Below are 57671 nucleotides of genomic sequence, written 5' to 3' on the forward strand. Positions count from 1 at the left end.
GTTCGCGCAGGGCCAGCACGTACAGTTCGCGGACCTCGACCGGGTCGCTGCGGCGCGGGAGTCCGGCCAGCTTGCGCAGGGCAGGGGAATCACGTCCGTCGGCAAGCGCATGCGCAGCGAGCATCGGGAGTTCCTCGGGAGGGAGTGTCTCCGCCACGTACTGCCAAGCGCTGTGCTGCAACCGGTCCATGCGTCCATCGTGGAGGGCGGCGAGACGTCCTGGCCAACCGATTGTTGTCGTGGGGCAATGACCTCTTCGTCCCGAAGCAACTTGGCTGGGGGCTCTGCCCCGGACTGGTGTGGCACTCACCTGCGCTTATGGTCCGCAGACGTCCGCGCCCGTCCGCCGTTGTTCGTGGGCGTTGTCACGCAGCTAGACACTCATGGCTGCCGCGCAGCTTGCTTCAGGGGCGGAGTCCACTGGACGGGCAAGCCTCCGTCAACCGTAAGAGCTCTAGTGTGGAAGATCGCGTATGCGGGTGGGGCTGAGATGGCGAGACGCCGGCCTGCGCGTTCTTGGGGATCCGCCGCCGTTCCCCGTGGCTCCCCGCTGTCTGCCGCTTCGGCGGGCACGCAGGGAGCACGAGGTCGGCGTCCCGATGGAGGTGGCTCGCTATTGCGATATCGGCAGGGACGCCCACCGGTTGAGCGGCCATGCGACGACGAAAGCCCGGCCGACGACCTGGTCCTCGTCGATAGTGCCACCGCCGGGTAGATCCTGGTGGTACCGGGAGTCTGAAGAGGCCTGACGGTGGTCGCCCATCACCCAGATCTTCCCGTTCGGCACCTTGATCGGCCCGAACGGTTTGTCGCCGCACGGGGTGTTGCCGGGGTAGATGAAAGGTTCATTTAGCGCCTTCCCGTTGACCTTCACAGGGCCGCTCCCCGAGCACTCCACGGTGTCGCCTCCAACCGCGATCACCCGCTTGATCAGGTTCTTCTCGTCCGTCGACGGCCTCAGGCCGACGAAGCTGAGGACCTCTTGCACCATGTTGGGCTCCTCTCCCCTCCCAGGGAGCCAGCCGCCCGGGTCGTGGAAGACCACGACCTCTCCACGCTGCGGCTTGGATCCGAACCACGGCGTCAGCTTGTCGACCAGCACGCGGTCGCCAAGCTGCAGCGTGTTTTGCATTGAGCCCGACGGGATCGAGTAGGCCTGTACGAAGAACGTCTTAATAGCCAGTGCGAGCAGCAATGCGACCCCGATGAGGATCGGCAGCTCCTTCCAGAAGGACCGCGCTTTCCTTCCGCCTCCGCCCGTAACTTTGCCGCCGGTAGTGTCCTTTCCGGATCTCGACCGTGTGTCAGCAACAAAATCTCCCACAACTAAACCCCCGCTTCTGCACCCAACTCCGGGTGCACCGTGGTCCAAGCCGCCCCTCACGTGCACAGCACCAGGCTCACTCAGCCACAACGAGTGGGAGTTCCCGCAATGCGGAGGCATCTCGGCCCGGCTCTGGGCCGGTATGGCTTCCCACGCCCCGAACCCTCCCCGCGCGTCATCCAGGTCCTGTCAGAATGCCACGGGACCGAATCCTTGCCGGGTAGTGCCTGGAACTGCCGGGCGGTGCTGTTTCCCCTGGTCAGAACCGCACGGCGAGCCACTTGAGCCGGCTCACGCCGCTCCGTATCGGGCAGTCCGCTCACGCATCGCTCACGCGCCACCGACTGCTACGTGGTTGCGCCGCTTTGCCAACCTGCGTGCACTTGTGGTCATCGAAGTACGGCAACGTCTGCCGGCGTTGCCGTCGGCAACTGCCGTCAGGTCTGGGGCTCACACGGGTTCATGCTGGCGCAGCACGTCCGCCGTCCGGGGCGGGGCGTGACGAACAGGCTGGTTCGGTGTGGTCACGTCACCGCGGTCAGCGTCGCGTAGACCACGACATTGCCCTGGTAGCCGGTCCCTTCGGCGTATGCACCCCCACAGGTGATCACGCGTAGTTCGGGCCGGCGGGAACTGCCGTAGACCTTCTCGTCCGGAAACGCCTCCTTGTCGTAGAGCTCCACGGCGTCGACCGTGAAGACTGCTGTTCGCCGGTCTGCCCGGGTGATCTCGATGGTGTCGCCCTTGGCCAGTGCCCCGAGCCGGTAGAAAACCCCGGGGCCTTCCTGCGTGTCGACATGTCCCGTCGTGACGGCTGTCCCCACTGAGCCGGGAGTCGTGCCGTCGCCGTACCACCCGGCAAAGTCCGGCATATCTGCCGATGGCGGGCGCAGTGCCCCTGTCTCGTCGAGGGTCAGTTCCGTTATCGGGGCATTCACGCCGATGGCAGGGATCCGCAGCCGGACCGGATCAGCCGGAGGCAGCGCCGACACGAAGGGGTGGTGGGCCGAGGCGGTGCTGCTGGGACCGGGCCGTACGGAGGCGGAGAAGGACTGCGCGGTCGAAGGTTGCGGAGGCTGTCCGTCCCGGAGCGCCGTGATCACCAGCACCAAGCCCGTCACCAGGGTGCAGGCGAGAAACTTGGTGAAAGGGGTGAACTGGGGAGAAGGATCGACGGGCTCATCGCCGGGTGCCATCGCTCTGGCGCCTCCGCTTCGCGGCCGAAATGAGTGAACACGGGGTGCGACTACTCGAGCCCCCGGACCGACACAGGCCCGGGGGCTGGGCGGATAGAGCAGGGCGTCAGGTGCGGGCACCGGCCGGGCGGCGGCGCATCTTGATCGCGCCTCCGGCGGCGGCTCCGGCGAGCAGCACCGCCCCTAGGGCAAGCTGTGTGCTCTTGTCGCTGCCCGCCCCGAAACCGGCATCGACCGCTCCGCTGGGGTTGCCGGTGCCGACCAGGTACGTGCCCGTGACTTTGACTCGGGGCGGGCACTTCAGAGTGACGGTGTAAGCACCGGGCTCGGTTCCACTCGGCACCTGGAATTCGCCGGTCAGTACGCCCTCGCGGTCGCCTGGGAAGAGGTGGAACTTGCCACCTGCCTCGGACTCGCCCTTCCCATAGGTCTCCGATCCACAGGCTGTGGTGCTGACGGTGACGGTAGAGCCTGGGGCGGCGTGTCTCGTGCTGATGTGGATAGCTGAGTCACTGGTGGGGCCGCTCGCGGCTGCTGCGGCTGGGCTCGACAGACCGACGGCACCGAGAACCAGACCGATGCAGGCGCTTGCGCACTTGATACGCATGAAGTTCCTCCAGGGAAGCAGTGGCCGGCCGGAATGCACGGCACCGTTGTTGTGCTCCGCTCATGAGAAGACCGACAGACCGTCAGGGCTGCAACACGACATACGGACGGATGGGTCACCCGGCCACACCCAGCGACCGCACTCCTTTGATCATTTACGCAGGTGAGCGGCCCTGAGGGCGAGATTGGAAAAATGCACCGCACAGGTGACGAAGGACCAGCGTCCGCCCCTTGGATGATCTTGAAAAGCGCAGGACGTTTGTGGCTGTCGCTGCCGTGGTTCATCCTCCTGCGGCGAGTGACCGTGAAGAGGGTTGGGGGAGTCCGTTCACGCGCTGCCTTTCGACGGTCCGGCCACCAGCAGGTAGCGGGTGTTCTCGTCGTAGAGCGTGAGTCGGTAGGCCGTGCCCGTGGTCAGGTAGGTGAGAGCTCGTTCGTGCTCGGCCTCGTCCGTCAGTCAGTGGCGGCCCGGCTGGGCGTATGCGGTGTCGAGTTGGTCCGTGACGTGGCGCGTGCGCTCGCGTAGCCGGCGCAGTGCCCGGCGAGGGATGGCCGCACCGTGGGACCCGAGCGGGATCGCGCTCGTTTCGTGCAGAGGGTAAGCGGCTGCCCAGCATCGGTAGACACTGCCGCGCTCTTCGGCAGCTAAGAGGTCCCCAGTCGTCGGCGTCAGCACGGGTGGCCTCCTGGGAGGACTGCCGTGAAGAGCTCCGCCGTGACCGTGTGACCGCCGTCGCTGTCATGGACCACGACCCGGCGCGCAATCGCGCTGACCATGCCCAGGCCCCGGCCGTGCTCCCCCTCCTGGCCCCGGTGCTCGACCTTCGGGGCTGTGCCGGTGCGGCCAGCATCTGTGACCGAGGGCGGGCTGAAGCTAGGTCGTGGGCTGATCCGTGCCCTCAGGGTCGGATTGCTCGAACAGGGAGCTGACGTTGTTCCACATGAAGTCCTCTCGCCAGTCCGGCTTGTCGGCCGCCCAGCCAAGGAGGGCCCGCAGCACCTTGTCCTGGGAGACCGTTTGCGTCTGGTAGTGCTCTGCGGGCGCGCCATCCCGGTATTCCAGTTGGTAGGTGTTGTTGTCGCGCAACAGGACCTGGATGTACCAGTCACCCGCGCACTCCTCGTCCAGCCGCTCAACGATCATGTGTTGGTTGTCGCGTCCGAGGTTGGCGAGCATGGTGCCTATCGCAGGCTTCGAGGGGCGCTTCACCACGTGCCCCCGGGCGTTCGTCGCAGTCAGCATGGGTGGATCCTGCCGGATGGGTCTGACAACCACCTCGCCGAGGAGCGTGGGCGGGGCCGCTCTCCCGAACTCGCACGCCCCGACAGGCATGCTCGCGTAGAGAGTGAATAGGCGACCGGCCTCGTGGATGTCAGAAGTGGATGCCGAAGGCCCCGGACCATGATCGGTCCGGGGCCTTTGCGCTGGTGCCCCCGGCAGGATTCGAACCTGCGACACCCGCTTTAGGAGAGCGGTGCTCTATCCCCTGAGCTACGAAGGCGATGGCGTCAGTCAGTGTAGCGGGTGGGGCTGGGCCTTTAGTGGTGGGCGGGTGGAGGGGGTGCGGTGTCGAGGGGGTGAGGGCGGGTGCCCTGCCTCACCGGCGGCCTGCCGCTCGCCGTCGGCGGGGGCCCCGGCGCGAGCTGCCCCTTGTGGGTTGACCTCGAGTTTGGTTGAGGTTTTACGGTCTGGTCATGCCTCAGACAACGCTGCGGACCATGTCGTCCGAGTCCCTCTCCGCCCTCTCCGTCACTCCGGTCCCGCTCAAGATCGGCGTCCTCATCGGCAGCACCCGTGCCGGGCGGTTCGCCGACACCGTCGCCTCCTGGTTCGTGGGTGAGGTGGGGAAGCGGGACGACATGGAGGTTCATGTGATCGATCTGGCCGAGCCGGACCTCGTGGAGGAGTTGAAGTTGTCCCTCGACCGGGGTGCGGGCGGGCCGGGGCTCGCCGCGCGGATCGGGGAGCTCGACGGGGTCGTGGTGGTCACGCCCGAGTACAACCACGGGTACCCGGCGTCGCTCAAGCTCGCCATCGACTACGTCTACAGCGAGTGGCGGGCCAAGCCGGTCGGGTTCGTGTCGTACGGCGGGATGGCCGGTGGGCAGCGGGCCGTGGAGCAGTTGCGGCAGGTCTTCGCCGAGCTGCACGCGGTCACGCTGCGGGACACCGTCGGGTTTCACATGGCCTGGGAGAGGTTCGGTGAGGACGGGCGGCCGTACGACGAGGAAGGGACCGCCAAGGCCGCCGGTGTTCTGCTGGACCAGCTCGCCTGGTGGGGGCTGACCCTGCGGGAGGGGCGGGCCGCTCGGCCGTACGACGGTTGAGCCGCTGTCGCCCGTCTTACGACAGCGGAACCCTCGTGAAGCGTCCGGCCACCCGCAGGTCCGCTTCGATCCGGTCGGCCGTCGCCCTCAGCTCCGGCAGGAGCTCCTGGACGATCTCCTCGACCGTGCGCCGGGCCGCGTGCAGCGCCACGCTCGTCGCCGCCACCGCTCTGCCCGTGCGGTCGCGGACCGGGACCGCGACGGCACGCAGGCCCTTCTCCAGTTCCTCGTCGACCAGGGCGTAGCCCTGGTCGCGTGTCTCCGCCAGTACGGGCGCGGGCACGGGAAGCGGGGAGGCCGCGGTGTCCGCCGCGTCCGCCAGCAGCACCCTGCCCAGGGCCGTCGCCGCCGCCGGCAACCGCGTACCGATCGTGATGTCCGCGCTCAGCACGCGTCCGGCGTTCGCCTGTGCCGTGTACTGGATCTCCTCGCCTGACGAGGTCAGCACCGCCAGGGACGTCGACTCGTGGATCCTGGACGACAGGTCCGCGAGGTGCGGGGTCGCGATGCGGGACAGGGGTGTACGGGACAGGGGCGGGAAGCCCAGCGACAGTACGCGCGGGGTCAGCCGGAACGCGCGTTCCGTCGTGCCCGCCGTCACGAGGCCCAGGTGTTCGTACGTGATCAGCGCCCGGCGTGCCGTCGCCCGGCTGAGGCCCGTCGCCCGGGCCACGTCCGTGAGCGTCAGTTCCGCGCGCCCCTCGCCGAAGGCGGTCAGGACGGTCAGGCCCCGGGCGAGGGACTCGACGAAGTCCCTGCCGAGCTCGTGCTTCGACGCCCCCGTCCAGGCCGCCAGGCCGAGTCCGGAGGGCGGGGCGGACCCGGCGCCCGTGCCCGCGCCCGTCCCCGATCCAGCCGCTGCCGCTGCCGGCGCCCCGCCCAGTTCGCGCTCCATCTCCGCCACCGCCGCCCGCAGTCGTGGCAGCAGCGTCTCGCGCAGCTCAGGCGCGGAGTGTCGGCTCGTGTGGCTCACGACGCTCGCCACGCAGGCGATGCGGCGGGTTCGGGGGTCCCGTACGGGGACGGACACCGCCACCAGACCCGGCTCGATCAACTGGTCGTCCAACGCCCAGCCGTCTTCGCGCGCTTGGGCCACCGCCCGTACGAACTCCTCGTCCGTGCCCGCCTGTTCACGAGGTGGTACGGCCGGAAAACCCAGGTCCTGCGGATCCGTCGCCCGGCGTGCGCGCCAGCTCTGCCAGTCGGGTTCGGCCCATTCCGTCGCGAACAGCGGGCCCGGCGCGGTGCGTTCGGCCGGGAGCAGGTCGCCGATGCGGAAGCTGAGGGACATCGTGCGGCGGCGGGTGGCCTGGTGGATGAAGCGGATGCCGTCACCGTCGCAGACCGCCAGCGACACCGACTCGTCCAGTTCGTCTGCGAGCGCGTCCGCGCGGGCGCCGAGGAGAGCCGGGAGGCGCAGGGCGGAGAGGTACGCGTTGCCGAGCTCCATCAGGCGGGGGGTGAGGATCACGTCCCGGCCGTCGAGACGGACGTATCCCATGCGGGTGAGGGTGGAGGTGATGCGGTCGACCGTGGAGCGGGCGAGGCCGGTGGTTCGCTCCAGCCCGCTCGCGCTCATCGTCCCGCCGGCCTCCGTCAGCCGCCGCAGCACACCGACCCCGCGGATCAGCGGGGCGACCGCCTCGGCGGGCACAGCGGGCACAGCGGGCACGGCGGTCACCGCGGTCACCGCGGGTGCTGCGGGTGTCGCGGGTGCGGAGGTGGAGCCGGCCGGCGGCACGGCGTCCCGGGTCGTCTCAGCGGGCATCGGCTCTCCGGTACGGCGGTCAGGGCAGCCCTACCGTAATCCCGGCGGGACGCGCTCCCTCACCCGCGCCCCGGCTCACGCTCGCCGTTCCCCCTGTCTGGACGCCCGACCCTGAGATGCCAAGTGCACGTTCCCCGTGCCCCACTCCGAGATGCCAAGCGCACCCGCCCTCACCCCAGCCCTCGAGTGACCCGGACCCGATACTCCCCAGCCCCCGAACCCCCTGCCCCAGCGTCCCCCTCTCCCTCCGCCTCCTCATCGGCCCCCGCCCCCGTCTCCGCCCCCACCAAAGCCGCATCCTCCGCCCCCGCTCCGGTCCCCACCACCGAGATCCGCACCCCCCGCCGCGTATCAAGGAACTCCTCCCCGGCGACGAGCGGCGCGTCGGAGAGTTCCGCGTGGACGTTCGGGCTGCGGGTGCAGCCGCCGCTGTCGCGCTGGGAGTCGTACACCGTGACCGGGCCCCGGCCGGTGTCGACGTCGGCGTCGACCTTGTAGACGAGGATGCCGGGACGGCACACCGCCTCGTCGTTGCCCTCGCGGGTGCGGAGTTCGACGGCGTAGCCGGTGCGGCGGTCGAGGGGGACGAAGACGAGTTTCGTGCCGCCCGCGCGGGCCAGCGGGGTCAGGGAGTACTCCGTCGTCCCGGGCGCCGTCGCGCAGTTGACCTGGGCCGCGTCCAGCCAGCCCAGTTTCCACTTGTGCCAGCCGAGGAGGTCGTTGTTGGCCCCCCAGTCCTCGCTCATGATGTCCCAGTGACCGACCGCGCCCCCGCCTTCCTGGGTGTAGAGGTCGGGAAGGCCGAAGACATGGCCGTTCTCGTGGGGGAGGACGCGGTAGCCGGTCTGTTCGTAGGAACCGGAGCCGTCGTCCTGGCGGGAGTAGACGAAGGACGCGTTGGCGACGGGCACCCCGTCCGCGACGGGTGCCTCGGTGTTGCCGGCGAAGGTCACCGACAGGACCGTGTCGAGGGCGGAGGGGCCCGCGTTCGGTGTCACCAGCACGTTGAGGAAGTCGTACGAGCGGAAGTCCACCCGGGGGTCGGCGACGGCCACGATGTCCTGGACCAGCTGCCGGTAGCCGGGGTCGAAGGGGGCGCCGCGCTCTATGCCGTACGCCCGGAAGGACTTGGGCATGCGCAGCCAGCCGGGGATCGGCGTCTCGGGGCGGTAGTCGAGACGGCCGTAGGAGCTGGTGCGGAACCAGTTCTGGGTCTGGGGGAAGAACTCGCGGAAGCGGTCGACGGCGCTGCCCGAACCGGGTGCGTCGGAGAAGTCGACCATCAGGGTGAGGGCGCGGACTGTGCCGGTGGAGCGGGAGTAGCCGCCGGGGGTGGGCAGGCCCTCGGACATCTGGACGGCGGGGCTTCCGCTGATCATGCAGGGGCCGTACGAGGAGCTGCGGGCCAGGGAGATCGGGCCGGCCGTGGTGGTGCCCGGCGCGAGGTGTCCGCTGCCGGCCGAGGTGCTGACGGCGAGGGTCAGCACGGTCACGGACGCGAGGGCGGCCACGCGGCGCGGGCGTATCCGACGGCTCGGCTGCATGCATGGGCCCCTTCGGTCCGCGGCAGCCGCCGATCTGAAGGCTGCGCCCTTCATCACCCTCTGGCGGGGGATTCGCGGGCGCGCGCTGGAAGAGCCCGAACGTGGGTTTCCGCGCCGGACGCCATGTGACTCAGGTCACATGAAACCGGGTATCGAGCGGGAAATAACCGGGGACGTCTTCCCCGTTTAGACCTGTGTGTCCGAGCGAAACGGGGAGAGCCTCCCCGGATCGCACACCACGGGGGCCGCACGGCCAATCACGACCATTAGAACCATCAGAGTCATCAAGGCCATCAAGGCCATCAGAACCATCAGAGCCATCAGAACCATCAGGTTTCACCCTCAGACCCAGGAGCACGCCGTGGAGACCGCCACCCCCGTCCGCAAGGCGCCCCGGCCTCGCGCCGACGCTCTGCGCAACCGGGAGCGGATCGTCGCCGCCGCCCGGGAGATGTTCGTCGAGTTGGGACCGGACGTCCCGCTAGACGAGGTCGCCCGCCGGGCCGGTGTCGGCAACGCCACGGTGTACCGCAACTTCCCGGACCGCGACGCACTGGTCCGCGAGGTCGTGTGCTCGGTCATGGACCGCACCTCGGAGGCGGCGGAGCGGGCGCTGGCGGAGACCGGCGACGCGTTCGCGGCGCTGGCGCGCTTCGTGCACACCGCCGCCGACGAGCGGATCAGCGCGCTGTGCCCGATGGTCACCTCCACGTTCGACCAGCACCACCCCGATCTGGAAGCGGCACGCGAGCGCGTCGAGCAGCTCGTGGAGCGCCTCATGGACCGCGCCAAGGCGGCCGGTCAGCTCCGCACCGACGTGGGACTCGGTGACCTGATGATCACCGTTGCCCAGCTCAGCCGGCCCCCGGCCGGCACCGCCTGCTTCAGCGTCGACCGCTTCGTACACCGCCATCTGCAGCTGTTCCTGGACGGACTGCGGGCCCCGGCCCGCTCCACCCTGCCGGGCACGGCCGTGACCATGGAGGACCTCCGCCAGGCCTGACCGATCAGTTCAGCGCACCACAGCAGTCCTACCTGCCTGCCCACCTGTCTGCCTGCCCGCCACCTACTTACCTGCCTACGTACGCCGGCTCGCGGCGGACAGCGCCGCCGAGCCTTCCTTGAAGACACCCTTTTTCCGTCCCTGACGACATCTTTTTCCGTCACGAAGTCCCGAAGTGGGTATCCCCATGTCTGAAACAGCCGTCAAGGCTCCTGGCGTCCCTGATGCCAACCGCTGGAAAGCGCTGACGTTCATCGCGCTCGCCCAGCTGATGGTCGTCCTCGACGCGACCATCGTGAACATCGCCCTGCCGTCCGCCCAGCAGGACCTGGGCATATCCGACGGCAACCGCCAGTGGGTCATCACGGCCTACGCGCTCGCCTTCGGTGGTCTGCTGCTCTTCGGCGGCCGGATCGCCGACCTGTGGGGCCGTAAGCGCACCTTCGTCGCCGGCCTGATCGGCTTCGCCGGCGCCTCCGCGCTCGGTGGCGCGGCCACCAACGAGGCGATGATGCTCGGCGCCCGCGCCCTGCAGGGTGCGTTCGGCGCACTGCTCGCGCCCGCCGCGCTCTCGCTGCTCGCCGTGATGTTCACGGAGCCCAAGGAGCGCGCCAAGGCGTTCGGCATCTACGGCGCGATCGCCGGTGGCGGCGGCGCCGTGGGCTTCATCCTCGGCGGTGTCCTCACCGAGTACCTGGACTGGCGCTGGACGTTCTTCGTGAACATCCCGTTCGCGATCATCGCGGCCGCGGGCGCCTACTACGTCATCCGTGAGCCGGCCGGCGGCCGCAACCGCTCGCCGCTCGACATCCCGGGCGTGGTCCTGTCCATCCTCGGTCTGGTCACGCTCGTCTACGCCTTCACCCGCGCCGAGTCCGACGGCTGGGGCGACTCCGTGACCGTCGGCCTGTTCGTCGCGTCGGCCCTGTTGCTCGCCGCGTTCGTCTTCGTCGAGTCCAAGGTCAAGGCCCCGCTGCTGCCGCTGCGCGTCATCACCGAGCGCAACCGTGGCGGTGTCTACCTCTCCCTCGGTCTCGCGATCATCGCGATGTTCGGCCTGTTCCTCTTCCTGACCTACTACCTGCAGATCGTGAAGGGCTACTCGCCGGTCAAGACCGGTTTCGCCTTCCTGCCGATGATCGGCGGCATGATGGTGGGCTCCACGCAGATCGGCACCCGCCTGATGACCCGGGTACCCCCGCGCCTGCTGATGGCTCCGGGCTTCCTGGTCGCCGCGCTCGGCATGCTGATCCTGACCCGGCTCGAGATCGGCTCCTCCTACGCCAGCACGATCCTGCCGGCGATGGTGCTGCTCGGCCTCGGCATGGGTACGGCGTTCATGCCCGCCATGTCGCTGTCCACGTACGGCGTCGAGCCGCGTGACTCCGGTGTCGCCTCGGCGATGGTCAACACCTCGCAGCAGGTGGGCGGCGCGATCGGTACGGCCCTGCTGAACACGATCGCCGCCTCGGCGACGACCTCGTACATCAAGGACCACATCGGCGGCGCCGGTTCCCAGGCCCAGCAGCAGCTGGTCCAGCTCGAGGGCCAGGTGCACGGCTACACCAACGCGATCTGGTTCGCCGTCGGCATCCTCGTGGTGGCCGCGACCATCGCCGCGACCCTCATCAACACCGGCCGCCCGGACACCTCCGCGGTGACCGGCTCCGGTGAGGGTGCCGAGGACGAGGTGCGGGTGCCGGTGGTCGCTCACTGAGCGGCTGACGGCGGCTGCCCGGCAGTACCCCCCTTCGGGCCACGGTACGTACGGGGAGGGGACGCCCCGTACGTACGCCCCCAGGACCTGCCCTGGTTTCGCTCAGCGGAGCCAGGGCAGGTCCGCACCCGCTTCGTCGGGCTGGAGTCCCTCGGCGACGATCTGCATGATCTCGCCGAGGGACTTCTGCTGTTCCGGGGTGAGCCGGTCGAACAGCGCGGTGCGGACGACCGCGACATGGCCCGGCGCGGACTGCTTCAGCGTCTCCAGGCCCTCGTCGGTCAGCACCGCGAACTGGCCCCGCTTGTCGGAGGGGCAGTCCTCACGCCGTACCCAGCCGTTCTTCTCCAGGCGGGCCACCGCGTGCGAGAGACGGGAGCGGGTGATCTTCGCGTGCATGGCCAGCTCGGTCATGCGCAGCCGCCGCTGCGGGGAGTCGGCGAGCTTGACGAGCAGCCCGTAGTAGATGTGGGGCATGCCGGCGTCGCGCTGGAGCTGGCGGTCCAGGTGGTCTTCGAGGAGTGTGGTGGCGTGCACGTAGGAGCGCCAGACGCGCTGCTCCTCTTCGTTGAGCCAGCGTGGCTCTTCAGTGGATGCCGTGTTCATGTATCCCACTGTACGAGAGCTCTCCTTGAATATTAAACAAATCAGGCGTAGAGTCCTGAAAGTAGAAGCTTCAAAGTTGAAGCAATAGACCCAGGTTCGACGCGACGATCCTCAAGGAGTAGCCGCCATGTCCGCCGCCACGCAGGAGCGCATGCCTGCTCTCTACCTCAGTCACGGTGCCCCGCCCCTCGCGGACGACCCGATCTGGCCCGGCGAGCTCGCCGCGTGGTCCGCCGGGCTGCCCCGCCCCAAGGCGATCCTGATGGTCTCCGCCCACTGGGAGGAGGCCCCGCTCGCCCTCGGCGCCGTCGAGACCGTCCCCCTCGTCTACGACTTCTGGGGCTTCCCGGAGCACTACTACAAGGTGAGGTACGCCGCCCCCGGCGCCCCCAAACTCGCCGAGTCGGTACGCAAGTTGCTGCGCGCGCCCGGTACGCCGGTCCAGGACATCCCGGACCGCGGCCTCGACCACGGGGCGTACGTCCCGCTGGTGGAGATGTTCCCCGAGGCCGACATCCCGGTCCTGCAGATCTCCATGCCGACCCTCGACCCGGTCCGCCTGATGGAGATCGGCCGCAAGCTCGCGCCGCTGCGCGACGAGGGCGTGCTGATCGTCGGCTCCGGCTTCTTCACCCACAACCTGGCGGCCCTGCGGCACACCGGCCCCGGCGTGCCCACCTGGTCGGCCGAGTTCGACGAGTGGGGCCGCCGCGCCCTGGAGAACCGCGACTGGGACGCCCTGCTGGACTTCCTGCGCAAGGCCCCGGCCGGCCGGTACGCCCACCCGCGCACCGAGCACTTCGCCCCGCTGTTCGTGACCATGGGCGCGGCCGACGTGGTCGGCGAGCTGGACGCCCAGAAGTCCGTGATCGACGGGTTCTGGATGGGGCTGGCGAAGCGCTCGATGCAGTTCGGCTGATGGGGAGGGTTCGGCGCCTGGCCACGGCCTACAGGTCCTTCTCGTACCAGGCGACGTCCCAGTAGCGGCCGAACTTGCGGCCCACCTCCCGGTACGTGCCGACGTACCGGAACCCGAAGCGCTCGTGCAGCCGGGTGGACGCCTCGTTGGGCTGCGCTATGCCCGCGTAGGCGCGGTGCACGTCCTCCTCCGCCAGGGCCTCGAACAGGGCCTTGTAGAGCAGCGTGCCGACACCGCGGCGGCCGGCGTCCGGGGCGACGTAGACGGTGACCTCCACGGAGGTCGTGTACGCCGGCTTCGGCCGGAACGCGCTGGATGTGGCGTAGCCGAGGATCCGCTGTGAGGTTCCTGGGGATGCGGTCTCCGTGGCAACCATCAGCCGGTGCGGGCCGTCTTCAGGGTGGGAGAGCAGCCAAGGGCGGCGCTCTTCCGCAGTGAAGGCAGCCGTGTCGAATGTGATGGGCGTCTCACGAACGTAGTGGTTGTAGATGTCGGTGAGGGCTACGAGATCACTGTCGACTCCCGGCCTGACCTGCACCTCTGTACGTTCCGGCGGCATCGGTCCTCCTCGTGTGGCCGCGCAGGATACTGCATGATCAGAAAAATAGCGGGGTCGGTTGGGAATTCTGTCCTGATTCCAGTCGTTGTTTCCATCGGATGCAGGGCACCCGAGGAGAGTGCCCAGCGTCTAAGGACCACCCGCTGACCTCACCATCGCAAGGGAGCACGCATGGCAACCCGTGCCGTCGCCCGTCGTCAGTCCGCCACCGGCCGGACCGACACGGCAAGCAGTGTTCGCACCCATGGCGGCGAGATCGCCGACCGCGACCTGGTCGGCATGTATCTCGACGAGATCGCGCGTACACCGCTGCTCGACGCCGCCAAGGAAGTCGAGCTGTCCCAGATCATCGAGGCCGGAGTCTTCGCCCAGCAGCTTCTCGACGGGTACGAGGAGTCGAAGGCGGACGCCAGCCGTGACGAGCTCGAGGCCCTGGTCGCCGACAGCGAGCGGGCCAAGGATGTCTTCATCCGGTCCAACCTCCGTCTGGTCGTCGCCGTGGCCCGCCGCTACCCCCGTAGCGGTCTCCCGCTCCTCGACCTGATCCAGGAGGGCAACGCCGGCCTGGTGCGCGCTGTCGAGAAGTTCGACTACCGCAAGGGCTTCAAGTTCTCGACGTACGCGACCTGGTGGATCCGGCAGGCGATCACCCGCTCCATCGCGGACCAGTCGCGCACCATCCGGCTGCCCGTCCACCTGGTGGAGGAGCTGGGCCGGATCCGCCGGGTGCAGCGCGAGTTCAACCGCGAGCACGGCCGTGACCCGGAGCCGGCGGAGATCGCCGCCGAGCTCGCCTCCACGCCCGAGCGCGTGACGGACGTGCTGGACTGGGCCCGCGACCCGGTCTCCCTGAACATGTCGGTGGACGACGACGGCGACACCCAGTTCGGCGACCTCCTCGAGGACACCTCCGCGGTGTCCCCGGAGCAGTCCGTGCTGACCCTGCTGCGCAGCGAGGAGCTCGACGACCTGATCGGCCGCCTCGACCAGCGCACCGCCTCCATCATCAAGATGCGGTACGGCATCGAGGACGGCCGGGAGCGCACGCTGACCGAGGTCGGCAAGGAGCACGGCCTGACGCGGGAGCGGATCCGTCAGATCGAAAAGCACGCGCTGCTGGAGCTGAAGAAGCTGGCGAGGGACACCGGGTTCGACGCGGCGGCGTGACGCGCCGTGGCGCTCAAAACCCGTTGCTCCCACGGTCGGCGGTGGTCCTGGCCGTCGGCGGGGCGCGGCGCCGGGAGGCGCGCGACCGCCGGCGGCCGCGTACGCCGGGTGGCGAAAGACCGCGCAAACATGGCGTTGTAACGCCGCTTCAACCGGCGGAGCACCGGGAACAAGACTTCCGGGCCCAGGAGTTCGAGTCGTCGGGCCAGGCTGTCACCGCAAGGTCCACCGAACCTCTGCCCTCAGACCGGCCGCCCCACAGAGCCAAGTCCCGCCGCAATCCCCCCGGCGCCGGGACTCTCCGAGAGCCGGGCTTCGGCGCCCTCCCCCCGGGTGCCGAGGTCCGGCTCGTCTTCTCGCCGGGGCCGAGCACGCTGGATCGGCGGGCCACCCCGTACCTGAACACCGGGGTGGCCCGCCAGATGGCAGATTCTGTCACATGGGCATAGCCTGCCGAACGTGAGCAGCCCCACCCCTCCCTCTCCGACGGCGCGGACCGTCTCCCTCACCGAGCGACGCAAGGCCGCGACCCGGATGGACATCGCCCGCGCGGCTGCCGGGCTCTTCGTCAGAGACGGCCTGCGGGCCACCCGGGCCGAGGACATCGCCCAGGCCGCCGGCATCGCCCCGCGCACCTTCTACCGCTACTTCGCGACCAAGGAGGAGGCCGTCGCCCCGCTCTACGCGGCGGGCGCCCAACTCTGGGCGGAGGCCGTACGGGAGGCTCCCGCCGACCTGTCCGTGGTGCGGGCCCTGGAACACGCGGTCCGCGACACGCTGACGCCGGGCGGCGCGGTGTCGGCGGCGTCCTGGGAGTGGGTGCGTGTCCTGATCCGCCTGGCGGAGACGAGCCCGGGCCTGCGGAAGGTGTGGGCGGAGGTGTGCCAGGCGGGGGAGCGCACGCTGGCGGAGGTGCTGAGGGAACGACGGGGGCTGGTCGCACAGGGTGACGACAACGTTGCCGAGGGTCCCGCCCCGGCTTCCGCCCCTGTTCCCGTCCCCGCCCCCACGCACGCCCCCGCCCCCGCCCCCGACCTGCGCTTCACCGCCGCCGTGGCCAGTGCCGCCGTACGCACGGCGGTCGAGGTGTGGGCCGCGGGAGACGCCCCGGCTTCCGGACCCGACGGTCCGGTGGAGCTGGCGCTGCGTAACCTCGGGGCGCTGGGGGAGTTCCCGTGGGAAGGCGGGCGAGGGCGCCCGAGCTGACACGATCGCCGAATCAGGCACCCGCCGCCCGAGACAACCGGCCACCCAACTCCCTGACGCTGCGCACCAGTTCCTCGGGCTCCTGCACGGTGAAGTCGATCCCGACCATCGCCAGCCGTACGGCCAGCCACTCCACGGCGTCCCCGACCGAACCCCGCAGCCGGCACCGCCCCTCGCCCAGCGGCTCGGGGGTCCCGAGCCAGCTGGGCACTTGGGCCGCGACGACCTCGGCCGGGGCGTCGAAGGTCACCGTGAAGGCGTACGTCTCCTGCCGTCCGTACATCGAGCGCCGCAGGTACTCGGCGGCGTTCCCCGTCGGCAGCTCCCGCGGGGCGAACCGCGCGCCGGTCGCGAAGGGGTCGCTGACCCGGTCGACGCGGAACGTGCGCCAGTCGGCCCGGTCGAGGTCGTAGGCGACGAGGTACCAGCGCCGCCCGGTGGAAACCAGCCGGTACGGCTCGACCTGGCGCCGCGACTCGGTGCCGTCCTTCGCGCGGTAGGCGAACCGCAGCCGCTCCCGCCCGGCCACCGTCGAGGCCATCACGGTCAGCGTCTCGGGCGCGATGCTCGCCCCGTCGCCGCTGGTCAGCGGGGTGGTGGCGGCCTGGAGGGTGGAGACGCGGTGGCGCAGCCGGGACGGCAGCACCTGTTCCAGTTTGGCCAGCGCGCGCACGGACGCCTCGTCCACGCCCTCGACCGCATGCCCGGCGCCGGCCCGCAGGCCGACCGCGATGGCCACCGCCTCCTCGTCGTCGAGGACGAGCGGGGGCATCGCCTTGCCCGCGACGAGCCGGTAGCCGCCGTCGGCGCCCATGGTGGCCTGCACGGGATAGCCGAGCTCCCGCAGCCGGTCGATGTCCCGCCGGACGGTACGGCGGGACACCCCGAGGCGCTCGGAAAGCTCACCGCCGGGCCATTCGCGGGGTGTCTGGAGGAGGGAGAGGAGGGTGAGGAGCCGGGCCGGAGTGTCCGTCGTCATGCATCCGAGGATGCCCCACAAGTAGGACATGATCTGACCTAGTGCGGTCATAGCTTGGCGACATGACCTCCACCGAGCCCACCCTCAGCGCGGCGGGCGACCGGCGCCGCTGGTTCGCCCTCGCCATCGTGATGACCGCGGCCTTCATGGACCTCGTCGACGTCACGATCGTCAACATCGCCATCCCGTCGATCCAGGGAGAGGCCGGCGCCTCCGACAGCCAGATCCAGTGGATAACGGCGGGATACGCGCTCGCCTTCGCCGCCGGCCTGATCACCGGCGGGCGGCTCGGCGACATCCACGGTCGCAAGCGGGTGTTCCTGGTCGGCATCGGCGGCTTCACCCTCGCCTCCGCGCTGTGCGGCTTCGCCGTGAACCCGGAGATGCTGGTCGCCTCCCGGATCCTCCAGGGCGGCATGGCGGCGCTGATGGTGCCGCAGGTTTTGTCGATCGTGCACGCCACCTTCCCGGCGCACGAGCGGGGCAAGGTGTTCGGCCTCTTCGGGGCGATCGTGGGGCTGGGGGCCGTCTCCGGTCCCCTGCTCGGCGCGCTGCTGACCGAGTGGAACCTGTTCGGTCTCGAGTGGCGGCCCATCTTCCTGATCAACCTGCCGGTCGGCATCGCGGGCCTGATCCTCGGCCGCCGTTTCATCACCGAGTCCAAGGCGCCGAAGGCGCTGAAGCTGGACCTCGTCGGTGTCGCCCTCGTCACCCTCGGCATGCTGATGCTCGTCTACCCGCTCACCCGCGGGCGTGAGCTGGACTGGCCGCTGTGGGGGCACCTCTCGATGGCCGGCTCGCTCGTCGTGTTCGGCGCGCTGGTGGCGTACGAGAGGCGCAAGACGGCGCGTGACGGCTCCCCGCTGATCGAGCTGTCCCTGTTCAAGGTGAAGAGCTTCGCCGCCGGCATCGCGGTGCAGACCGTCTTCGGGATCGGACTCGGCGTCTTCTTCCTGGTGTGGACGCTCTACATGCAGATCGGCCTGGGCTGGAGCCCTCTGCGGGCCGGGCTGACCGGCGTGCCGTTCTCGATCGCCGTGTCCACGGCGGCCGGGCTGTCGGTGCAGAAGCTGGTCCCGCGCTTCGGCCGCAAGGTGCTCCAGGCGGGCGCGCTGGCGATGGCGGCGGGCGTCGCGCTCTACATCTGGGAGTCCGAGCGCTACGGCCTGGGCATCGCCTCCTGGCAGATGGCACTCCCGCTGGTCGTGATGGGCGTGGGGATGGGCCTGATCGTCGCCCCGCTGACGGACGCGATCCTGTCGGAGGTCCCGCGCGAGCACTCGGGTTCCGCGTCGGGACTCCTCAACACCGTGCAGCAGATGGGGTACGCGCTGGGGCTCGGCCTGGTGTCGGTGGTCTTCTACGGCGAGATCGGCGACGGTCTGCTGCCGCCCCGGCTGGGTCCGGCCTTCGTGGACGCCTTCCAGAACGCCCTGGGGTGGGTGGCCGCGGTGATGGGCGCGATCTTCCTGCTGATGTTCGCGCTGCCGCGGCGGCCGGCGCAGCACGCGGAGGGGGTCGACTCGGAGGAACTGCGGGTGGAGGACCGCAAGGAGCCCGCACTCGTGTCCTGAACCCTCGTGTCCTTGAACCCTCGGGTTCAGAACCGCGTCCGGAACACCGCGTCCGGAACACCGCGTCCGGAACTCCGTGTCCGGAACGCCGCGTCCGGAACTCCGTGTCCGGAACGCCGCGTCCGGAACTCCGTGTCCGGAACGCCGCGTCCGGAACTCCGTGTCCCGAGTCTCGGCTCTGTAGCACGGGAAGGGCCCGGCACCTGACCAGGTGCCGGGCCCCTTTCTGTGTGGGGGACCCGACCAGGCCCCGAGCCGGAGGTGCCCCTGACCTGGTCCTGAGGTGCCCCTGCCCCGGTCCTGAGGTGGCCCTCACCCGATCCCGGATGACGACCCGGCGGACCCGATCCGGGCATGAACGGAAATCCGTTCATGCCCGGATCGGGTCCGAACCTGTTTACTTTCCGGACATCCGGGCGTACCCTCCCAGCGAAACCACAAGCTCGGGCACAGGTCGGAGGCGAACGGGCATGTACGCACCGGAGCGGCAGCAGGAGATTCTCCGGCTCGCCCGTGACGGCGGCCGCGTGGACGTCGTGTCGTTGGCCGAGGAGTTCCAGGTCACGGCGGAGACCATCCGCCGGGACCTGAAGGCCCTCGACCGCGCCGGTCTCCTCCGCCGTGTGCACGGCGGTGCCATCCCGGCCGGGCGCCTCGACTTCGAGCCGGACCTCGCCGAGCGCGAGACGACCGCGGCCGACGAGAAGGACCACATCGCCAAGGCGGCCCTCGCGGAACTGCCGACCGAGGGCACGATGATCCTCGACGCCGGCACGACGGTGGCGCGGCTGGCCGGCGCGATCCCCCTGGAGGCGGAGCTCACCGTCGTCACGCACTCCCTGCCGATCGCCGCCCGCCTCGCGGACCACCCGGGCATGCAGCTCCACCTCGTCGGAGGGCGGGTACGGCACCGTACCCGCGCCGCCGTGGACGCCTGGGCGCTGCGGGCGTACGGCGAGATCCGGGCCGACGTCCTCTTCGTCGCCGCCAACGGCTTCTCGACCGGTCACGGTCTGACCACCCCCGACCTCGCCGAGGCCGCGGTGAAGCGCGCGGCGATGGCCGCGGCCCGCCGGGTGGTGCTGCTCGCCGACTCCTCCAAGCACGGCCAGGAGCACTTCGCCCGCTTCGGCGACCTGAGCGACGTGGACCTGCTGATCACCGACAGCGGGCTGAGCCCCGAAGACACCGCCGCCATCGAGCGCGGCGGCACGGAAGTAGTGCGCGCATGATCCTCACCGTCACCCCCAACCCGTCCCTGGACCGCACCTACGAGGTCCCCTTGCTGGAGCGCGGCGAGGTCATCCGCGCCACCGGCGAACGCATGGACCCCGGTGGCAAGGGCGTGAACGTCTCGCGGGCCGTCTCGGCCGCCGGACAGCGCACGGTCGCGGTGCTGCCGCTGGGCGGGGCGCCGGGCGCGCTCGTCGCCGACCTGCTCGACGCGCAGGGCATCGAGGTCGCACCGGTCCCGGTGGCCGGGGCCACCCGGTCGAACATCGCGCTCGCGGAGTCGGACGGCGTCCTCACGAAGATCAACGCGCCGGGCCCCGAGCTGTCGGTGGCGGAACAGGAACTGCTCCTGGAGACGGTGCGCAAGCAGTCGCGCGACGCGTCCTGGATCGCCTGCTGCGGAAGCCTGCCCCGCGGGCTCGCCCCGTCCTGGTACGCGGAGCTCGTCGCCCGGGCGCACGCCGCCGGCACGCGCATCGCGCTGGACACCTCCGGGCCCGCGCTCCTGGAGGCACTGCGCGAGCGGCCCGACGTGGTGAAGCCGAACGCCGAGGAACTCGCGGAAGCCGTCGGGCGGCCCCTGGCCACGGTGGGCGACGCGGTGAAGGCCGCCGAGGAACTGCGTGAGCGGGGCGCGCGAGCCGTCCTCGCGAGCCTGGGCGCCGACGGACAGCTGCTCGTCGACGACGCCGGCGCCTGGTTCGGCAGCGCGCACGTGGCCGCCGTACGCAGCAACGTGGGCGCGGGCGACTCCTCCCTCGCCGGCTTCCTCATCGCCGGCGGCAGCGGCCCCGAGGCCCTCGCCTCCGCGGTCGCCCACGGCGCGGCCGCCGTCCAGCTGCCCGGCAGCGTGATGCCGACACCGGGTGACCTGGACCCGGCCGCGGTGACGGTCACGTCGGACGTGCCGGTGGACCGCGTGCTGAAGGAGCCGGTGTCATGAACGACCTGAGGTCCTCCACGACGGTGGCGGCACCGGCTACACCCGATGGACCGGCCGCGCGCGGACCCGCCGCCGGCGGACCGGCCCCGGGGCGGCGAGACTCCCCGTTACTCGCCGCCGCCGGCCGACCCGCCGCCCGGAGGAGGCGGGCACTCCCCGGCCCGGCCTCCTCCACCAGCCCCACAGCCCCCCACTGCACCCCCGTCCCCCGTTGCGCCCACCACACCCCCCGGGCGATACGCGTGCGAAGGAGCCCGCGATGAGCGACATGATCACCGCGGACCTGGTCGATCTCGACCTGTCCGCCGACACCAAGGAAGCGGCGGCACGTGCCCTCGCCGAGCGCATGGTCGCCCTGGGCCGGGTGACCGACCTGGAGGGCTTCCTCGCCGACGTCGCCGCCCGCGAGGCCCAGATGCCGACCGGCCTCGACGGCGGCATCGGCATCCCGCACTGCCGCAGCGAGCACGTGACCGAGCCGACGCTCGCCTTCGGACGCAGCTCCGCCGGCATCGACTTCGGCGCGGCCGACGGCCCGGCCGACCTGATCTTCCTGATCGCCGCACCGGCGGGCGCCGACGACGCCCACCTGACGATCCTGTCGTCGCTGGCCCGGCAGCTGATGAACGCCGAGTTCACCGACGCGCTGCGGTCGGTCGGCGACGCGGCGGCCGCGGCCGCGCTGATCCGCGGGGAAGAGCCCGCGGCCGCCGGTTCCGAAGAGCCCGCGGCCGCCGGTTTCGAAGACTCCGCTGTGGCGTCGGCGGCGGCCTCCGCCGACGCCACAGCGGGCAGCGAGGCGGAGCCTGACGCGGAGCGCCCGTTCCGCATCGTCGCCGTCACCTCCTGCCCCACCGGCATCGCCCACACCTACATGGCGGCCGAGTCGCTGGAGAACGCGGGCCGTGAGGCGGGCGTCGAGCTCGTCGTCGAGACCCAGGGCTCGGCCGGTTTCACCCGGCTCGACCCGGCGGTGATCGCGGCGGCGGACGGCGTGATCTTCGCCCACGACGTGCCCGTACGGGAGAAGGACCGCTTCGCCGGGAAGCCCACGGTCGACGTCGGCGTGAAGGCCGGCATCAACAAGCCCGCCGCACTGATCGCCGACGTGCGCGGCAAGGCCGAGCGCGGTGAGGTCACCGCGGGCGCCCAGGGCGGTACGCCGGTCGAGCGGGCCGGCGAGTCCGGCGACAGCTACGGCACCAAGCTCCGCAAGTGGCTGATGACCGGCGTCAGTTACATGGTCCCGTTCGTCGCCGCGGGCGGTCTGCTGATCGCGCTCGGCTTCGCGATCGGCGGCTGGGAGATCAACAAGGCGCCCTCGGTCATGGAGCACTTCTCCTGGACCCAGATCGACAGCTGGGCGGCCCTGCTGTTCCAGATCGGCGGAGTCGCCTTCGGGTTCCTCATCCCGGTCCTGGCCGGCTACATCGCGTACGGCATGGCGGACCGCCCCGGTCTCGTCCCCGGCTTCGTCGGCGGCATGATCGCCTCCAACATCGCCGCCGGCTTCCTCGGCGGTCTGGTCGCCGGTCTGCTGGCGGGCGGCGTCGTCCTCGCGATCCAGCGGATCAGGATCCCGCCGGTGCTGCGCGGCATCATGCCGGTGGTGGTGATCCCGCTGATCTCCTCCATCGTCGTCGGCTTCCTGATGTTCGTCGTGGTCGGCAAGCCCATCGCCGAGGCCCAGAAGGGCATGACGGACTGGCTCTCCGGCCTCTCCGGCACCAACGCCGTCCTGCTCGGCGTCCTGCTCGGCCTGATGATGTGCTTCGACCTCGGCGGACCGGTCAACAAGGTCGCCTACGCCTTCGCCACGGCCGGCATCGCCGCCCAGAACCCCAGCGACTCCGCGATGAAGGTAATGGCCGCCGTGATGGCCGCGGGCATGGTCCCGCCGCTGGCCATGGCGCTGGCGACCACGGTGCGCAAGAAGCTCTTCACGCCGACCGAGCGTGAGAACGGCAAGGCCGCCTGGGTCCTGGGAGCCTCCTTCATCTCCGAGGGCGCGATCCCGTTCGCCGCGGCCGACCCGCTGCGTGTCATCCCGGCCTCCATGGCGGGCGGCGCGGTCACCGGCGCCCTGTCGATGTCGTTCGGCGCCACCCTGCGCGCCCCGCACGGCGGCATCTTCGTGGTCCCGCTGATCGGCAGCCCCTTCCTCTACCTGCTCGCCATCGCGGCGGGTGTGTGCGTCACCACGGCGCTGGTCGTCGTACTGAAGAGCATGCGCAAGCCGGCCCTCGGGGCCGCGACCGCGGAGGCGGCCGAGGGCCCGTCGCCGGCGGCGGAGAAGAAGCAGCCGGTGGCCGCCTAGCCCTTTGGGCAGCCGTGAGTTGTTCACGGCACATGCGAGATACGTCACGGTCCGGGGCTTCGGTCCCGGACCGTGGTGTCTACTGGAACGCATGCCTGAGCACGTCTCGGTCTACCAGTGGCTTGGTATGACCTTCCTCGTCCTGGTGGCCGTCGCATGGACCGTCGGCCTGGTCTTCATGCTGCGCCGCGGCCGTGGCGAGGCCGCCCTGTGGCGCGCACACACCCTGTCCGCGCTGCCGCACCAGCGGGTCGGCCCGCAGCGGGAGTCCGTCGAGCTGACCCCGGCGGAAGCGGACGCCTTCGCCGGCCTGGTACGGCGGCTCGGCCGCTGACCCGCCGAGGCGAGCACCCGTCCGTTCAGGACACCTGCGCGGCCCGCCGCTCCATCGCGTCCCTGGCCGCGTCCTCGCTCGCGTACACCTCGCACATGTGCCGTCCGTCCGGCGTCGCGGTGTGCTCGACCTCCCAGAGGGAGACCTCCGCGCCGTCCCGCAGCAGGAAAGCGTGCTCGTAGAGCGAGAAGCACAGCCGGGCGCGGCCCGCTCGGCCCGGGCGCCCGAAGGCCTGGGTGATCTGGTGCGCGAACGCCTCGGTCAGCAGCGCGGCCGTCTCCGCGTCCGGCCGGTCCGCGTTCTCCGCCCGGCGCAGCAGCCGACGCGCGTGATCCGCTGAGTCGTCGGGCACATACGCGTGCCGCGGCCCGGGGACCGGCGAGAGCTGGACCGTCACCGGCAGCTCGAAGTCCGGCGCTTCCGCAGGCAGCGGCAGCCGCGCGGTGGCGGCCCGCAGCTCCTCCTCGTCGACATACACCTCGTGCTGCGGGGCGCTGCCCGGCGCGGTGTTGTGGACGAGCTCCCACAGCGTGATCGCCGAGCCGTCGACGAGCAGCCAGGAGTGCCGGTACGTCTCCCGGTGCAGGCCCGCGCTGTGGTGCGCGGAGTGCAGCGAGCCGTCGTGCGCCAGCGCGCAGTCCAGACGCCCTATCGTCTCGTCGGGCAGTTCGAAGGAGTTCAGGGCACGGCCGAGGAGCCGCGCGAGATGCTCCTCCGGAGACTCGGGCGACTCGGGTGGTTCGTACGCTGCCGTCTCGTACGGAACGCTCAAGGTTTCTCCCGGCGTTGCTGCATGTCACCTTGTGGGTGCATACCGTAGCCCCTCGGTCGGACATCATGTCCGGGAACCGAGAAAACGTACGCCCGGAAAACGGCCGGGCCGCGGGGAAAGTTCCCACGCGGCCCGAGCATGCGTCAAAAAGCGCCGGTCAGACGGCACTTGAGCACCGTCCGGCGATCACGTCGCGCTGCCCGCGGTCCACTGACTCCACGCCATGTTCCAGCCGTTCAACCCGTTGTCGGGCGACACCGTCTTGTCGGGGGAGTTCCTGACGACCACGACGTCGCCCGGGATCGAGTTGTCGTAGAACCACTTGGCCGGCGTGGCCCCCTGCGCGCCCCGCACGTCCTGGAGCCCGACGCAGCCGTGGCTGGTGCCCTCCCGGCCGAAGGGCGGGTTGCCCTTGTTGTACCAGTAGTTGCCGTGGAGGAACGTGCCCGACGTGGTCAGCCGCATCGCGTGCGGGACGTCCGGGATGTCGTACGCGTTGTCCAGGCCGACCGTCCTGCTGTCCATCCGCAGCTTCGTGAACTTCTCGGAGATCACCATCTGCCCGTTGTACGTCGTGAACTCGGCGCTGCCCGCCGAGATCGGGATCGACCTGAGCGTCCGGCCGTCCCGTACGACGGTCATGGTCTGCGTGTTCACGTCGACCGTGGAGACCTGCGAGCGCCCGACCGTGAAGCTGACCGTCTTCTGCTGCACGCCGTAGACGCCCTTCGCGCCCTCGACGCCGTCCAGGTCGATCCGCAGCGTGACCTTGGAACCGGTCTTCCAGTACTCCTCGGGCCTGAAGTCGAGCCGCTGCGCCCCGAACCAGTGGCCGACCACCTTCTGCCCGCTGCTCGACGACACCGTGATGTGCGACTGCACGGCCTTCTTGTCGTCGATCGCCTTGTCGAAGTTGAACGACACCGGCATCCCGGCGCCGACCGTGGCCCCGCCGTCCGGCGTGTACGTCCCGATGAAGCTGTTCGCCTTGCTCACCGTGGTGAAGGCCGAGTCGGCGGCCGCGGTACGCCCGTTCGCGTCCTTCGCCCTCGCCGTTATCTCGTACTTCGTCCCGCGCTCCAGCTGCTCCCTCGGCTTCCAGCTGCCACCGTCGGCGGACATCGCCCCCGGTACGGCGGTCCCCGCGCCCACCACCGTCATCTTCACGTCCGTCAGCTTCCCGTCGCTGACCTTCACGCCGGTGGTGTTGATCGACGCACCGGTCGAGCCGTCCTCGGCCGAGATGGCGATCTTCGCCGCCGAGTTGTCGGTGGAGTCGCCGCCGCTCTCGTCCCCGTTCTTGGTGTCGGCGCCACTTCCGCAGGCGCCGAGGGTGAGGGCGCCGACCATCAGGGCGGCACAGGCCCCGATTACGCGCCGCGCTGCTTTGTCCGGCGTTGTCACGAGCTGCTCCAGGTTCAGGGGTCGTTGTGCGGTCCGCTCCGGTGCGTGGAGAAAGAGGGGACCGGCCGAGGGCCGGGTTCCCAACGAACGCCGTGAACGCCATCACGTGACAGAAACGGCACATTTTCGCGTCAGTGTTCCCCGTACAGCTCCTCGTAGGACGGCCACGCTCCGCCCGGCCCCTCCACCGGCTCGGCGGCCCGCACGGCGCGCACGATCGCGCGGGTCACGACGTCCGCGCTCGCCGCGAGGATCTCGTTCAGGGCCAGGGGGCTCCCGGCGTCGAGCGGGCGGGCCCCGGTCGCCAGCGCGAACACCGTGTCCCCGTCGTGGAGCAGGTGCACCGGCCGTACGGCGCGCGCGATGCCGTCGTGCGCGGTGCCGGCCACCTTCTGCGCCTGCGCCTTCGACAGGTCCGCGTCGGTGGCGACCACCGCGAGCGTGGTGTTGAGCGGTGGCGGCGCGTTCCTCGCCGCGACCTCCGCGAGGCGCCGCCGCGCCGCGTCGTGGACCGGCGGCTCCGGGTAAGCCACCCGCCCCTGGAACAACTCCCCGTACAGCACCCCCGTCTCCGGATCCGTCACCGATCCCGCCGCGTTGGCCACCACCAGCGCGGCCACCGTGATCCCCGAGCCGAGGACGACGCTCGCGGTGCCCACGCCGCCCTTCATCAGCCCCACCGCGGCGCCGGTGCCCGCGCCCACGCATCCCTCCCGCACCCGAACGCCAGGTTGGCTCGAAGCCGCCGCCTCGACCGCGGCCCGGCCGGTCGCCGCGTCCGGCCTGGCCCGGAAGTCACCGCCCCGCCCCAGGTCGAAGACACAGGCCGCGGGCACCACCGGCACCACGTGGGAGGGGTCCGCCCCCACCCGCACCCCGCGCCCCTGGTCCTCCAGCCAGGCCATCACCCCCGTCGCCGCGTCGAGCCCGTACGCACTGCCACCGGTCAGCACGACGGCGTCGACCTTCTGCACCACGTTGCGCGGATCGAGGGCGTCGGTCTCCTTGGTGCCGGGGCCGCCACCCCGCACGTCCACGGCGGCCACCGCGCCGCCCTCGGGAGCGAGCACGACCGTGGTTCCGGTGAGCCACCCGTCACCGGTGCGTGTGGCATGCCCCACCCGCACCCCGGCCACGTCCGTCAAAGCGTCGACTGTCATGGGGCAAGTGTCGTCCAGGAGCCGGCTCCGTCCCGGTACGCCGGGCGGTCGGGGCCCTTGAGCACCACGGCGGGGGTGTCACGCACCAGGGCCGTACCCTGGACGCATGACCACCGCCCCCGAGCCCGAGCCGCGCGAGCCGAAGCCCGCGTTGGTCTTCGACGATCCGCTGGACCAGCAGTCCTCGGACGACACGGACCGAGGGTGGGGCGAGCGCTCCGGCACCGACAGCGCAGCCGACCTCAAGCGCTTCCTCGACGAGAAGCCGCCCCACCACCTGTGAGCCGGGCGGGCCGCCGCCCGGCCCGTCGACCACCGCTACGGCTCGTCGTGGCCCGACCCGCGCTGCCGCTGCTGCGCGACCAGCGTGTCTCGGATCTCCTTGAGCACCTCCAGCTCGGTCACCTCCATCACCTCTTGCGCGCCCTCCTTCGCCTTCCTGCGGGCCTCCATCCGGGCCAGGTACTTCGCCATGGGCAGGACCATCAGGAAGTAGACGACGGCCGCGGTGATCACGAAGGTCAGCGTGGCGCCGAGGACCGAGCCCCACAGGATCCGGATGCCCTCCTCGCCCTGGCAGTTGTCGCTCAGGCAGGAGTCGTAGGTGTCCAGGTTCTTGGTGCCGATCGCTCCGACCAGCGGGTTGATGAGCCCCTTCACCACCGAGTTGACGATGTTGGTGAAGGCGGCGCCGATGACTACCGCCACTGCCAGATCGACAACGTTCCCGCGCATCAGGAAGGCCTTGAAGCCCTCCCAGACACTCGGCTGCTTCTCGCTCACTTGGGGGACTCTCCTCGCATGCACAGTTTGTGGAACGAACAGCTCCGCAACCTACGTCAGGGCGAGGCGACCCTGTCCAATGGGGGCGCTCCAACGAGGGACTTGACGGGGATGCGCGCGCCGCCGCAACCGCGTGGCTCAACACAGCGTCACCGCCAGCCGGGCCGTGGCGCTCGCACCGGCCAAATTCGCCGCGGTGGCACGCGGCACCGACAGCACGACCAGCGCCCCGGCCTCGGTCGCGTCGGCCGCCGGCTCCGGCACCTTCGTCACCCGCGCCCCACGCGCGACGACACGAGCTTCGCCGCCCGACGCCGTCTCCTCGGCGGCGATGACGTCCACCCGGTCACCGGGCCGCAGCAGCCGGACGGTGGCCCCGTCGGCGATCCGCACCGGTGCGGTCACGGTCCGGACGGCTCGGTGCTCCCCGGCGGGATCCGCCGCCGGATGTCCGCGGGGGCGCTCCGCGTCACCGGGGCCCGCCGCCACGAGCGCGGCCGCGGTGACGGCGAGACCGACCGCCACGGCTCGCCTCCGGTGCCGTACGAGCCGTTGCAGCCGACCGCGACCGCCGCGGACCCGAACGGGGGCGAAGTGCGGCACCTCGCACGTCGGAGGGGCGTCCGTGCCGAGCGGGCGCGGAGGCCGGAGAGAAGCGGAGAGGGTGGGGGAGGGGGAGAGCGACGGGAAAGGAGAGGGTGACGGGGAAGGGGCGAGGGGCATGGGCACGGGACCACCACCTGGGACGAGGAATCGGCTTGCGATGCCACGATGAGGCTTCGCGCCGATCTCCGCAGAGGCTGGTGGACTACTGCCGGGTTGTGGACAACCCCCTCACCCGAACGGAAAGCTCCGAACGGAAAGCTCCGAACCGATGCGGCCGAACCGATGCGGCCGAACCGTCGCGGCCGAACCGACGCGGCAGGGGCCCCGCCCCGCTAGGGCAGCACGATCCCCGGATCCATCCCGCCCAACGCGTTCGTGCACAGGCAGTCCCGCTCCTCGCCCGACGGCAGCGCGGCCACCGCGTCGAACAGCACGCCCCGCAGGCGGCCCACGTTGGCGGCGAACACCCGCAGTACCTCGTCGTGCGAGACGCCCTCACCGGTCTCGGCGCCGGCGTCGAGGTCCGTGACCAGGGTCAACGACGTGTAGCAGAGCTCGAGTTCACGGGCGAGAGCTGCTTCCGGGTGGCCGGTCATGCCCACCACCGACCAGCCCTGCGCCTGGTGCCACAACGATTCGGCACGGGTCGAGAAGCGCGGCCCCTCGATCACCACCAGCGTGCCGCCGTCCACCGGCTCCCAGTCCTGTCCACGGGCCGCCTTGAGCGCGGCCGCCCGCCCGGCCGGGCAGTAGGGGTCGGCCAGCGACACGTGTACCACGTTCGGCACCGTGCCGTCCGGCAGCGGCAGCCCGTCGAAGTACGTGCCCGCCCGGGTCTTCGTACGGTCGACCAGCTGGTCCGGCACCAGCAGCGTGCCCGGTCCGTGCTCGGGCCGCAGTCCGCCCACCGCGCACGGGCCGAGGACCTGGCGCACGCCGACCGACCTGAGCGCCCACAGGTTGGCGCGGTAGTTGATGCGGTGCGGCGGCAGATGGTGGCCGCGCCCGTGCCGGGGCAGGAAGGCGACCCGTCGGCCGGCGATCTCGCCGAGGAAGAGGGAGTCGCTGGGCGGCCCGTAGGGCGTGTCCACCTGGATCTCGGTCACGTCGTCCAGGAACGAGTAGAAGCCCGATCCACCGATTACGCCGATCTCTGCGTTCGCCATGACCAGCACACTAACCGGCGCCGTCCGGGCCCGGGGCCCGGGCACGGAAACAGCGCGGGCTCCCGAGGCGGAGCCGGGGACGGCGGAAACCCCGCCGTCGGATGACGGCAGGGTTCCGTGTGTACGTCTGGTGCGGCCTTACGCGGCCGAGGTGCTGCTGGACGAGCTGCTCGTGCTCGACGACGAGGTGCTCGTGCTCGACGACTTCGAGTCCGAGGACGACTTCGAGTCCGAGGACGACGTCGAGGTGGACTTCGAGTCCGACGACGACTTCCCGGCCGACGCCGGGGAGCTGCTCGACGAGGAGCCGCGGCTGTCGTTGCGGTAGAAGCCGGAGCCCTTGAAGACAATGCCGACCGCGGAGAACACCTTCTTCAGGCGGCCATTGCAGCTGGGGCACTCGGTCAGGGCGTCGTCAGTGAACTTCTGCACCGCCTCGAGGCCCTCGCCGCACTCGGTGCACTGGTACTGATAGGTGGGCACTGTCTTCCTCCTGGCACTCTCACTCAATGAGTGCTAACGAGGGTCCATAGTGACGTATTCCCGAGGATCAGTCCACTGCCACCGGGCTGCGGTGACCCACGCCACGTGCGACGGTCCGGCTGCGGGGCCGCGCCGAGAGCCGTGAACGCAGGGCCAGCACGGTCGCCAGCGCGAGCAGCGTGCCCCCCATCGGCACCAGGAACCCGGCACCCTCGCGGAAGCGGTCCTCCAGCTGGCCGGCGACCGTGACGGCCGCGGCCTGCCCGAGCGCGACCGCTCCGGTCAGCCAGGTGAAGGCCTCGGTGCGGGCGCCGGCCGGGACCAGGTCCTCGACCAGGGTGTAGCCGGTGATCAGGGCGGGCGCGATGCACATGCCGACGAGCAGGCCGAGGCCGGCCAGGACGAGCACCGAGTCGGCGGCCCACAGGCCGGAGGCGGTCAGGGCCAGGGCGGCGTAGGCGACGACCAGGCGCCGGCGGGGGGCGGCTTTCCAGGCGATGGCTCCGCAGACCAGGCCGGAGAGCATGTTGCCCGCGGCGAAGGTGCCGTAGAGGACACCGTTCAGGCCCGGCTCGCCGATCGACTCGGAGAACGCGGCCAGCGAGACCTGCATGCCGCCGAAGACGGCACCGATGCCGAGGAAGGCCACGATCAGGACCCGGACGCCGGGGACGTGGAGCGCGGAAGCGTGCTCCACGCGTGCGTGCCCGTCGACGGTGACCGACGGCTGGGTGCTCTTCTGCGCGGCGAACAGCAGGCCGCCGATCAGCGTCAGCGACGCCTCCGTCACCAGGCCCGCGGCCGGGTCGACGGCCGTGCACAGGGCGGTGGCCAGCAGCGGGCCGACGACGAAGGTGAACTCGTCGGTGACGGACTCGAACGCGGCCGCCGTGGGCATCAGCGGCGAGTCCTTGAGCTTCACGCCCCAGCGGGCGCGCACCATGGGGCCGACCTGGGGTGTCGAGGCACCCGTGGGCACGGCGGCGAGGAGCAGTCCCCACAGGGGGGCGTCGGCCAGTGCCAGCGCGGTCAGGGTCAGGCCCGACAGGGCGTGCACCAGGACGCCGGGGATCAGTACCGCGCGCTGCCCGTACCGGTCGGCCAGGCGGCCGCTGTAGGGCGCGAACAGGGCCATGGAGACACCGGTGACCGCGGCGGCGGCGCCGGCCGCCCCGTAGGAGCCGGTGGTGTGCTGCACCAGCAGCACGATGGACACCGTGAGCATCGCGAACGGCTGGCGTGCCGCGAAGCCGGGGAGCAGGAACGTCCAGGCGCCGCGGGTGCGCAGCAGTTGCCCGTAGCCGGGGCGGGAGGTGACCGTGGATGCCACGGCCCGTGCCTTTCTGCCGCCTGGTAGCGCGACCCGTTTCCGGCGGGGGCACCGAGAGCTGTCCTCTTGCGCCGACTGCGGTAGATGCCGGCGCCCACTGAGGGGGCGTCCCGGCCGCCATACGGTCGCGCCAGCACTGCGTCAGGCAGAGTTGGTTCGATCGGAATGCGCCTTCATCGTACAGGGGTCAACGCCTGGTGAGCCTGTGAAAACGAGCACCACAGATGCGTCTGCCTGCGATTGGCGCGGGATGAATCACACGAAACGTGTGTTCAACGGTGCGGATCGGTGTAGTCCGTGCCCAGCCATCCGGCCAGCTTGCCGCCCTGCCCCACCGCGCGAAGCCGTCGCTCGGCCGCGTCCCGGACGGGATCCGTGGCGACGACGAGGAGCTCGTCGCCCCGCCTCAGCACCGTGCTCGGCAGGGGGACGAACGATTTGTCATCCCGTACGACCAGGGTGACCGCGGAGCCCTTCGGCAGGCGCAGCTCGTTGACCTCGACGCCGTGCATCTTCGACCCGTCGGGGATCGCGACGGACAGCAGATGCCCGCGCAGCCGCTCCAGGGGCGCCGACTCGATGCCGAGGTCGGCGGCCTCGGCGGGGTCCTCGCCCAGGTGCAGCTTGCGGGCCAGCCACGGCAGGGTCGGTCCCTGGACGAGGGTGTAGACGACGACCAGGACGAAGACGATGTTGAAGATCCGGCGGCTGGCCTCGACGCCCTCCACCATCGGGATCGTCGCGAGGATGATGGGCACCGCGCCGCGCAGTCCGGCCCAGGACATGAGTGTCTGTTCCTGCCACGACACCCGGAACGGTGTGAGGCACACCACCACGCTCAGAGGGCGCGCCACCATCGTCAGCACCAGCCCGATGACCAGTGCGGGCAGGATGTCGTCGCCCAGCTCGTGCGGCGTGACCAGCAGTCCGAGCAGGACGAACATGCCGATCTGGGCGATCCAGCCGAGCCCGTCGGCGAACCCGCGGGTGGCGGGCCAGTGCGGCAGTTTGGCGTTGCCCATGACCATCGAGGCGAGGTAGACGGCGAGGAAGCCACTGCCGTGCGCCTGTGCTCCCGCCGCGTACGCCGTGACGGCGATGGCCATCACGGCGATCGGGTAGAGGCCGGAGGCGGGCAGGGCCACGTGCCTCAGGCCCCAGGCGCCCAGCCAGCCCACCGCGATGCCGATGGCGGCGCCGATGGCCAGTTCGAGAGCTATCTCACCGAGCAGCACGTACCAGTGCTCCACGGCGCCCGCGGTGGAGAAGGAGACCACCAGGATGACCACGGGGGCGTCGTTGAAGCCGGACTCGGCCTCCAGGGTGCCCGTCACGCGCGCGGGCAGGGGGATCTTCCGCAGGACGGAGAAGACCGCCGCGGCGTCCGTGGAGGACACCACCGCCCCGACGATGAGCGCCTGGCGCCATTCCAGGCCGATCAGATAGTGGGCGGCCGTGGCCGTGACTCCCACGCTCACCGAGACCCCGACCAGTGCCAGCGCGGAGGCGGACGGCAGGGCCGGTTTGATCTCCTTCCACTTCGTGCCGAGGCCACCCTCGGCCAGGATCACGACGAGGGCCGCGTATCCGATGACCTGGGTCAGTTCGGCGTTGTCGAAGTGGATGTCGCCGATGCCGTCCTGGCCCATGGCGACGCCGATCCCCAGGTACACGAGCAGGCTGGGGAGCCCGCTGCGCGAGGAGATCCGGACCGCTGCCACGGCGACGAGCAGGACGAGCGAGCAGACGAGCAGGAGCTGGTTGAGGTGGTGGACAGTCAGCGGCCGTTCCCTTCCCTGGCCCACGGGCATCACGCGCGCGTGGGCTCACGTACATAGGACACGAAGTGGCGGGGCTCCGCACCCAGGTACTTTGTTACCTTACCTAACTCTTGACGATTTCTTGACGCTTGCCAGGGCATGATCGAACGCCCGTCCGCGCTGGTTCCCGACTCCGCGTCAAGTGGCGTCAGGCCCTGCGCCTATGGTTGCTCCAGCGCTCAGTCAAAAGCACAGCCCGCCCTGCCGCTCGCGTTAGGACAGCAAGGACAGCGATGCCCCCCACCACCACCGCCTCATCGGGTCAGAAGCCCGGCAAGTCCGGCAGGAAGAAGGGGCGCAAAGCCCGACTGTTCGTTTTTGTCCTCGTGCTGGCCATCATCGGTGGCGTCGTGTACGGGGCGTACTGGTCCGTCAGTACCGTCCGTGCCTCCTTCCCGCAGACCGAGGGCACCATCAAGCTGGACGGCCTGTCGGGGCCCGTGGACGTCAAGCGTGACAGCTACGGCATCCCGCAGGTCTACGCCTCCTCCGACGAGGACCTGTTCATGGCGCAGGGCTTCGTCCAGGCGCAGGACCGGTTCTACGAGATGGACGTACGCCGTCACATGACCTCCGGGCGTCTGTCGGAGATGTTCGGCAAGGGCCAGGTCGACAAAGACGAGTTCCTGCGCACGCTGGGCTGGGACCGGATCGCCAAGGAGGAGTACGACAAGACGCTGTCGGCCTCCACCAAGAAGTACCTCCAGGCCTACGCCAAGGGGGTCAACGCCTACCTCCAGGGCAAGAGCGGCAAGGAGATCTCCCTGGAGTACGCGGCGCTCGGCTTCAAGAACGACTACAAGCCCCAGGCGTGGACCCCCGTCGACTCGGTGTCGTGGCTGAAGGCCATGGCGTGGGACCTGCGCGGCAACATGAAGGACGAGATCGACCGGGCCCTGATGACCAGCCGCCTCGGTCCCAAGCAGATCGCCGACCTGTACCCCGACTACCCCTACAGCCGCAACCAGACGATCGTGCAGCAGGGGCAGTACGACGAGCTCTCCGGGACCTTCGAGGGAAGCGGCGGCACGTCCACGGGTACAGGCACCGGCACCGGCACGGGTACGGGCACCGGCACCGGCACCGGCACGGGTACAGGCACAGGCACCGGCACGGCGGGCTCCGCGCTGGAGAGCCAGCTGTCGGGCCTCCAGGACGTCCTGGACGACGTCCCCACGGCCGTCGGCGTGAACGGCAACGGCATCGGCTCGAACTCGTGGGTCGTGGCCGGGAAGTACACCATCACCGGCAAGCCGCTGATGGCCAACGACCCGCACCTGTCGGCCTCGCTGCCGTCCGTCTGGTACCAGATGGGCCTGCACTGCCGGACCGTCTCCAGCAAGTGCCAGTACGACGTCACCGGCTACACCTTCGCGGGCATGCCAGGCGTGGTCATCGGCCACAACCAGAACATCTCCTGGGGGATGACCAACTCCGGCGTCGACGTCACCGACCTCTACCTGGAGAAGCTCTCCGGCGACGGCTACCTCTACGACGGCAAGGTGAAGCCCTTCACCAGCCGCGAGGAGACCATCAAGGTCGCCGGAGGGGCCCCCAAGAAGATCGTCGTCCGGGAGACCAACAACGGGCCCCTGCTGTCCGACCGCAACGACGAGCTGGTGAAGGTCGGCAAGAAGGCCACCGTCGACAGCGCCGCCCCCGACCGCGGCGACGGCTACGGCATCGCCCTGAGATGGACCGCTCTGGACCCGGGCACCTCCATGGACGCCGTCTTCGCGATGGGCAAGGCGGCCGACTGGAACGACTTCCGTGCGGCCGCGGCCCTGTTCGACGTGCCCTCGCAGAACCTCGTCTACGCCGACACCCAGAACCACATCGGCTACACGCTGCCCGGCAGGATCCCCACGCGCGCGGACGGCTTCGACGGTTCCATCCCGGCGCCCGGCTGGGACTCCAAGTACCGGTGGACCGGCTACATCAAGCAGGACGAGCTGCCCTACGAGTACGACCCGGCACGCGGCTACATCGTGACCGCGAACCAGGCCGTGATCGACAAGGACAAGTACCCCTACACGCTCACCACGGACTGGGGCTACGGCACCCGCAGCCAGCGGATCACCGACCTGATCGAGTCGAAGATCAAGGGTGGCGGCAAGATCTCCACCGACGACATGCGCCAGATGCAGCTGGACAACAGCAGCGAGATCGCCAAGCTGCTCGTGCCCAAGCTGCTGAAGATCAACCTGGACGACGCGGACGTCCGCGAGGCGCAGGAGCTCCTCGAGGGCTGGGACTACACCCAGGACGCCGACTCGGCGGCGGCCGCCTACTTCAACTCGGTCTGGCGCAACATCCTCAAGCTCGCCTTCGGCAACAAGCTGCCAAAGGAGCTGCGGGTCGAAGGCCAGTGCATCTACGTCGAACCGGTCAACACCACCGCCCCCGTCGACGAGACCGGCAAGGTGCGCGAGTGCGGCCAGCGCGACGCCGACCAGGCGCAGCCCGACGGCGGCGACCGCTGGTTCGAGGTGGTCCGCAACCTCATGAACGACGAGAAGAGCGACTGGTGGACGACGCCCAAGTCGGGCAACCGCCCGGGCGCCTACGAGAACCGCGACAAGCTGTTCGAGCGCGCCATGATCGACGCCCGCTGGGAGCTGACCGCCAAGCTCGGCAAGGACATCGACACCTGGAGCTGGGGCCGGCTGCACCGCCTGTTCCTGAAGAACCAGACGCTGGGCACCGAGGGCCCCGGGTTCCTGCAGTACATGCTCAACCGCGGCCCCTGGAAGCTCGGCGGCGGCGAGGCGGCGGTCAACGCGACCGGCTGGAACGCGGCCGGCGGCTACGACGTCGTCTGGGTGCCGTCCATGCGGATGGTGGTCAACCTCGGCGACCTCGACAAGTCGAAGTGGATCAACCTCAGCGGTGCCTCGGGGCACGCCTACAGCGCCCACTACGTCGACCAGACGGGCAAGTGGGTCAAGGGCGAACTGCTGGACTGGTCCTTCTCGAAGAAGGCGGTCGACGACAGCACGGTCGACTCGCTCGTCCTGGAGCCGTGAGCCGCTGACACCCGGCCCGACGCCACGGCCCTCCACGCACGCGTGGAGGGCCGTGGCGCGTTCAGGAGCCGTGCCGGAAGCGGCGCACACCCGACGGCGTCACGACCGCGTCCACCGGCCGGTCGTGGGCCTCCACGGGAACGCGCTCCACGACCTCGGAGCCGTACAGCAGCACCACCAGCGCCGGGTGCGCGTCCGCGCGCTCCAGGCGGGCCAGGACGCGGTCGTACGATCCGCCGCCGCGTCCCAGCCGCATGCCGCGGGCGTCGACCGCCAGGCCCGGCAGCAGCACGGCGTCGGCGGCGGTCACGGCGTCCGGCCCCAGGCGCTCGCCGGACGGCTCGAAGAGGGCCATCTTTCCGCCGTGTTGGACGCGGGTGAGGGAGCCCTCGCCGGTGTAGGCGCCCCAGTCCAGGTCGTTGTCGGGCAGGAGCGCCGGCAGCAGGACCCGCACGCCCCGCGCGCGCAGCGCGTCCAGCAGCGCGAGCGTGCCGGGTTCACTCCCGACGGAGAGGTAAGCCGCCACCGTGCGCGCGTGCGCCAACTCGGGCAGCGCCAGCGCCCGCCCGGCCAGGGCGACGGCCGATTCCCGCACGTCATCGGCCGTCAACCTGCTCCTCACCGCCAGGATCTCGCGCCGCAACATTCGCTTGTCAGGCTCGGCCGGACGTCCGGTGTGACTCAAAGGATGCTCCCGTACCCCTTCAATACGCTCATATGAGAGCCAAATAACCGGAGCCTCAGATTCCCTGCAAAGGCACCGGATAAGGTTGCGGGCATGACTCAGTCACACCCTCGGATCAGCAAGGCTGTCATTCCCGCAGCAGGCTTGGGCACCCGGTTCCTGCCGGCCACGAAGGCCACCCCCAAGGAGATGCTGCCGGTCGTCGACAAGCCGGCGATCCAGTATGTGGTCGAGGAGGCCGTCTCCGCGGGCCTCGATGACGTCCTCATGATCACGGGACGCAACAAGCGCCCCCTGGAGGACCACTTCGACCGCAACTACGAGCTGGAATCGGCCCTTCAGAAGAAGGGCGACGCGAGCCGGCTCGCGAAGGTGCAGGAGTCCAGCGACCTCGCCACCATGCACTACGTCCGCCAGGGCGACCCCAAGGGCCTCGGCCACGCCGTGCTGTGCGCCGCCCCGCACGTCGGGCACGAGCCCTTCGCGGTCCTGCTCGGCGACGACCTGATCGACCCGCGCGACCCCCTGCTCAAGCGGATGGTCGAAATCCAGGAACAGCGCGGCGGCAGCGTCATCGCGCTCATGGAGGTCGCGCCCGAGCAGATCCACCTCTACGGCTGTGCGGCCGTGGAGCCCACCGAGGACGGCGACACCGTCAGGGTCACCGGCCTGGTGGAGAAGCCGGACCCGGCCGACGCCCCGTCGAACTACGCGGTGATCGGGCGCTACGTCCTGGACCCGCACATCTTCGAGATACTGCGCAAGACCGAGCCCGGCCGCGGCGGCGAGATCCAGCTCACCGACGCCCTCCAGCAGCTCGCCGAGGACGAGAAGGTCGGCGGCCCCGTGCACGGCGTCGTCTTCAAGGGCCGCCGCTATGACACCGGCGACCGGGGCGACTACCTGCGTGCCATTGTCAGACTCGCATGCGAACGTGAAGACCTGGGCCCGGACTTCCGGACCTGGCTTCGCAGTTACGTAGCCGAGGAGATGTAACAACGTTGAGCAGCGCCGCGCCCCACCCCGCCGGCCACGACCAACTCTGGTCGGTGGACGAGCACCTGGAGGACATCCTCGCGACCGTCCGCCCCCTCGAACCCATCGAGCTGCAACTCCTCGACGCCCAGGGCTGTGTCCTGGTCGAGGACGTCACGGTGCCGGTCTCCCTGCCCCCGTTCGACAACAGCTCCATGGACGGGTACGCGGTGCGGGTCGCGGATGTCGCGGGCGCGAGCGAGGAGTTCCCGGCGTCCCTCGAGGTCGTCGGGGACGTCGCGGCGGGCCAGGCCGACCTGCTCCATGTGGGGCCCGGACAGGCCGCCCGCATCATGACCGGAGCCCCGCTGCCGCCCGGCGCCGAGACCGTCGTCCCGGTGGAGTGGACCGACGGCGGCCTCGACGAGGGCCCCGTGACCGGGATGCTCGCCCGCGCCCTGGCACCCGAGGGCGCCCAGGGGCATGTGCAGGTCTACCGCCAGGCCGCGGCACGCGCGCACGTGCGTGCCCAGGGCAGCGACGTGAAGGCGGGGGACCGTGCCCTGGAGTCGGGCACCGTCCTCGGCCCGCCGCAGATCGCGCTGCTCGCCGCGATCGGCCGCGGCACGGTCCGGGTGCGCCCCCGCCCCCGGGTGGTCGTCATGTCCACCGGCAGTGAACTCGTCCCGCCCGGCGAGGACCTCGGCAGCGGCCAGATCTACGACTCCAACAGCTTCGCCCTCACCGCGGCCGCCCGTGACGCCGGCGCCATCGCCTACCGGGTGGGCGCGGTCGCCGACGACGCCGAGACCCTCCGGTCCACCATCGAGGACCAGCTGGTGCGCGCCGACCTCATGGTCACGACGGGCGGGGTGAGCGTCGGGGCGTACGACGTAGTCAAGGAGGCGCTGTCCCAGGTCGGCGACGACGAGGACGAGGCCGGCGGCGGTGTGGAGTTCCGCAAGCTCGCCATGCAGCCCGGCAAGCCCCAGGGCTTCGGCTCCATCGGCCCCGACCACACGCCCCTGCTCGCCCTCCCCGGCAACCCGGTGTCGTCGTACGTCTCCTTCGAGCTGTTCGTCCGTCCGGCGATCCGTGCCCTGATGGGCCTGGAGGAGGTCCACCGCCCGCGGACCCGCGCCACCCTCACCGCAGACAAGGCGCTGACCTCGCCGAAGGGCCGCCGGCAGTTCCTGCGCGGGGCGTACGCCGACGGCGCTGTCACCCCGGTCGGCGGCGCCGGATCCCACCTGGTCGCGGCCCTCGCGCACGCGGACGCGCTGATCGTCGTCCCCGAGGACGTGGAGTCGGTGGAGCCCGGCACCGAGGTCGAGGTCGTCCTGCTCGGCTGAGTGCTCCAGGATGGCGGTACCGTGTCGCGCACAACAGGCCCGGACCGGGAGCACCCCAGAGCATGAGTACGCAGGACCGACTGACCCACATCGACGAGGCGGGCGCCGCCCGCATGGTCGACGTATCCGGGAAGGACGTGACCGCGCGCACCGCCCGCGCCAGCGGCCGCGTCCTGGTCTCACCCCGTGTGATCGAGCTGCTGCGTGGTGAGGGCGTCCCCAAGGGCGACGCCCTGGCCACCGCGCGGATCGCGGGCATCATGGGCGCCAAGCGCACCCCCGACCTCATCCCGCTGTGTCACCCCTTGTCGGTGTCCGGTGTGAAACTGGATCTGCGGGTCGCGGACGACGCCGTGGAGATCCTGGCCACGGTGAAGACCACGGACCGTACGGGCGTCGAGATGGAGGCACTCACCGCGGTGTCGGTCGCCGCGCTCACCGTGGTCGACATGGTCAAGGCGGTCGACAAGGGAGCGGTCATCACGGACGTCCGGGTCGAGGAGAAGACGGGCGGCAAGTCGGGCGACTGGAGTCGGGCATGACATATCGCGCACTGGTGGTCACCGCCTCCAACCGTGCCGCCGCCGGGGTCTACGAGGACAAGGGCGGCCCGCTGATCGCCGAGGGCCTGCGGCGCTTCGGCTTCACCGTCGAGGGCCCCCAGGTCGTGCCCGACGGCGACCCCGTCGAGGCCGCGCTGCGCGCGGGCGTCGACGCCGGGTACGACGTGATCGTCACCACCGGAGGCACCGGCATCTCGCCGACCGACCGCACCCCCGAGGTCACCCGCACGGTGATCGACCACGAGGTGCCGGGCATCGCCGAGGCCATCAGGGCCTTCGGCCGGGAGAAGGTGCCGACGGCGGCGCTCTCCCGGGGCCTGGCCGGTGTGGCGGGCGGGACCCTGATCGTCAATCTGCCGGGTTCCACGGGCGGGGTGAAGGACGGGCTGGCCGTCCTGGAACCCCTGTTGGCGCACGCCGTCGACCAGATCCGCGGCGGCGACCACCCCAGACCCGCCGCCAGTACCGGGGGTGCGAGCTGAACAGCCCATCCTGGCCTGTCGTGCTGTCGGACGGCGACATCGTCCTCCGGCCGATAAAGATGCGCGACCAGCGGCCCTGGCGCGAGGTCAACCGGCGCAACCGGGACTGGCTGCGGCCCTGGGAGGCGACGATCCCGCCGCCCACGCCCAGCGGGCCGATCGCGCACCGGCCGACCTACCGCCAGATGGTCCGGCACCTGCGGGCCGAGGCGAACGCGGGGCGGATGCTCCCGTTCGTCATCGAGTACCAGGGGCGGCTGGTCGGACAGCTGACGGTGGCCGGGATCACCTGGGGCTCGATGTGCTCGGGGCACGTGGGGTACTGGGTGGACGAGTCGGTCGCGGGCCGCGGAGTGATGCCGACCGCCGTGGCGCTCGTCGTGGACCACTGTTTCCGGGCCGTGGGGCTGCACCGCATCGAGGTCTGCATTCGTCCCGAGAACGGGCCCAGCCGCCGGGTCGTGGAGAAACTCGGATTCCGCGACGAGGGCCTCAGACCGCGATATCTCCACATCGACGGCGCCTGGCGGGACCATCTCGTCTTCGCGCTCACCGCTGAGGAGGTGCCCGACGGTCTGCTCAGGCGCTGGCAGCGGGCACGGTCCCGCAGTACACCGCACGACAACCCCGCATAACGCGGAAATGGAATATGTGTTCGAAAATGATCGGCAGATGACCGTCTGAGGGCATTGAATTCGCTACCTCGGCGGCCTGTTGATCGCATCGGTCACAAAAAAAGCTCGAAATATCAGCCAGATCGTGCGACACACCGGCGCAATTGGCAGATGGCCTCACGCAAACCCCTCTACCGTGTGAGGCGTGAGCAGCAGCGGCCTCATCTACGCAGTCATTGTCGGGGCCTGGGCCGCCTACTTGGTGCCGATGTGGCTCCGTAGGCAGGACGAGCTGAACGAGGCCCGTCCGACGGAACGCTTCAGCACAGCCATCCGGTTGCTGTCAGGCCGGGCGGGGATGGAGCGCCGATACGCCAAGGACCTGCGGGCGCGCTCCACCGAGGAGGGGGAGCCCAGCGCCGTCGATCCGGACGCGGTCACCGATTCGGTGGACGTCCGGGCCTTCGCCATGCCCCCGACCCGTCCGCAGACCCAGGCATCCGCGCGGCCGGAACAGGCCCGCGAGCAGGTGCGTGAGCCGGCCCGTGACGCCGGACGCGATCCGGCGCGAGAGGGAGTACGTGAACCGGCGCGCGAGCCGGGGCGCGAAGAGGCGGCCGCGGCGCGCGCATCCGGTGGCGCGCCCGCGCGCAAGCGGGTACCGGCTCCCCGGCGCACGCCCTCGGAGGAGGCGGCCGCAGCGCGCGCCCGGCGTGTCAAGGTGCTCGCGCGCCGACGGCGTACCACGGTCATGCTCTTCGTCGCCTTCTCGCTCGGCGCGATCGTCGCCGCGGTCGGCGGGCTCGCCTTCCTCTGGGCACCCGGCGTGCCCGCCGTGCTGCTCAGCGGGTACATCGCGTACCTGCGCTCCCAGGAGCGCCGGCGCTTCGCCTACCAGATGGACCGGCGTCGCGCCGAAGCCGCCGCGCAGCGACTGCGCGAGCGGGCACGCCAGCCGCGCCGGCGCGCCTCCGCCGACGCGGCCGCCGAAGCAGAGGAGCCGGACGAAGGACCCGAGTCGGAGCTGGACCCCGGGCTGTCCGCGCTCGCCGCGGACCGGCGGGCGCTCGTCGAGCAGACCGACCACGCGGAGTGGGTGGACCAGCAGCGCGAGCGGCAGCAGCGGCCCGGCCACGGCGACAGCTGGGACCCGGTACCGGTGCCGCTGCCGACGTACGTGACCGCCCCGGTCGCTCCGCGGGCCACCTCCGACGTGGACCTCGGCGCTCCGGACGCGTGGAGCTCGGCGCGCTCCAGTGCCGTCACGCCCGAGCAGGAGGACCGGCCCGACGCGAGGGACGCCGAAGCGGAGGAGCAGGCCGCCGACGCGGAGGACAAGCCCGCGACGGGCGGTCGCCGGGGTGGCCGTCGAGCCGCCTCCGCCCGCCGCTCCCGCGAGCGCGGCCGCACCCCCCTGTTCGACCAGTACGAGGACGGCGACCGGCCGCGAGCCGCCAACGAGTGAGCCCCACAAGGCCCTTGCTGACCAGCCGGGAACGGATTTCCAAGCACCCTGACGGGGATGCTAGAGTTTCACTCGTTGCAAGGGCCTGTGGCGCAGTCCGGTAGCGCACCTCGTTCGCATCGAGGGGGCCAGGGGTTCGAATCCCCTCAGGTCCACGCAGGGCCGTTCGCGGGTTAGCCCGGGAACGGTTCGCGAGATCCCGATCAGACGGTCACCGTCGGGTCGGGATCTCGCCGTTTCAGGCGTAGTTAGTACGCAAGTCTGCCCACTTGCTCGCTGGGGCGACGCCCTTCGGGCGGCGGGTCGGGATCGGCGGTGGAGATGCGGGCATGCCGCGGGGACCGCGGGCGTGGGGCCGTGTGCCTGCGGTCTCGTGGCTCGTCGATCTTCAGATGTGGTCCGGCCAGCCGGTCACGGGCTGCGGCTTATGGCACCGCCAGTGGGCTCGGACGCTCCCGGACCCGCCGGGTAGGGGATGAGGACTTCGTCGGCCTCCAGGTCGAGGACCGTGCGGGCGCAGTCCTTGCTGGCCCTGCGGAAGCGTTCCAACTCGATGATGTTCTCGACCATCACCGTGATCGCCGCCAGGAGGCTCTGGGCGACCCTCCCGCGGGGCTGCCGCTTCTCACGGGCGTGCAGGGCCGCGTCGACCGATTTGAGGCGTCCGTTCCCTCCTTCGATGTGGGATCGCAGCGTCTGGTAGGCCAGGGCCCAGGACGTGCTCTGCCAGGGCAGGTCCTGCCTCATGCGCGGCATCACGTGCACCTGCACCGTGACGGAGGACTGGTCGCAACACTTGGGTCGTTCCCCGAAGGGCACTTTCGGGACCGTGACCTTCGGCCGACCCGCGGGGTGGGCCAGGCGACTGCGGGGATCCTCGAGGTCGATGACGGCCGGCGCCTGTGTGCTCTTGCGCGAGCTGCGCTGTTCCCGCTCCGCGGCCCAGGCGCAGTTGAGCTTCGCCGCAGGGCAGGAGTAGCGCTCGTTGCCCCGATCGTCCGCTGTGGCCTTGCGGACGAGCGCGTAGGACTCGACCTCTCGGAGCTGCTCCCGCAGCGGGATGCGCTCCCGCTCGTTCTTGGCGTCCCGGATGCGTTGGTAGAGGTCGAGCAGGGGACGGGGCGTCCGGGGGCAGAAGAGGCGCCCCGCTTTGGCGATGGCGCCCTGGTGGTGACCCTCGAAGCCGACCTGGTCCTTGGTGAGGTCGAGCACGGGCATGAAGCCGAGGGCGCGCAGGGGCTGGTGGAAGTCCTGGGGGTAGAGCTTGGTGTAGGCACGGTCGGCTGCGGCGAAGCCGCGCACGTGGGTCAAGCGGGAGAGGATCATGCTGACGTAGTGGGCATGACGTCCCATGTCCTTCTGCGGCGTGTGCAGGACCATGCCGAGGGTCAGCTGCGGGTAGCGCCCGGCCCGTCCGGGATCCGCGTGGGCGGCGATGGCCAGTGTGGCGCTGTAACCGAACTCCCTGTCCCCACCCCCCTTGTAGTGCCAGTTGGCGCTCGCCTCGAGGGAGGAACGCTTGCGCGTGTGGGGGCGGGCCCAACTCGGCACGGCCGTCGTGTCGATGGCGATGTCACCGTGCCAGTGGCGCATCAGTCCCTTGGTGAAGGCGATGCGGACCGGTGTGGTGACCAGCCGGTTGGCGAGTTCTTCGAGACGGCGCAGTGCGGGCTCGCTCGCGGGGCCGTTCCAGGCGTCGGCGACCCTGCGGCCCTCGGCCCGGGACAGACGGCTGCGCCGCTCGTGCGGGACCGGGTCGAAGATCCTCACCAGGCGGCTCCACGCCCGGTGGAAGCGGTTGTACAGGGCGTTGACCGCGTCCTGGTCCTCGATGTCACAGGCGGGCACGCCCAGTTCGGTGCGCAGACGGTCGCTGATGCCGAAGGTGATGGTTTCGAAGGCGTCGTCGAGGTTGGTGCTCGCCTTCTCGTAGCAGGCACAGACGAGCCCCAGCAGCACCAGGCCCACGGGGTACCCCCGAGGTCCGGGGAGGGCTGCGAAACGCTCTTCCACCTCCTCCACGATGCCACTGCGCCGCAGGACGAGGTGCAGCTTCCTCACGCGTCCGTCGTCCAATTTGGACGGTTCCGGTGAATGCGGGTACGGGCGTCTCGGACGCCCATTGCCTGCCTGGTACCGGGGGTCGTCCGCCGGGGTCCTCATGCCCAACCCCGGAGCATGCGCCTGGTGGCCTCCTCGGTGAGTTTCGGCACCCAGCTCCGGTACGGGGCGAGCCCCGCGGTCGAGCTCATGCCGGCCGCGGCGGCGACCACGTCCTCCGGGACGCGTTGCCGCAGCAGCTCGACGATCCACGAGCTGCGGAGCCGGGCCAGTTTCAGCTCGGGCAGGCCGGTCGATCCGTCCTGGGTGCGCTTCACCCAGTTCGTGATCCCATTTTTGGGCTCCGGCGTCTGACGCTGCGGCAGGAAGAGGTAACCGTCGCCCGCGGACCGGGCACGGTCGGCGAGGACCTGCTCCCACATGGCGCGGCAGACGACGAGGCGGTCACTGCCGGGGACGGCGACCACGACGGTTTCGGAAGGCAGCACGGTGACGTGGGTCCCGCGGTCGGCGAGGACCTCCCGGCGCGAGAGACCGCAGCCCGCGCCCAGTGCGAGAAGAGCGAGGGCGCTGCCGCCGTGCGTGCTGAGCGGTGGCAGGCCCCGCGCCCACATCAAGAAGCGAGCAAGCTCGGGGGGCGTGTAAGGAGCGGGGCGTTGCCGCGAGGCACGCAGCTTCGGTGCGGGTTGCTGGCCGGTCTCAAGCCACAGGAGCGCTTCCCGGACCCGCAGGAGGATGCTGCGGTACGTCTGAAGGGTGCTGCCCCTGAGCCCGGGACGCGTGACCAGGTACCGGGTGATCGTTTCGGGGGCGAGCCAGGTCAGCGGATCGCGGGCGAGACCGGCGCGCTCGGCGAACGTCGCGAGGCCGGACAGCACCAGCATCACCTTCGGCACCGTATACGGGACCGAATCGCATGTCGCAGCGGCCACCATGCGGACGCCGTCGGCGACCAGGGGCCATTCCGCCGGCTCTTCCAGCGGCCGGTAGCCGAGGATCGCGCCGCTCACATCCCTCTCCAAAGGAACACACCACGAGACGTGGCTATACAAGTAGCCACCTTTGTCGTGAGTGTGCACTTCGACAGTCAGGAGCGCATCCTCATGACCGGAGGACGGGGCCGCAGCGTGGCGCCGCGGGAACTGGCCACGGACCCGGAGAACTGGCCCGACGCGGTGATCCCCAATCACCCCCAGGCCAGGGTGGTCCAAGCCATCGCGAGGTCGCTGGCCAGGCACGTCAACCAAGAGGGTCTCGGTCTCCGCCGCGTCGCTGCACTCAGCGGAGTGAATCGACAGGCCATCGCGAACTTGTTGGTCGGCGACAGTTGGCCCGACGTGGCCACGCTGAGCCGGTTGGAGGACGGACTCGGAATCGGTCTGTACCCGGGTTCGTCGGGACCGGGGTCTCGACATTGCTGAACCTCCCGCTCGCCGGCGCTTCTGTACGCAGGCAGGGTGAAATCGGCCCAGCACGCCCTCCGCGTGGCCCAGTGGTGGGTTACGCTCCGAGGGCATGCTGAAGCCCGTTGCAGGTCTCACGTGCACCGGTGCCGCTGAGCTTCCACCTCGGCGGCACCACTTATTTGTCCGACTGCCACGTCAGTCGCCTGCGCGACGTCGTCCTTCAAGTGACCCTTAGGCGGCCTCCTTCATCTCGTCAGAAGGTCCGGTGAAGAGACCCGGGCCGACCTTGCGGAGGTGGCCTCCGTCGGCGAGCCGCTTCAGTGCTGCGCGGATACCCTCGACCTGAGTCCGCTTGGGGTTGGTGCGCCCCAAGGCGATTGCCACCTCCTTGGGGCGAAGCGGACGATCCGCGCTTGATACGAGCGTCACGATGCGCAGGCTTACCGGGCCGAGTTCACGACTGTCGAGCGGGCGTTGGCGCCTTTGAGGGGGAACCCGATCGGATTTCGGCGTGGCAGGCTCCCGAGAGGGGGAGCTTGCGCAGCCCTCGCCGTCTTCCGCTGGCCCCTCATCCGCCTCTGTAACGTGCAACTGCTCTGTGACTGGATGCTTCTCCGACCGGGACGTGTCAGTCGGGTCTGCGAGCAGCGCCTGAACCGTCCGCCGAGTGATAGCTAGGTGCGCCAGGCGTTCCTCCAGGCACGCCACCTCACTCCGCAGATGATCGAGTGCCTCTCGGACCGCACCTTCTTCTGCGTCCAGACGCTGGAAGAGTGACTCGCCCCCCACTGCTACTCCCGTCCCCGACTGGCTTGCGTACCCCCTATTGCCGGGGCTGCGCTGCATAAGTGCGACGGACAAGACTGTAAGGGGCAGGCGTACTGCTAGGCCCAAAAGCGGCCCTATTTCACCCGACCGGGAAGGCCACTCCTACATGTTGCCTGCATGTAGGGGTCTCGCGAGCTGTGCCACCAATCCTCACCCGCGTGCTGTGGCTAGTACAAGGTGATCGGGCCGTCCGGTAGCCAGCCCTCGAGATAGCCAGCCACCAACGTTGCAGTGGTGTCACCATGCGGTTCCTGTAGGACATCATCCAGTCTCATGCGCGGCACCCACTGCATAGACGCGGCTGCCTGAAAACCACTGTCCAGGGCAGTGTGCTGGACCCGGTTGGTGCGAGCGATCAAAACCCGTTCCCCCGTCCGTACCCTGGGTGAGCCGTCCGTAGACGGCGGCGTGAATCGATGCCCTACGACTGAACCCCATCGCAACAGGTGGCCCGCAAAGCAGTCTCTGGCTAGCCGGGTAGCCGCTTCCATCTGGCTCTCCTGTGGGTGCACCGCGCACCGAGGCAGCGTCCATGGCGAGGCTGCTCTTGGTGACCGGAGTGCTCTTGGTGACCGGAGGAGCGCTACACGTTCCGCGTTGTCGATCACGACCAGCGTCAACAGGAGGCGAGGCGTGGGATTGGGCAAGCTCATGGGTGAAGCATCAAGTGTGGCTAGACAAGTAGCCACCCCGCTTGGTCCATATGGCGGGATATGGGATGCGATGGTCTGAGCTTTGCTCGGGTCCGTGCCGTGAACTCTTCGCCAAGGGGCTTCTCGCTCGGTCCTTACACGCATGAGAGCTATGTGGCCCACTCGACAGCGGGCTGCCCTGGCGTCCCGCAGTCGTACGCTGATCTGGCGTCGAATCGGCCGATGTCCCTGGGTGTAAGTGCGACGCCATCGTCAAATCCCGCACTGCCTTAAGGTGTGGGTGCGCAGCGCACACAGACGTATCCGTCCGCGGGACCGACGGTAGTCGGAATGGAGTAGAAGGTATACATGGCCGACGAGCAGCTGGACCTCGGCATCCCCGTGCCGGAGAAGCCGATGAAAAACGGGCGGCCCGAGCAGCAGTCCGGCCAGACCGGCGTACCTCGAAAGCTCGGCGACGACGAGACGATCGACTACATCAGCAACAAGGACGTCGTCAAGCTGACCGACGCCGAGATCGTCCGCCAGCGCATCGCCAAGGTGCTGGTGCACCAGTACGGCATTAACCCGGAGGACATGGTCCGCGACTACCCGCTCCAGGTCCTCAACACAGAGACCGGCCGGATGAGCCGCAAGCGGGCGAGCATCGCGATCTTCGAGCACGACAAGCCGAAGACGCCGGAGAACCTGAAGCGCATCGTCGTCACCAAGGCCCGCCCCAAGAACGGCCGTACGGTTACCAAGATCCGCACCTACGCCCAGGCGGACGCCCAGTTGCAGGAGCTCCGCGATCTGATGACCGCCGCCGGGCCATCCTGCACCTTGGGCATGTGGACCGACGACAAGGACCTGTACTTCGTCGAGCGCGAGAGCACCCGTTTCGAGCCGCGCTTCCATCCGCTGCCGAACTGGCCGCGGGGCGACGACGAGGAGTTCGACGCCACCCGCGACGCCTCGTCCCTGGCGGAGCTCCGGCACGCGGACGAGTACATGCTCCGCTTCGCTTTCCGGCGCTGCCACAATTTCATCCACGGCAACGAGGGCCTGCCCAAGGACGCCGCCTTCTGGCAGTTCCTCTACGTCCTCTTCGCCAAGATCCATGACGAACGGCTGGTGCGTGAGAAGGGGCGGGCACCGCGCTTCCGCGTCGGCATCGAGGACCTGGACAAGGAGGGCCGCACGGGGAGCCCGGCCGTCGCCGCCCGGATAAGGGAGCTCTTCGAGGAGGTCAAGACCGACTACGCGGACCAGGGGCTGTTCGACGACCGTGACCGGCTGACCCTGTCCGAGCCGGCACTCACCTTCATCACCAGCGAGCTGGCCCCCTTCAGCCTCTACGCCACACCCATCGACGCCAAGGGCGTGGCATACCAGGAACTCGTGGGTGACAACCTGCGTGGTGACCGTGGCCAGTACTTCACCCCCACAGGGGCGGTGAGGCTGATGGTGGACATCCTCGCCCCCAGGGAGCACGAGACCGTTTTCGACCCCTGCTGCGGAACGGGCGGCTTCCTCCGGGAGACCCTCAACTACCTCCAGGAGCAGTGGAAGCCGAAGAACGGCACCTTCACCAGCCAGGAGTACGCCGAGATCCTGCCACCCCTGCGCAAGAAGCTCGCCGCGTACGCGCGCGGGCACATCTTCGGCGCCGACTTCGACCCCTTCCTGCGCCGCGCCGCTGCCATGGGCGTCATGATGCTCACCGACATCGCAGGCAACATCTACCAGATGGACTCGATCGCCTTCCCCGACGGCCACCTGCCGGGCAACGACGAGGCGAAGAGGGTGCCGCAGATCCAGCTCGGTGCCGTGGACGTCCTGATGACGAACCCCCCGTTCGGCTCCGACATCCCATTTTCCGAGGCTGCGGTGCTGGGCAGGTATCGAGATCGGGTGCGCCAGCGCGGCGGCGACTGGGGTGTCGCCTGGAACTACACCCGCGAGAACGGCGAGCTGAAGAAGTCGGGTGAGGCCACGGCCGTCTCCCCCGAGCAGCTCTTCGTGCAGCGCGCCATTGAGTGGGTCAGGCCGGGAGGACGCATTGGCATCGTCCTGCCCAACGGCATCCTGTCCAACCCCGGGCCCTCGGACGAGGCGGTACGCCGGTTCATCCTGCAGGAGTGCTGGGTCATGGCCAGCGTCGAACTACCGGTGGAGACGTTCATCTACGAGGCCGGGGTCAACATTCTCACCACCCTGCTTTTCCTCGTCCGCAAGACGGACGAGGAAAAGCAGGCCGAGCGCTTCCACGGCTCGGAGGACTACCCCGTGTTCATGGCGGTCGCCGAGAAGGTGGGCATCGACCGCCGGGGGAAGTCCGTCGTCGTCCGTTCCCCGGAGGGCCATGTCGTCACCGAGGAGTACGAGGACGAGGAAGTCCTCCGGATCGCCGGCGTAGAGGTGCGGCGCACGTTCAAGCGGGAGCGCCCCATCCCCGACAACGACCTTCCTAAGATTGCGGAGAGGTACCACGAGTTCGTAGCGCGGTATGCCCGCGAGCTTCCCTGGAAGGCTCGTACGTGATCACCCGGATCGAGGCCTACAACTACCGCTGCTTCGAGGACCTGGCCGTCGACCTGTCCCGCTTCCACGTACTCGCCGGCGCGAACGGGTCGGGCAAGAGCACCCTGCTGGACATCCCCGTCCTGCTCGGCGAGCTGCTGACCTCCCGCCGGATCGAGGATGCCTTCCTGGACCTCTCCCCGGCTACCGGGCGGCCTCCTCGGGCTCTGTCCCTCATGGAACTCGCCCACCGGGGTCGGGACGGAGGTTTCGGCTTCGCCATGGAAGCTCGGCTTCCCGGTCCGGTCGCCGACGTGATCGCCGAGTCCAGCCGCGATCCGCGGTTCCCCGCGCCCACGCATCTGAGGTACGAGCTCCACCTCGAACCTGTGGACGGCGGGCGGGGGCTGGAGATCGCCGGCGAGTATCTGGTGCTCTTCCATGAGGAGACCCCGGTCCGGCCGATCCCCGAGGTGAAAGCCCTCGGCGATCCGGATGAGGCCACGGTCACCGGGCGGGGCCGCAACCAGCGCATCAACCCTCAGTGGCACGAGCCCTGGCGCCCGGTGATCGCTCGTACCCGCGGTCCCGTCGTCCGCTTCACCCCTGAGGCGGGACGGCAGGGCCAACAGCTCAATTTCCGGAGCCAGCAAAGCAACCTGGCTCTGGCCACCGTCCCCTTCGACGACACGCAGTTCCCCGCCGCGCTGTGGTTCCAGGACCTCCTCCGCAACGGCGCCATCCTCTACGCACCCGAGTGGTCCGCGCTCCGTCAGGCTGCCCCGCCCGCTGGCCGCGAACCGAGACTCGACACTCAGGGCCTCAACGCCCCCTGGCTCGCTAGCCAGCTCCAGCGCGACGACCCCGCGCGGTACGGCGCCTGGGTCGACCTGGTCCAACTCGCTCTGCCGCAGGTCGAAGCAGTCGAGGTCGTCGAACGCGAGGAGGACCGCCACGCCTACTTCCGCGTGACCTACGGCGGTGGCTACCAGGTCACCTCCTCGGGCCTGTCCGACGGCACCCTGCGGGTACTCGCCTTCACACTTCTGCCGTACCTGACCCGCACCCCCGCTCTGCTGGTCACCGAGGAGCCGGAGAACGGCATCTACCCCCAGGCCATCGAGATCGTCATGCAGGCGCTGCGGACCGTACGTGGCAGCCAGGTCCTCGTCGCCTCCCAGTCGCCGCTGGTCCTGGCCCAGGCCGACCTCGCCGACGTCCTCGCCACCCGCATGGACCCCGAGACGGGCGCGGTCACCGTCGTACGCGGCGACCACCACCCGCGTATGGCCGACTGGCGCGCGGGTCTGGACGACCTCGATCTCGGCACGCTCTTCGCCACAGGAGTCTTCGAGTGAGCCGCGCGACTGCGAAGGGGCGGCGTTCCGGTTCCGGTTCCGCGACGCCCTTGGCCTCCTCCGTACCCCAGCAGTCGGCTCCGGTGGAGGAGGGGGCGAAGCGGGAGCTGGTCTTCCTGGTCGCCGACAAGGGCATGGAGGCCATGATCGGTACCTTCCTGGGGCGGCAGGACTTCCACTACAAACTGGGCTGCGCCCGCTTCGACTTCAACCACAAGACCGACATCGTCAGGGCGGGCGGACACGATCCCGGGCTGGTGAAGAGGGAAGCGGGCAAGATCCTCAACCGGCGCAGACGTGAGTACCGCCGTGCGGTCGTGGTTGTCGACAACGCCTACGAGGGCTCCCCTGGCCCGGACGAGATCCATGACCGGATCGCCGCGCAACTGGACGGCGTCTGGGAGCAGTTCGAGGTCATCGTCATCAACCCCGAGTTGGAGAACTGGTTCTGGGTCGACGACCCGGGCCTGGTCAAGCGGGTTCTCCTGTGGACACCGAAGGGCGGCGACCGCACGCCGAGACAGGTGCTGGAGGAGGCCGGTCTGTGGCAGCCCGCGGCCGCCAAGCCCGGTGACCCGAAGCGGGCGGTGGAGTACCTCTACGCGGAGGGCTACACCGGCGACCAGAACAACGGCATCTTCAAGCGGCTGGCCCTCGCTCTGCCCTCCGTGCGAAGGTGCACGGACGAGTCGTTCCAGCGGCTGATGGCCACGTTGGCCGAATGGTTCCCCGCCCAGGAGGCGACGGCGGCGGGGGAGTACGGGACTGATCACACCAAGCAGACGGAGTCCAAGCAGTGAAGACCGCGTCCACAGAAAACCCGGTCCGACTCAGCTGGCTCCGGGAGCAGGGGCTTCGTCTGGACGCGGCGCCCTATCTGTCGGGAGCGTTCGCGGCGAAGCAGTTGCTGAAGCGGCTTTCGGTTCGCAAGGACCCGCTGTCGGACCTCACAGCCGGGCACAATGGAGGCATTTTCAACGGCCCCAAGTTCAGCCGCGTTTACGTCAATGACCCTGAGCAGGGCGTTCCTTTTCTTGGCAGCACCGACATGATGGAAGCCGATCTCACGCATCTGCCGCTGCTCGGCCATGAGGTCGCCAACAAATTCCAGTACTTGGAGATCCAGCCCGGGATGACGCTGATCTCTTGCTCGGGGACCATCGGGCGAATGGCGTATGTGCGGCCTGACATGCGGGGCATCTGGTCCTCGCAGCATGTGATGAAGGTCCAAGCCAATCCAGCACGGGTGAAGTCGGGGTACCTCAACACCTTCCTGCGGAGCCGTTTCGGCGTCCCTATTATCACGAGCCATGCCTACGGCGCGATCATCCAGCATATCGAGCCGCACCACATCGCGGATCTTCCGGTGCCACGTTTTGGAGAGGAGGTTGAGAACCGCATCCACGACCTCGTGGAGGAGGCGGCGTCGCTCCGGGCGGAGTTCCAGAGCGGCCTGGAGGAGGCGACCAGGGATCTGTTCACCACGGCGCGCCTGGAGAAGCTGCTCGACCTGCGGTGGCATGACCAGCCTCGGGATGTGGGCTTCACCCAGCGAGGGCTTACACCGACGACCTTGCGGGCGCTTAACTACCAGCCGAGGGCCCGCCGGATCATCGACGAGCTGCGCGAGGTGGATCACTTGCTGCTTGGGGATATCTGCAAGGACGGGCAATTGAGTCGGGGGGTGCGCTTTACGCGGGTGGACGGCGCCATTGACCCCCAAGTCAGTTATCAACTGGTGGGTCAGCGGCAGGCGTTCTGGCTTCGTCCCGAGGGGCGTTGGGTCAGTAAAGGAAAGACTCCCAGGGCTGTGCTGGCTCAGGATGAGACGATTCTCGTCGCCGCCAGAGGAACTCTTGGCGAGAACGAGGTGTACGGTCGCCCCATCTTCGTGACTGGCGCATGGCGCCAAAAGGCTTTTTCGGAGGATTTCCTTCGTATTCGCTCGGGGGTATCAGAAGTCTCCGGCGCCTATCTATTTGCATTCTTCCGTTCAGAGGCGTTGTTCCGCATCATGCGTTCCTTGTCCACGGGTGGGAAGCAGCAGGACATCAATACAGAGTTGTGTGCGGCGATTCCTGTGCCTCTGCTCACTGCCGCTGACCGGCACCGAATCACCGAAACGATCCGGACCGCCTACCGCAAGCGGGACGAGGCCGACGTGAAGGAAGACCAGGCGCTGGACCTGCTGGATAAGGCGGTCGCGGAGCATACGGGCGTGGCCCCTGCGGAACTGCCCACCCCGGCCTGAGAAGGGGCCTGGCAGTCGTCGCGGAGACGGTTACCGAGGTGTGTGGCAGCGGGGCAGTGGCAGGGCGGCCACGTCAGCGAGTCGGGCAGCTGGGCAGGGGGCCGCCGTCGTAGTGAGCTCCTCCGCCCTGCCGATCTGCCGCCCGTCACCGGTAAGGCGGTACGTGCTGATCGTCATGCGGGACTTGCCCGGCTCGGACGAGGTTCCGGCGTTCATCGCAGGCCCTCCGTCTGCTGGTGGCAGGGGCAGCCGCAGCGGGTCATCAGCTGCAGGCTCATGCTGTGCGGCCGCAGCGCATCCTTCGTCTGTCGGCACCGGCGTCCAGGTCCTCGTACGCGGACTGCTGCCCGAGGGCGCATTCCGCCGAGCGGGTGGTGTCCGTGGCGGACGTGGTTCGTTCGGTGCCGAACGGGGCGGCCCTGAGTTCTTGCCGCATCACGCCGCCCTCTCCACGCCGACCACGTGCTGTTCGGGGTCGATGCCGAAGTCAGCTGCGAGCAGGAGGGCTGTCCGGCGCCGACGCTGCCCTACCCGGTCCCGCTCGCACGCGATCACGTAGGGGCGGCGCCGCATCTGAGGACCGCCATGGCGGTGATGCGAGGCTACGTCGACGCGGATGGCGGGGTGAGCGTGGGGCCCACGGACGCGATGAACGTGGCCCTGGCTGCGGCCTTCCGGACGGCCGACATCTTCACGCCGGACGGCCACTTCCGCATGATGCGGCCGCTCGCCGGTCATCCCGCCTTCCGGCTGCTTCCCGACGATCTCTGACGGTGGGCGACTATCGAAAGCTGTGGCTTGAGCACGGCGGCTAGCTGCCCAGTTGTCAACAGCCGGTCACGCTGGGGACCCGACCACACTAGAGTGATGCGAGCACACGGCGGTGCCGTGCGGTTCACATCCGTCAACTGCCCCCGTGCGCAAGGCGCGGGGGACGTGCGAGGGTGACGGGACCGTACAGGGGGGAACAGCCGCCGATGGCGCGCATCATCCGGGTTGGAGAACCGGTCAACGACGCCGAGAAGGTCGTTCTGCGGCATCTGCGGGACAACGCGCCCGCCGAATGGACCGTGATCCACAACTTCGAGATCACCCGGCACCGGCAGACCTTCGAGGTCGACCTCGCGATCCTCACCGACCGTGCCTGCTACATCGCTGACACCAAGGGGACCCACGGCCGGATCGAGGTGCACGGCCCGAGGTGGTTCCCGGCCGGGCGGCAGCCGTTTCCGAGTCCGGTGCGCAAGGTCCGGGAGCATGCCAAGACGGTCGCGAGTCTGCTGCGGCAGTCGAGCGTCTCGCACCAACTGGGGTCGGTGTGGTGCGAGGAGTTGGTGATCCTCCCGTACGAGGACTCGCAGCTGATCGACCCGGACGGCAAGGACGAGAAGAACACCGTCCTGCTGAAGGATCTCGTGCCGTTCCTGCGGCGGCACCGGCCGTCCAACAGTGCGCCGGTGATGGACATCACCGGGCTGCACGAAGAGATCGCCCGCGCCCTGGGCGCGGTGTCCCGGCCGTCGTCGGGGCCGCGCCGGTTCGGTGTCTACGAGTCTTTCGAGACCCTGGCCGAAGCCGATTCCGAGGCGACGGACGACGCGGACCGGGTGTCGGTGTACCGGGCGGTGCGGCCGGACCAGCCGAACTCGGGTACCTACCTCGTGCAGGTGCACACCGTCGATCCGCTGGTGCCCGAGGAGGAGCACACCCGGGCGCGCGAGAAGATCGGCAACCCGCTCCAGGCGCTCAACAAACTGCCGCCGAGCCGCAACATCGTGCCGTGCGTCGACGTAGTCCCCCTGGACGACGAGACCGGCTACGCGGTGGTGCTGAAGGATGTACAGGCCGAGGCGCTGCGGGTGCGCATGTCCGCAGGCGGGGGCCAGCCCGTGCTGGGAGCGGACGCCAAGCGCCGGGTGGTGTCCGGGGTGCTGTCGGGGCTGGCGGTGGCGCACGGATACCGGGTGGTGCACCGGCACATCACTCCGGACACGGTGCTGGTGGCCCGCAACGGCACGGCGATGATCACCGGCTTCGACTACGCGCACACTGGTCAGCCCCGCGCAGGCACTGTGGCGATGGACGCGTACGAGCGCCATGACGCCGCCTATCTGGCCCCGGAATGCGCGGCCGGGCCTCATTCATTCTCCAAGGCGTCCGACATGTACGCGGCCGGGGTTCTCTTCCATGAGCTCTTCACCGGCGAACTGCCCATCGTTACCGGCGGGGGCCGGCTGCTCGACAGCCTCGACGACGCCTCGGGACTCGATCCCGGCATCAAGGACCTGATCAGGCGACTGCTGGCCGCAGATCCGGCACAGCGGCCGGACGCGGCGGCGGCCGTCGCCGAACTGGAGGCGCTGCTGCGGGCGGGCTCGGGTGCCGGAGCGGGAGGCGGACGCGGCGCGGGAGGCCATGCGCCGCCCGGGGAGCCCGAGGAACCCTTCGACTGGTCGAACCCGCACCGCTACTACGGTCTGCCAGCGGGCTTCCGGCTCACGGAAAAGTTCCACGTCCGCAAGGAACTGGGCCGGGGCAGCTTCGGCGTGGTCTACCAGGTGTTCAACACCCTGGACGACACCGACGAGGTGTTGAAGATCATCACCAAGGACCGCGAGTCCGTCGAGGTCCGACTCAAGGACGAATACCGCATCCTGCGGCAGCTTCCGCCGCACCCGAACCTGGTGCGGCTCATCGACGCCGACTGGCTGCCCAAGGGCGGATTCCCCTATCTGCGCATGGAGTTCGCAGAAGGGCACGACCTTCAGGCGGTGTCCCGTCGGGAGCGCAAGCTTGGTGCGGCCGACGTGAAGCGGCTGCTGGAGGACTGTCTGCGCGGGCTCGATCACCTGCACGGCAACGGCGTCTACCACTGCGACATCAAGCCCAGCAACCTGCTGTGGACCCCCGAGGGCACCAAGCTGCTGGACTTCAACGCCGCCGTCTCGGTCGACTCCACCCTGACCCCCACCCTGGGCTCCCCGAAGTACTACCCGCCGGACTCTGCCCGAGGCCAGCGCCCCACCCGCGCGGAACTCGCCGACCTCGACCTGTACGCCCTGGGCATCTCCGCCTACATGGCGCTCACGGGGGAGTACCCCTGGCCACGCAAGCAGGAGCCGCCGCGCGGCGAGCCGGGACTCGACCCTCGAAAGATCGCGGGGCTGGGCGATCTGAGCCGGGCCTTCGCCGACCTGCTGATGCGCTCGATCGCGCCCCGCCGGGCGGACCGTTTTCCCGACGCCGAGGCGTTCCTGGCCGCTGTACGGGCCGTCGGCGAGGTGCGGGTGCGACCCGCCGCCGCGCGGCACGGGACGGCGTACACCCTGCCCTCCCCGCCGCCCGCCGCGACGGTTGCGGAGAACTCCAACCCCTTCGTCAGCCACCTCCAGACCCTGTACAGCCAGAGCAGCCGGACCAACGCCGGCACTCGAGGGCTGGACCCCGCGGAGTTCCCGCTCTACGTGGCCACCGCGCTGGACACCCGGCTGCGGGCGGACGTACTGGCCGGGAACCACCGACTGGTGGTGATCACCGGCAACGCGGGCGACGGCAAGACCGCCTTCCTGGAGCAGCTCGCCGCCGAGGCGGTCAAGCGGGGCGCGGTTCCCGGTGAGAAGCGGGCCAACGGCGACGACTTCGTCTTCCAGGGCCGTACGTTCCACACGAACCATGACGGCAGCCAGGACGAGGGGGAGCAGGACAACAACGCCGTGCTGGACGCGTTCCTCGCTCCGTACCGGGGCGCGGACCCGGGCGCGTGGTCCGATGACGAGACACGGCTGATCGCCATCAATGAAGGCAGGCTCGTCGACTTCATCACTGAGCGCGGCGAGGAGTATCCGATGCTCGCCGACGCCATCCGCGCGGGACTGGGGTCCGGACAGCCCGCCCACGGGATCGCGGTGGTGAACCTCAACGTCCGCGACGTGGTCGCCGATCCCGAAGGCACCGGTGAGTCGATCCTGCACCGCATGATCGGCATGATGACCGATGCCAGGCACTGGACCGCCTGCTCCTCTTGCGACCTGGCGCCGCGCTGCTACGCCCGCCACAACGCGCAGACCTTCGCCCATCCGGCCGCGGGGCCCCAGGTGACCGAGCGGCTGGCCGCGTTGTACCGCATGACCCATCTGCGCGGGCGGCTGCACATCACGCTGCGCGACCTGCGCTCCGCCCTCGCCTACACGCTCACCTCAGGGCGGGACTGCGCCCAGATCCACGAGCTCTACAACAGTCCCGACAGCATCCAGGACCGCGTGGACAGCTTCTACTTCACCAGCTGGGCCGGTATCCACACCGGCGGCTCGTCAGAACCCGACCGGCTGCTCGCCCAGTTGCGCGAACTGGACATCGCCACCGTCCCGGACCCGCAACTGGACCGCAAACTGGACTATGTGGGACCCGCGGGAGGGCACAGTCTGGTCAGTGTCGACCAGCGCGGCGACCATGACGCCACGCTGCTCGCGGACCGCTTCGCCACGCTGCCCCGCACCCCCGCGGCGAGCGCAGGTGCGTCCGACCGGCACCGGGCCTATCTCGCCGCGGCCCGACGCCGCTTCTTCTTCGAAAGCCTCGACGACGAGCGCTGGAAGACCATGCT

The 57671-nt window shown here is 69.8% G+C and carries 48 protein-coding genes, 2 tRNA genes and 2 pseudogenes (2 of these 52 running past the window's edge); 26 read left to right on the forward strand and 26 right to left on the reverse strand.

Annotated features, from left to right (window positions below; all coding sequences use genetic code 11):
* The 7 genes and pseudogenes from AQJ84_RS20035 to AQJ84_RS20065 form a co-directional block, all read right to left on the reverse strand.
* On the reverse strand, window positions 1–190 hold the beginning of the coding sequence (locus AQJ84_RS20035) for a hypothetical protein (RefSeq protein ID WP_051869670.1). 299 nt of this gene lie to the left of the window's left edge; only the first 190 of its 489 coding nucleotides appear in the window; it begins with the start codon at window positions 188–190; its stop codon lies off the left edge, out of view.
* Window positions 191–622: 432 nt separating this feature from the next.
* Window positions 623–1444 (reverse strand): annotated as a pseudogene (gene lepB / locus AQJ84_RS20040) (signal peptidase I); the annotation flags it as partial.
* A gap of 404 nt (window positions 1445–1848) precedes the next feature.
* Complete coding sequence (locus AQJ84_RS20045) at window positions 1849–2520, reverse strand: class F sortase (RefSeq protein ID WP_078631691.1); 672 nt, start codon at window positions 2518–2520, stop codon at window positions 1849–1851.
* Window positions 2521–2626: 106 nt separating this feature from the next.
* Window positions 2627–3127, reverse strand: coding sequence for a hypothetical protein (locus AQJ84_RS20050; RefSeq protein WP_030039052.1), 501 nt, complete (start codon window positions 3125–3127; stop codon window positions 2627–2629).
* A 668-nt stretch (window positions 3128–3795) separates the two neighbouring features.
* Window positions 3796–3987, reverse strand: a pseudogene (locus AQJ84_RS44225) (ATP-binding protein); the annotation flags it as partial.
* 13 nt (window positions 3988–4000) lie between these two features.
* Complete coding sequence (locus tag AQJ84_RS20060; RefSeq protein ID WP_225877168.1) at window positions 4001–4369, reverse strand: hypothetical protein; 369 nt, start codon at window positions 4367–4369, stop codon at window positions 4001–4003.
* A gap of 183 nt (window positions 4370–4552) precedes the next feature.
* A tRNA-Arg gene (locus tag AQJ84_RS20065) sits at window positions 4553–4628 on the reverse strand.
* A gap of 193 nt (window positions 4629–4821) precedes the next feature.
* Here AQJ84_RS20065 and AQJ84_RS20070 point away from each other — a divergent pair.
* Window positions 4822–5454 carry an NADPH-dependent FMN reductase gene (locus tag AQJ84_RS20070; protein WP_374934504.1) on the forward strand — a complete coding sequence of 211 codons (633 nt, stop codon included), beginning with the start codon at window positions 4822–4824 and terminating at the stop codon, window positions 5452–5454.
* Window positions 5455–5470: 16 nt separating this feature from the next.
* On the opposite strand, the gene AQJ84_RS20075 is transcribed toward AQJ84_RS20070, so the two are convergent.
* Both AQJ84_RS20075 and AQJ84_RS20080 read right to left on the reverse strand, forming a co-directional pair.
* Window positions 5471–7222, reverse strand: coding sequence for an IclR family transcriptional regulator domain-containing protein (locus AQJ84_RS20075; protein WP_078631693.1), 1752 nt, complete (start codon window positions 7220–7222; stop codon window positions 5471–5473).
* A 170-nt stretch (window positions 7223–7392) separates the two neighbouring features.
* Window positions 7393–8766 carry a M6 family metalloprotease domain-containing protein gene (locus AQJ84_RS20080; RefSeq protein ID WP_078631695.1) on the reverse strand — a complete coding sequence of 458 codons (1374 nt, stop codon included), beginning with the start codon at window positions 8764–8766 and terminating at the stop codon, window positions 7393–7395.
* Between the two features lie 361 nt (window positions 8767–9127).
* Between AQJ84_RS20080 and AQJ84_RS20085 the strand changes: the two genes are divergently transcribed.
* Entirely contained in the window at window positions 9128–9769 is a 642-nt protein-coding gene (locus tag AQJ84_RS20085; protein WP_030039056.1) for a TetR/AcrR family transcriptional regulator, read from the forward strand.
* A gap of 187 nt (window positions 9770–9956) precedes the next feature.
* Entirely contained in the window at window positions 9957–11486 is a 1530-nt protein-coding gene (locus AQJ84_RS20090) for an MFS transporter (protein ID WP_030039057.1), read from the forward strand.
* 102 nt (window positions 11487–11588) lie between these two features.
* Here AQJ84_RS20090 and AQJ84_RS20095 read toward each other — a convergent pair whose 3' ends face one another.
* A complete protein-coding gene (locus tag AQJ84_RS20095) occupies window positions 11589–12092 on the reverse strand; it encodes a MarR family winged helix-turn-helix transcriptional regulator (RefSeq protein WP_030039058.1) in 504 nt (167 codons plus the stop codon).
* Between the two features lie 127 nt (window positions 12093–12219).
* Here AQJ84_RS20095 and AQJ84_RS20100 point away from each other — a divergent pair, with 127 nt between their 5' ends.
* The gene (locus tag AQJ84_RS20100; protein ID WP_030039059.1) at window positions 12220–13011 is read left to right on the forward strand and encodes a dioxygenase family protein; all 792 of its coding nucleotides are present in this window, start codon (window positions 12220–12222) and stop codon (window positions 13009–13011) included.
* Between the two features lie 28 nt (window positions 13012–13039).
* Here AQJ84_RS20100 and AQJ84_RS20105 read toward each other — a convergent pair whose 3' ends face one another.
* Window positions 13040–13570, reverse strand: a complete 531-nt coding sequence (locus tag AQJ84_RS20105) for a GNAT family N-acetyltransferase (protein ID WP_030039061.1) — start codon at window positions 13568–13570, stop codon at window positions 13040–13042.
* A gap of 171 nt (window positions 13571–13741) precedes the next feature.
* Between AQJ84_RS20105 and AQJ84_RS20110 the strand changes: the two genes are divergently transcribed.
* Together AQJ84_RS20110 and AQJ84_RS20115 are read left to right on the forward strand one after the other, a co-directional pair.
* A complete protein-coding gene (locus AQJ84_RS20110) occupies window positions 13742–14737 on the forward strand; it encodes a sigma-70 family RNA polymerase sigma factor (RefSeq protein ID WP_030039062.1) in 996 nt (331 codons plus the stop codon).
* A 534-nt stretch (window positions 14738–15271) separates the two neighbouring features.
* On the forward strand, window positions 15272–15943 hold the full coding sequence (locus tag AQJ84_RS20115; RefSeq protein ID WP_053191971.1) for a TetR/AcrR family transcriptional regulator: 672 nt from the start codon (window positions 15272–15274) through the stop codon (window positions 15941–15943).
* A 13-nt stretch (window positions 15944–15956) separates the two neighbouring features.
* Here the strand turns inward: AQJ84_RS20115 and AQJ84_RS20120 are convergent, their stop codons facing one another.
* Window positions 15957–16922, reverse strand: coding sequence for a helix-turn-helix transcriptional regulator (locus tag AQJ84_RS20120; RefSeq protein ID WP_053191975.1), 966 nt, complete (start codon window positions 16920–16922; stop codon window positions 15957–15959).
* Between the two features lie 62 nt (window positions 16923–16984).
* On the opposite strand from AQJ84_RS20120, the gene AQJ84_RS20125 reads away from it, so the two are divergent.
* The 5 genes from AQJ84_RS20125 to AQJ84_RS20145 all read left to right on the forward strand — a co-directional run bounded on the left by AQJ84_RS20125 (window position 16985) and on the right by AQJ84_RS20145 (window position 23323).
* Window positions 16985–18496, forward strand: coding sequence for an MFS transporter (locus AQJ84_RS20125; RefSeq protein WP_030039066.1), 1512 nt, complete (start codon window positions 16985–16987; stop codon window positions 18494–18496).
* Between the two features lie 470 nt (window positions 18497–18966).
* Window positions 18967–19728: a DeoR/GlpR family DNA-binding transcription regulator gene (locus AQJ84_RS20130; protein ID WP_030039067.1), complete on the forward strand. Its 762-nt coding sequence runs from the start codon at window positions 18967–18969 to the stop codon at window positions 19726–19728.
* Window positions 19725–20672 (forward strand): 1-phosphofructokinase, encoded by a 948-nt coding sequence (gene pfkB, locus AQJ84_RS20135; RefSeq protein WP_030039068.1) that lies wholly within the window; start codon window positions 19725–19727, stop codon window positions 20670–20672. Before AQJ84_RS20130 ends, pfkB begins: the two co-directional genes overlap by 4 nt.
* Window positions 20673–20931: 259 nt before the next feature.
* The gene (locus tag AQJ84_RS20140) at window positions 20932–22989 is read left to right on the forward strand and encodes a PTS fructose transporter subunit IIABC (RefSeq protein WP_030039069.1); all 2058 of its coding nucleotides are present in this window, start codon (window positions 20932–20934) and stop codon (window positions 22987–22989) included.
* Window positions 22990–23080: 91 nt separating this feature from the next.
* Entirely contained in the window at window positions 23081–23323 is a 243-nt protein-coding gene (locus AQJ84_RS20145; protein ID WP_030039070.1) for a hypothetical protein, read from the forward strand.
* 25 nt (window positions 23324–23348) lie between these two features.
* Here the strand turns inward: AQJ84_RS20145 and AQJ84_RS20150 are convergent, their stop codons facing one another.
* The 3 genes from AQJ84_RS20150 to AQJ84_RS20160 all read right to left on the reverse strand — a co-directional run bounded on the left by AQJ84_RS20150 (window position 23349) and on the right by AQJ84_RS20160 (window position 26659).
* Window positions 23349–24095, reverse strand: a complete 747-nt coding sequence (locus tag AQJ84_RS20150; RefSeq protein ID WP_030039071.1) for a DUF6227 family protein — start codon at window positions 24093–24095, stop codon at window positions 23349–23351.
* Between the two features lie 186 nt (window positions 24096–24281).
* Entirely contained in the window at window positions 24282–25499 is a 1218-nt protein-coding gene (locus AQJ84_RS20155) for a L,D-transpeptidase (RefSeq protein WP_030039072.1), read from the reverse strand.
* Between the two features lie 131 nt (window positions 25500–25630).
* Window positions 25631–26659 carry a P1 family peptidase gene (locus AQJ84_RS20160; protein WP_030039073.1) on the reverse strand — a complete coding sequence of 343 codons (1029 nt, stop codon included), beginning with the start codon at window positions 26657–26659 and terminating at the stop codon, window positions 25631–25633.
* A gap of 106 nt (window positions 26660–26765) precedes the next feature.
* Between AQJ84_RS20160 and AQJ84_RS42350 the strand changes: the two genes are divergently transcribed.
* Window positions 26766–26942: a hypothetical protein gene (locus tag AQJ84_RS42350; RefSeq protein WP_107082748.1), complete on the forward strand. Its 177-nt coding sequence runs from the start codon at window positions 26766–26768 to the stop codon at window positions 26940–26942.
* A 35-nt stretch (window positions 26943–26977) separates the two neighbouring features.
* Here AQJ84_RS42350 and mscL read toward each other — a convergent pair whose 3' ends face one another.
* The 6 genes from mscL to AQJ84_RS20190 form a co-directional block, all read right to left on the reverse strand.
* Window positions 26978–27442, reverse strand: a complete 465-nt coding sequence (gene mscL / locus AQJ84_RS20165; protein WP_053191969.1) for a large conductance mechanosensitive channel protein MscL — start codon at window positions 27440–27442, stop codon at window positions 26978–26980.
* A gap of 138 nt (window positions 27443–27580) precedes the next feature.
* Window positions 27581–28165, reverse strand: a complete 585-nt coding sequence (locus tag AQJ84_RS20170; protein ID WP_053191967.1) for a hypothetical protein — start codon at window positions 28163–28165, stop codon at window positions 27581–27583.
* Window positions 28166–28380: 215 nt separating this feature from the next.
* Window positions 28381–29214, reverse strand: a complete 834-nt coding sequence (locus AQJ84_RS20175) for an S-methyl-5'-thioadenosine phosphorylase (protein ID WP_030039075.1) — start codon at window positions 29212–29214, stop codon at window positions 28381–28383.
* Between the two features lie 138 nt (window positions 29215–29352).
* Entirely contained in the window at window positions 29353–29697 is a 345-nt protein-coding gene (locus AQJ84_RS41080) for an FmdB family zinc ribbon protein (RefSeq protein ID WP_078631699.1), read from the reverse strand.
* 67 nt (window positions 29698–29764) lie between these two features.
* Window positions 29765–31027, reverse strand: coding sequence for an MFS transporter (locus AQJ84_RS20185; RefSeq protein ID WP_030039077.1), 1263 nt, complete (start codon window positions 31025–31027; stop codon window positions 29765–29767).
* A gap of 272 nt (window positions 31028–31299) precedes the next feature.
* Window positions 31300–32838: a potassium/proton antiporter gene (locus tag AQJ84_RS20190; RefSeq protein WP_030039078.1), complete on the reverse strand. Its 1539-nt coding sequence runs from the start codon at window positions 32836–32838 to the stop codon at window positions 31300–31302.
* 242 nt (window positions 32839–33080) lie between these two features.
* Here AQJ84_RS20190 and AQJ84_RS20195 point away from each other — a divergent pair, with 242 nt between their 5' ends.
* Window positions 33081–35873, forward strand: coding sequence for a penicillin acylase family protein (locus AQJ84_RS20195; RefSeq protein WP_030039079.1), 2793 nt, complete (start codon window positions 33081–33083; stop codon window positions 35871–35873).
* 61 nt (window positions 35874–35934) lie between these two features.
* Here the strand turns inward: AQJ84_RS20195 and AQJ84_RS20200 are convergent, their stop codons facing one another.
* Window positions 35935–36519, reverse strand: coding sequence for a 5-formyltetrahydrofolate cyclo-ligase (locus AQJ84_RS20200; RefSeq protein ID WP_078631701.1), 585 nt, complete (start codon window positions 36517–36519; stop codon window positions 35935–35937).
* A 132-nt stretch (window positions 36520–36651) separates the two neighbouring features.
* On the opposite strand from AQJ84_RS20200, the gene galU reads away from it, so the two are divergent.
* The 7 genes from galU to AQJ84_RS20235 all read left to right on the forward strand — a co-directional run bounded on the left by galU (window position 36652) and on the right by AQJ84_RS20235 (window position 42164).
* A complete protein-coding gene (gene galU / locus AQJ84_RS20205) occupies window positions 36652–37554 on the forward strand; it encodes a UTP--glucose-1-phosphate uridylyltransferase GalU (protein ID WP_030039081.1) in 903 nt (300 codons plus the stop codon).
* A 5-nt stretch (window positions 37555–37559) separates the two neighbouring features.
* Window positions 37560–38885, forward strand: coding sequence for a molybdotransferase-like divisome protein Glp (glp, locus tag AQJ84_RS20210; RefSeq protein WP_030039082.1), 1326 nt, complete (start codon window positions 37560–37562; stop codon window positions 38883–38885).
* A gap of 62 nt (window positions 38886–38947) precedes the next feature.
* Window positions 38948–39427 carry a cyclic pyranopterin monophosphate synthase MoaC gene (gene moaC / locus AQJ84_RS20215; RefSeq protein WP_030039083.1) on the forward strand — a complete coding sequence of 160 codons (480 nt, stop codon included), beginning with the start codon at window positions 38948–38950 and terminating at the stop codon, window positions 39425–39427.
* Window positions 39424–39930: a MogA/MoaB family molybdenum cofactor biosynthesis protein gene (locus tag AQJ84_RS20220; protein WP_030039084.1), complete on the forward strand. Its 507-nt coding sequence runs from the start codon at window positions 39424–39426 to the stop codon at window positions 39928–39930. Before moaC ends, AQJ84_RS20220 begins: the two co-directional genes overlap by 4 nt.
* A gap of 20 nt (window positions 39931–39950) precedes the next feature.
* Window positions 39951–40565: a GNAT family N-acetyltransferase gene (locus AQJ84_RS20225; RefSeq protein ID WP_030039085.1), complete on the forward strand. Its 615-nt coding sequence runs from the start codon at window positions 39951–39953 to the stop codon at window positions 40563–40565.
* Between the two features lie 184 nt (window positions 40566–40749).
* A complete protein-coding gene (gene sepX, locus AQJ84_RS20230; protein WP_053191963.1) occupies window positions 40750–42009 on the forward strand; it encodes a divisome protein SepX/GlpR in 1260 nt (419 codons plus the stop codon).
* 81 nt (window positions 42010–42090) lie between these two features.
* Window positions 42091–42164, forward strand: a tRNA-Ala gene (locus AQJ84_RS20235).
* A gap of 256 nt (window positions 42165–42420) precedes the next feature.
* On the opposite strand, the gene AQJ84_RS20240 is transcribed toward AQJ84_RS20235, so the two are convergent.
* From AQJ84_RS20240 to AQJ84_RS43095, 3 genes are all read right to left on the reverse strand, one after another.
* Window positions 42421–44070, reverse strand: coding sequence for a hypothetical protein (locus AQJ84_RS20240; protein ID WP_128092218.1), 1650 nt, complete (start codon window positions 44068–44070; stop codon window positions 42421–42423).
* A 98-nt stretch (window positions 44071–44168) separates the two neighbouring features.
* Window positions 44169–45080, reverse strand: a complete 912-nt coding sequence (locus tag AQJ84_RS20245; protein ID WP_051869674.1) for a hypothetical protein — start codon at window positions 45078–45080, stop codon at window positions 44169–44171.
* Between the two features lie 627 nt (window positions 45081–45707).
* Window positions 45708–45860 (reverse strand): hypothetical protein, encoded by a 153-nt coding sequence (locus AQJ84_RS43095; RefSeq protein WP_157874971.1) that lies wholly within the window; start codon window positions 45858–45860, stop codon window positions 45708–45710.
* A gap of 1445 nt (window positions 45861–47305) precedes the next feature.
* Here AQJ84_RS43095 and mads2 point away from each other — a divergent pair.
* The 4 genes from mads2 to mads5 are packed head-to-tail and all read left to right on the forward strand — an operon-like array spanning window position 47306 to window position 53068.
* On the forward strand, window positions 47306–49480 hold the full coding sequence (mads2, locus tag AQJ84_RS20255; RefSeq protein WP_030039089.1) for a methylation-associated defense system DNA methyltransferase MAD2: 2175 nt from the start codon (window positions 47306–47308) through the stop codon (window positions 49478–49480).
* Window positions 49477–50817: a methylation-associated defense system AAA family ATPase MAD3 gene (gene mads3, locus AQJ84_RS20260; protein ID WP_030039090.1), complete on the forward strand. Its 1341-nt coding sequence runs from the start codon at window positions 49477–49479 to the stop codon at window positions 50815–50817. Before mads2 ends, mads3 begins: the two co-directional genes overlap by 4 nt.
* Entirely contained in the window at window positions 50814–51617 is an 804-nt protein-coding gene (gene mads4 / locus AQJ84_RS20265) for a methylation-associated defense system protein MAD4 (protein WP_030039091.1), read from the forward strand. Before mads3 ends, mads4 begins: the two co-directional genes overlap by 4 nt.
* Window positions 51614–53068, forward strand: coding sequence for a methylation-associated defense system restriction endonuclease subunit S MAD5 (gene mads5 / locus AQJ84_RS20270; RefSeq protein WP_051869675.1), 1455 nt, complete (start codon window positions 51614–51616; stop codon window positions 53066–53068). The genes mads4 and mads5 overlap by 4 nt, the downstream gene beginning before the upstream one ends.
* Before the next feature lie 274 nt (window positions 53069–53342).
* On the opposite strand, the gene AQJ84_RS42355 is transcribed toward mads5, so the two are convergent.
* A complete protein-coding gene (locus AQJ84_RS42355) occupies window positions 53343–53507 on the reverse strand; it encodes a hypothetical protein (RefSeq protein ID WP_225889111.1) in 165 nt (54 codons plus the stop codon).
* Between the two features lie 23 nt (window positions 53508–53530).
* Between AQJ84_RS42355 and AQJ84_RS20275 the strand changes: the two genes are divergently transcribed.
* Together AQJ84_RS20275 and mads6 are read left to right on the forward strand one after the other, a co-directional pair.
* Window positions 53531–53839: a PIN domain-containing protein gene (locus tag AQJ84_RS20275; protein ID WP_310591781.1), complete on the forward strand. Its 309-nt coding sequence runs from the start codon at window positions 53531–53533 to the stop codon at window positions 53837–53839.
* Window positions 53840–54045: 206 nt separating this feature from the next.
* On the forward strand, window positions 54046–57671 hold the 5' portion of the coding sequence (gene mads6, locus AQJ84_RS20280; protein ID WP_051869676.1) for a methylation-associated defense system protein kinase MAD6. The gene runs 568 nt beyond the window's last position; the window shows 3626 of its 4194 coding nt (coding positions 1–3626); the start codon lies at window positions 54046–54048; the stop codon falls past the right edge of the window.

This window comes from Streptomyces resistomycificus, from assembly GCF_001514265.1.
Lineage (GTDB): Bacteria > Actinomycetota > Actinomycetes > Streptomycetales > Streptomycetaceae > Streptomyces > Streptomyces resistomycificus.

Excerpts from the sequence above, each read along its gene's own strand:
- AQJ84_RS20045 (WP_078631691.1), bottom strand. The coding sequence starts at position 2,520 with ATGGCACCCGGCGATGAGCCCGTCGATCCTTCTCCCCAGTTCACCCCT.
- AQJ84_RS20050 (WP_030039052.1), bottom strand. The coding sequence starts at position 3,127 with ATGCGTATCAAGTGCGCAAGCGCCTGCATCGGTCTGGTTCTCGGTGCC.
- AQJ84_RS20060 (WP_225877168.1), bottom strand. The coding sequence starts at position 4,369 with ATGCTGACTGCGACGAACGCCCGGGGGCACGTGGTGAAGCGCCCCTCG.
- AQJ84_RS20070 (WP_374934504.1), top strand. The coding sequence starts at position 4,822 with ATGCCTCAGACAACGCTGCGGACCATGTCGTCCGAGTCCCTCTCCGCC.
- AQJ84_RS20075 (WP_078631693.1), bottom strand. The coding sequence starts at position 7,222 with ATGCCCGCTGAGACGACCCGGGACGCCGTGCCGCCGGCCGGCTCCACC.
- AQJ84_RS20080 (WP_078631695.1), bottom strand. The coding sequence starts at position 8,766 with ATGCAGCCGAGCCGTCGGATACGCCCGCGCCGCGTGGCCGCCCTCGCG.
- AQJ84_RS20090 (WP_030039057.1), top strand. The coding sequence starts at position 9,957 with ATGTCTGAAACAGCCGTCAAGGCTCCTGGCGTCCCTGATGCCAACCGC.
- AQJ84_RS20095 (WP_030039058.1), bottom strand. The coding sequence starts at position 12,092 with ATGAACACGGCATCCACTGAAGAGCCACGCTGGCTCAACGAAGAGGAG.
- AQJ84_RS20100 (WP_030039059.1), top strand. The coding sequence starts at position 12,220 with ATGTCCGCCGCCACGCAGGAGCGCATGCCTGCTCTCTACCTCAGTCAC.
- AQJ84_RS20105 (WP_030039061.1), bottom strand. The coding sequence starts at position 13,570 with ATGCCGCCGGAACGTACAGAGGTGCAGGTCAGGCCGGGAGTCGACAGT.
- AQJ84_RS20110 (WP_030039062.1), top strand. The coding sequence starts at position 13,742 with ATGGCAACCCGTGCCGTCGCCCGTCGTCAGTCCGCCACCGGCCGGACC.
- AQJ84_RS20115 (WP_053191971.1), top strand. The coding sequence starts at position 15,272 with ATGGACATCGCCCGCGCGGCTGCCGGGCTCTTCGTCAGAGACGGCCTG.
- AQJ84_RS20120 (WP_053191975.1), bottom strand. The coding sequence starts at position 16,922 with ATGACGACGGACACTCCGGCCCGGCTCCTCACCCTCCTCTCCCTCCTC.
- AQJ84_RS20125 (WP_030039066.1), top strand. The coding sequence starts at position 16,985 with ATGACCTCCACCGAGCCCACCCTCAGCGCGGCGGGCGACCGGCGCCGC.
- AQJ84_RS20130 (WP_030039067.1), top strand. The coding sequence starts at position 18,967 with ATGTACGCACCGGAGCGGCAGCAGGAGATTCTCCGGCTCGCCCGTGAC.
- pfkB (WP_030039068.1), top strand. The coding sequence starts at position 19,725 with ATGATCCTCACCGTCACCCCCAACCCGTCCCTGGACCGCACCTACGAG.
- AQJ84_RS20140 (WP_030039069.1), top strand. The coding sequence starts at position 20,932 with ATGAGCGACATGATCACCGCGGACCTGGTCGATCTCGACCTGTCCGCC.
- AQJ84_RS20145 (WP_030039070.1), top strand. The coding sequence starts at position 23,081 with ATGCCTGAGCACGTCTCGGTCTACCAGTGGCTTGGTATGACCTTCCTC.
- AQJ84_RS20160 (WP_030039073.1), bottom strand. The coding sequence starts at position 26,659 with ATGACAGTCGACGCTTTGACGGACGTGGCCGGGGTGCGGGTGGGGCAT.
- AQJ84_RS42350 (WP_107082748.1), top strand. The coding sequence starts at position 26,766 with ATGACCACCGCCCCCGAGCCCGAGCCGCGCGAGCCGAAGCCCGCGTTG.
- AQJ84_RS20170 (WP_053191967.1), bottom strand. The coding sequence starts at position 28,165 with ATGCCCCTCGCCCCTTCCCCGTCACCCTCTCCTTTCCCGTCGCTCTCC.
- AQJ84_RS20175 (WP_030039075.1), bottom strand. The coding sequence starts at position 29,214 with ATGGCGAACGCAGAGATCGGCGTAATCGGTGGATCGGGCTTCTACTCG.
- AQJ84_RS20190 (WP_030039078.1), bottom strand. The coding sequence starts at position 32,838 with ATGCCCGTGGGCCAGGGAAGGGAACGGCCGCTGACTGTCCACCACCTC.
- AQJ84_RS20195 (WP_030039079.1), top strand. The coding sequence starts at position 33,081 with ATGCCCCCCACCACCACCGCCTCATCGGGTCAGAAGCCCGGCAAGTCC.
- AQJ84_RS20200 (WP_078631701.1), bottom strand. The coding sequence starts at position 36,519 with ATGTTGCGGCGCGAGATCCTGGCGGTGAGGAGCAGGTTGACGGCCGAT.
- galU (WP_030039081.1), top strand. The coding sequence starts at position 36,652 with ATGACTCAGTCACACCCTCGGATCAGCAAGGCTGTCATTCCCGCAGCA.
- moaC (WP_030039083.1), top strand. The coding sequence starts at position 38,948 with ATGAGTACGCAGGACCGACTGACCCACATCGACGAGGCGGGCGCCGCC.
- AQJ84_RS20220 (WP_030039084.1), top strand. The coding sequence starts at position 39,424 with ATGACATATCGCGCACTGGTGGTCACCGCCTCCAACCGTGCCGCCGCC.
- mads2 (WP_030039089.1), top strand. The coding sequence starts at position 47,306 with ATGGCCGACGAGCAGCTGGACCTCGGCATCCCCGTGCCGGAGAAGCCG.